This window comes from Sporomusa sp. KB1 (genome assembly GCF_007830295.1).
GTDB lineage: Bacteria > Bacillota > Negativicutes > Sporomusales > Sporomusaceae > Sporomusa.
Genome location: NZ_VLKC01000001.1, coordinates 598947 through 656617 on the forward strand (window position 1 = coordinate 598947; position 57671 = coordinate 656617).

Below are 57671 nucleotides of genomic sequence, written 5' to 3' on the forward strand. Positions count from 1 at the left end.
GTGAAAAATGCACTTTTACACCTGACTTGCGCCCAATAGCAAGCACTTCGCGCATAGAGGATAGCACATCATTCGCTTCGCTGCGCTGATGCACGGCAAATACTCCATTGTATTTAGCCACAACTTTGCACAGGTTAATAAGTTCGGCCGCATCAGCAAATACACAGGGTGCATAAATTAAGCCTGTCGAAATGCCAAATGCGCCAGTCTCCAACCCGTTTATCAACTCCGCCTGCATGTTAGAAACATCTGCCGGCATAGCCTTCCGGTTGTCAAGCCCCAGCACAGCCGCCCGAATATTGCCATGCGGCACGAGATAAGCTTCATTGAGGCCCACTCCGCCTTCTTCCATAATTTTTAAATATTCATGTACCGACGCAAAATCCCAGTCAATTTTATCGCTGTCACCATCAAAACCGGTCAGATTTTTACGCCAAGCTGCAACGTGCTTGCGTGGCAACGGTGCCGTGGAAATACCATCCTGGCCAATCACCTCGGTGGTAACTCCCTGCCTGATTTTATATTCAATACAAGGATGACTCAGCGCTTCTACTGCGGAATGACTGTGGGTATCAATGAATCCGGGCGCAACTACTTTACCCTTAGCATCAATCACCTGATCAAAGCATGCCTGGTTAAAGGCCACGCCTACAGACTCAATACATTCACCATCCAACGCGAGTTCACCATAAAACCCCGGTCTTCCTGTCCCGTCAATCACCATGCCATTTTTAATTAATGTTTTCATGTAATTTCCCAGTATCCGTCAATACACTTTTGATGATTCCGTAATATCCTGCCGCAGCTTGTACAAGCTGCTCTACTTCAATATATTCGTCAATGGTATGCGCCAGATTTTCACGCGACGGGCCAAAGCCAATCGTTTTTATACCTGCTTCTCCCGCATAATGACTGCCATTTGTACAAAAAGAATACTGCGTAATATCAGGCTCAAGGCCTGCGCTCTTCAGGCCTTTTAAAGCAGCCTGCACAAATTCGTCAGTTTTTTCATACAACCAGCCTGGGAAAAAACGCTCGCCCGTGATGGCTTCGCCTGTATAACACTGCTCTGAACCTGTGGCAAAACTTACCCTAGCGTCAAACTTAGGGTCTGCTTCTTGCATAGTACGGAGCAACTGAGTGAGCGGCGCTAAAACGGATTCCTTAGTCTCGCCGACCAGTAAACGCCTATCATATGTTGCTCGGCAATAATCAGGCACTACCGATGCTCCCGGATAAGGTGATGATTTGATGTCGGTTAATTCCATAATGCCCTGCCCCAAAACAAGATGTTCGACAAGCGGCAGCTTGCGTATCTGTTGAATGGCGTCCGCCATTTTATACACTGCATTTATTCCGGTTTGCGGATTAGCAGAATGAGCGGGCTTACCGAACGTTTCCACCACAATTTCCGCCCGGCCGCGCTGGCCGATTTTTAAATTCAGTTCTGAAGCTTCCCCAATCACAACATAATCTGGGTTAACCCGTTTACTAATTTGGCGGGCAGCGATGCCCTCAAAGCATTCTTCATGCACTACGCCTGCCACATAAATGCGCCCAGCAAAGTTTTTACCGCAATCTGCGGCAAAAAAGCCGGCGGCCGCAACCATGGCGCTTAGCGCCCCTTTCATGTCAGAAGCGCCGCGGCCATAAATCCGCCCCCTAGAAAGCTCCCCGCCGAACGGATCATGCTTCCACTGTGACGCATCCACTACAGGCACAGTATCAATATGTGCATCAAATAAAAGGGATTTTCCCGGCTGTTTTCCCCGAATTTCGCCAATAATATTGCCATAGGTATCAACAAAAAACTCATCGTAACCTAACTCAATAAATATGTCTCGCAATGTTTCCGCTACGCCTGCTTCTTCGCCAGAATAGCTTTTTTTCTGTAACAAGGCTTGACATATCGAAATAATCTTTTGTTCCCGTTCTGCCGTAATCATCTACATGCCTCCTCTTGGACTCCAGCCCTTGGGCCTATTTATACGTTAACCGCCTTACGTCCAGCATCATAAATTAATGCCACTTCGGCCAGCTTATTTACAAGCTTACTGGCAGATTCAATAGCTTTATCATCTTCCATAGCGCCTAATGCTTCTTTATCTTTCGACCACAGCATAGCTCCTGCATACCCGCCGATTTCATTACTTACGACATTTATCCCTTTGGCAAGCAAAAGATTGATAATCGTATTTACCGTCATTTCCTGTCCCCCGTTTCGCATACCGCCTGTCGCCATTGCTACGCCGAATTTATTACGCAGTTTTTCCGGATAAACATGGAATAACGGGCGCATCCGGCTAAAAAACGCTAATAGCTGAGGTGTAACCGTATATACATATACCGGAGAAGCAACAACATAGGCATCTGCTTCCACAAACTTTTCCAATAGTTCCTGCATATCGTCTTTTATAACACACCAGGTTTTCTCCCGTTTGCAATAATTACAATTATTACATGGCGCGATTTTTTTGCCCCGCACGGTGATCCATTCTGTCTCAACTCCAGATACATTTCCAATAGAAGAAAGCGCCTCGCTCAACATTTTTTCGGTTGCCCCGCTGCGCGGACTGCCGCAAACCCCTAATATCTTAACCATACTCTTCATCACCTCATATGAATATTTACATTTCCAAATATTTTATAATTGCACGCATTTGCCCCATATAACCGGAACATCTGCACAAGTTTCCTGTTAAATAATGCGCGATTTCCTGTTCTGTCGAGTGACTTAGTTCGCGCTTCATAGCAAGCACAGTCATAATTAAACCAGGTATGCAGTAGCCGCACTGCACAACCCCTTCGGCAACCAAAAACTTAGCAAGTACCTCGGCCTCAGTTTGTACACCTTCTATTGTCGTTATTTTTTTCCCTTCGGCCTGTGCCGTAGGTACAGAACACGACAATACCGGTTTTTCATCAATCCATACCGTGCAAGAACCGCAGGTTGCCTCATCGCAGCCTGTCTTTACGCTGGTATAGCCGTTTTTACGGAGTGTATCTGCCAAAAAATCGTCCGGATTGATTTCCAGTATTTTCATTTCTCCGTTTATTGAAAGACTGACTATCATCTAAGCACCTCTTTTACCGCCTGTCGGACAATTTTTTCACAAATAAGCCGGCGGTATTCCCCGCTGCCAGCCATATCATCGCTAAAACTCAGTTCTCCCGCCGCCAGAGCTGCGGCTTTAGAAATATCGTTCTCCGTAAAATTTGATTGCGTCAAATACTGCGAGGCCGATACTGCCACTTTCGGCCTGCCTGGCCGCGCACCGATAACAATTTTTAAGCCCGAACCGTTTTGCGCAACTGCGGTGTTCAACAAAGCAAAGTCATTATAGGCTTTTCGCACTGCCTGAAAAGCGGCCACAGAGGTGTCGAGCGGTATAATAATTTTTTCTAAAATATCGTTAGGCATACCTTGTTCGAGAAACTGCGCTAATTTTACTTTGCCTGCACGAAAAAAAGACACTTCCGCCTCAAGACTTACCAGTGCTGTAAGCGAATCAGACAAACCAAAACGACAGTATGCTGTCGCGCCAACTGTCGCCATATTTCTCAGCTGTACGCTGCCAAATTGTACAGTTTTAGGAAGAATTCCTGAAAACAGCATGCTCAATTCCGCATGTACTTCCATATCCCGCAACGTTGTCATAGCCCCCATTTCAATTTGCTTTTCTGTGACGGTAATATAGCGTAAGCCAAGCCTTGAAAGATCTATCGCAATATCTATGTCAACATTTCTTGTTCTAAGAAGTGTACAACCTGCCAATATAACATTATTTCCCCCCTTATGCAAAACACGGTATGCATCTTCCAATGTGGCAGGCTTAACATATTCCTTTATTCTCACCAAAGCTGCCTCCTCCTTAGTACCTCCCCTATGAAAACCGCCCCTACAAGTTACGTATGCCCCTCAGCACTTGTTCTGAAGTAATGGGTAACTCAGTCACCCTTACACCCACTGCATTGTAGATAGCATCTGCAATAGCTGGCGGTGGAGTTGTAAATACCACCTCACCTACTGATTTTGCACCAAACGGACCTGTTGATTCATAGCTAGGCGCGAATCCAATCATAATATTTCCGACATCTTGCCTGGTAGGAATATGATATTGCACAAAATTATCAGCAAGCATCCGCCCGGCTTTGGTATATCGAACTTCCTCAAACATAGCAAACCCAATTCCCTGTGCAATTCCGCCCTCAGCCTGTACCCTGGCCAGCGTGGGATTAATAAGTGTACCACAGTCAACCACTGCGGCAAAATTGATCACTTGCACCTGTCCGCTGGTAATATCTACTTCTACTTCAGCAAACCCGGCAACAAATGGCGGCGGGCTTTCCTCCGCAAGCGCAGTCGCGCTCACAGACAATTGCCCTGCCCCTTTACCAGATACACTCCAAGCGGCAAAGTCCGCTAAAGTCATTTGCCATATACCATCAGCAGATGATAAGCTGTTGCCGTCAAATTGAATGCTTTCGGTATCTTTTTTGCAGCAGGCCGCACCCTGCTTAATAATCTCTTCTCGTAGCAATCTGGCCGCTTTTAACACGGCATTGCCTGTAATATAGGTTGTGCAGGAAGCATAAGCGCCGGTATTGTACGGGGTCAAGTCGGTATCAGCCGAAAGCACATAAATGTTTTCCATAGTGGTTTCCAAAATTTCCGCCGCAATTTGTGCCAAAATAGTATCACTGCCTGTCCCTAAATCGGCTGAACCAACAAATAAACTATAACTGCCGCCGTCATTCAGCCGCAGCTCAGCCACAGCCGTCTGTACGCCGATAATCCCCGATCCATGCATGGCGACCGCCATGCCAACACCGCGGACCTTATTGTTATTGAGCTTGCGGCAAGGATATTTTTGATCCCAGCCAATTAATTCCTTGCCGCGTCTAATACATTGATCAAGACTGCAGCTGGTAACTCTTGGCGGTTTTTGTCCGCCATTTAAAAACGGATGGAAACCCCCTTGGCAAATGATATTTCGTTCCCTTACAAATATTGGATCAAGCGCTAACCTAGCCGCCAGCATATTGACCATGGATTCAATAGCAAAATTAGACTGCGGTGCTCCAAACCCCCGGAATGCGCCGGCGGACACCTTATTGGTATAGACAGCTGTACCAGAATATCGCACCGCCATAGGTTGTCCGTATATTGGCAGTGTATTGGTACAAGACACGCAAAGAACATCCGGCGCATGTTCGCCATACGCCCCGGTATTCGACAGCACCTCTACATCAAGGGCCTTCATAAGCCCTTCTTTATCGGCGCCCAGCCGAACTTTAATGCGCATAGCATGACGGCTGTTCGTACAAGTCATACACTCACGCCGGTCATAAATAATCTTGGCTGGTTTGCCTGTTTTTAACGTAACAAGCGCCGCAAAGCCTTCAATTAGCACAATGTTTTTACCGCCAAAGGCGCCGCCCACACGGGGTTTTATTACTCTGATGGAGCTCTGCGGCATATTGAGTACAGAAGCAACAATCCGCCGCACATGAAAGGCGGATTGCGTAGAACTGACAATAACAAGCCGACCCCTCCCGTCCAAATACGTAAAGGCGCGATGCGTTTCCAGCATCGCATGCGCCTGTGCCTGTGTATAAAAAGTCTCTTCAAGTACAATGTCACATTCATTGAGCGCCTTCTCAACATCCTCATGGTTCCTGTTATAAGCCGCCGCGATATTGCGCAAAGGAGCAGAGCCCACATCAAAATTGGTAAAAACCTCTTCCGGCTGATGTAATAAGCTGAGGTGATCCTTCGCCTGCTCAAAATCCAATACCGGCTCTACTATTTCATATTCGACCCTGATTAATGCCACTGCCTGCTCTGCCTGGCTTAGCGTCTCGGCTGCAACAACTGCCACCGGATCACCAACATACCTAACCGTTGAACCAAGAAGCATCCTGTTATAGGGTGATGGTTCAGGATAGGTTTCAGCCGCAATGGTATGCAGTTTTTCCGGAACATCTTGATAAGTCAGCACACATTTAACACCATCAGCTTGTTTTGCCAACTCTGTGTCAATGTGTTTAATTTTTGCAAACGGATAAGGACTGCGCAGCAATTTTATATGCAAAGCATCTTTAGGGCATAAGTCATCAACAAATAGAGGTTTTCCCATCGCAAGTTCCATACCATCAATTTTGTTAACGGATTTAGATACGATTTTCATATAGACATCTCCCCTTTGCACCTGATGCTAGCCTGCTTTTAGCCCAGATATCTGCTCAAGTCAGCTTCCGGATAAGACACCCGCTCAATTTCCCGACTATTCTCGGCAAGCGTAGCATCAATTCCCATTTTCGTTTGTGTCCCACGTTCGTCTGAGCACGGATCAAGTTCGTGCCCCTGCGCATTAGGAATGTAAAATATATCTTTTTCCGGTATGACACGACATGACATAGCCCACATCACATCAGCCGGATTGTAGATGTCTACGTCTTCATCAACAACAATTACATTCTTGATATTGACATATGTCATCATCGCGGCAAGCGCAATATTTTTAGGCTCACCTGGATTTTTTTTCTTAATCTGCACAATCGCTAAAAAACCGCTGCCATAAGGCGGAATGTGCACATTGACCACGCCCGAACTTACATATGTGGCGAACTTTTTCAGGAGTGGCTCGCGAGGCAATACATTTCCCAAATTAATATGCTCGTAGGATGCTCCGTTAATTGTCTGGTAAATGGCGCCCTTCCTATGTGTAATCGCAGTGACTTTGACAACCGGACTTAACCACGGCGCACTGTAATGCCCCGTAAATTCGCCAAGCGGACCTTCTTCTTCGCGATAATCAGGCAGAATTTCACCTTCGATGACAAATTCTGCCGTCGCCGGCACATAAATATCAGATGTAACGCATTTAACAACATCAATGGCCTTTCCCCGAATCGCCCCTGCTACTTCGGTTTCATCCCCATCATAGCGAAGGCCTGCGGCAACATAAATAACAGGATCGGTGCCGGAAACAATCGCGATCGGCAATGACTTACCTGTTTTTTCCGCCGCATCGTAGAATTCTTTTAAATGCCGCCATTCATTAATCATAATGCTTAGCTTATTTTTGCCTTTGACCTGTAGCCGTTGAAAGGATAAATTTTGTTTTGTGCCATTATGTTCTTTACTGACAATGACACCGCCAGTAATAAATGGTCCTCCATCTTTGGGCGCATGCTGAGGAATGGGAACTTTATCAAGGTCGACCTCATCGCCGACATACACATTCTCTTGACAGACAGCCTGCTTTACAATGTTAGGTTTTATCGGATTTTCCAGACACTTTACTAAAAAATCATTGATATTTCCTTTTTTGCAGTTCATTGCAAGTGCAATTCTATCCATCGATCCCAAAATTCCACCGCAAAGTGAAAAATCACGGTCTTTGACTGAAGTAAATAGCCCGGCTCCTAAACCTTTCTTTTCTAAGGTTGCAAGCACCGAACCAATTTCAAATTGAAGCGCTACCTCTTTGTCAATTGTCTTAAGCTCATCATTTTTTTCCAATATTGCTAAAAAGCTGCGTAAATCATAAATATCTGTTGTTGAACAGTTAGCCATCCTATATACTCCTTCATAATTAAAATAGCCGCAAATGGTTTTATTACTGCAATATGCCAATAGGAGAAGATACTATCAGCCTCTTTTTCCTATTTAGATTCAGAACTATAAGGTTTTCCCATCGCGCTTGGCCCAACCGTACGTCCGACTACTCCCGCAAGCACAAGCATTGTTAAAACATACGGCAGCATCATGAAAAATTGGTGTGGTATACCAATTCCAAAAGCCTGCAGGCGTAATTGCAGTGCATCAGCTAAACCAAATAGCAGCGACGCTCCCAAAATACCAAACGGATTCCAGTTACCTACAGTAACACTGGCCCATGCAACATAACCACGACCGGCTGTCATATTTTCCATGAACACAGATAACTGCGCAATTGACAAGAAAGCCCCGCCCAGGCCGCCCAGTAGCCCGGAAATAACAACCGCTATATAGCGTGTTTTAACTACACTGATCCCCAAGCTGTCGGCTGCGCGGGGATGTTCACCGACGGCGCGTAAAGTTAGTCCGAACGATGTTTTATATATCACGTAATAACAAAAGGGTACAAACAGCATAGCAATATATACTAACGCATTTTGATTGAAGAGAATTGGTCCTATAAACGGAATCTGGCTTAAAATAGGAATATCCTGAAAAGAAGCTACCTGGGATGGTTTTGCGCCAATATCGAAAACAATATTCAGCAAATAACTGGTAAGCCCAAGAAATAAAATGTTAATCCCTGTACCTGATACAACCTGGTCAACTTTTACGGTAATGCTCATAAAGCCTAGTATCAATGCAGCTGCCATTCCGCCTATCATACCAAAGAGGGCGCCAATCCAAGGACTGCCGGAAATATACGAGCCAAAAACGCCAAAAAAAGCACCCGTGACCATGATTCCCTCCAGAGCAAAATTAATAATTCCAACTCGGGAAGTAAACAATCCGCCAAGACCTGCAAGTAGAATCGGGGTCGACATACGAATTGCCGCCTGAATGAACCCAATTACATTAACTTCATCCATGTACCACATCCTCCTTAACGATACGAATGCTGTACTGGCGCAGCAGTGCATCCATTAATACAAACAAAATAACTAGACCCTGAATAACAAAAACCAAGGAAGCAGGAACCTGTGCCGTACGCTGCATCATGTTTGCTCCAACACGCAATGCGCCGAAAAACAAGGCCGCAATAACCACACCTGCCGGGTGCAGTTTACCCAGTAACGCAACTGCCATGGCATCAAAACCATAACCCGAACTAAAACCATTGACCAACCGGTGATGAATAGCCGCAACTTCAACCATTCCCGCCAATCCCGCAAATGCCCCGGATAGCCCCATAGCCAGCACTAGGTTCTTTTCTACATTAATACCGCTGGTATGGGCAGTTGTTTGACTTAACCCCACTGCGCGCATCTGATAGCCGATAGGTGATCGCCACAGGAGAAAATACACAACCAAAATAGCGATGATCGCAAACAACACGCCTAAATGAAACCTTGTACCAGTAACCATAATCGGTAGCCAAGCCTGTTTGGCGATCATTGCCGACTGAGGAAAATATCCGGGAGGTTCACGCAAAGGAATATCTAAGAGATATGTCACAAAAAAAATGGCAATATAGTTAAGCATAATGGTGTTAATTACTTCAGAAACACCCAATTTAGCCTTCAAATATCCCGGAATAGCACCCCACAGGCCACCGCCAAGCATGCCGGCAAGCATAACAAGAGGAATAAGTACAAAGCCTGGCAGCATAGTAAAGTAAATGCCTGCCAGTGTAGCCATAAGCCCCCCCATAACAATCTGTCCTTCCGCACCAATAGAAACGAGCCCTGTGCGGTAAGAAATAGTCAGACCCAACGCCGCAAGTAAGAGAGGTGTCGCTTTTACTACCGTCTCGGCAAAACTACGGAAATTGCCAAAAGCTCCGTCAATCATGCTCGTGTAGGCTAGAATCGGGTTAACGCCGGAAAGGGCAATAATTGCTGCCGAAACCAATAAAGCAAGAAATAGAGCAACCAGCGGCCCTATTAAGTCCGAAAACATAGTTTTTGTTTGTGGTTTTCGTTCAATCATAATTTGAGAATTTCCCAGCTTTATGTTCATTCACACACACCCAGCCTTTCTTGAGGAGTTCCTCCCATCATTAAACCAATATCTGTAATCGAAACTTCACCAGGAATAAACTGTCCCATAATCCGCCCTTCGTACATTACGATCACCCGGTCTGACACCAGCAATACTTCATCTAAATCAGCCGAAATCATTAAAACCGCGGCCCCTTTTTCTTTTTCTGCGAGCAATCGCCGATGAACGAATTCCGTTGCCCCAATGTCAAGTCCTCGTGTAGGCTGCACTGCCAAAATAAATTGAGGACTGCGGGTAAATTCACGCGCCAAAATAACCTTTTGCTGATTACCGCCGGAAAAATTGCGTATAATAGCATCATAATTAGGCGGCCGTACGTCAAATTCTTTAATAAGTTCTTGGGCAATATCCTGCATTTTTTGTGGCTGGAAAATACCCTTACACGTAAGCGGCGGCTCATCATAAGTATCAAGTGCCATGTTTTCCGCTACAGTAAAATCAAGTACCAATCCCTGCTTTAATCGATCTTCTGGAATGTGAGCCATACCAAGTTTAATTCTCTTGCGGATAGGCATATCGGTAATGTCTTTCCCGTTCAGACAAACTTGCCCTTTGGTTACTGCTCTCAACCCCATAATACTTTCGGCTAATTCCCGCTGACCATTACCATCAACACCGGCTACGCCTACAACTTCACCTTTTTTTATGCATAGTGAAAATTCATTAAGACATGACACCGGCAAATCACCTTCTGCACAAACGCCATGTAGTGCAAGCAAAGCTTCCGAACTGGCAACAGGCGTCTTGGCATATTCGAGAACAACGCTGCGTCCAACCATCATGTCCGCTAAAACCTCTTTGGTAATCTCTGCAGTTTGCACCACATCGACAAAACCGCCTTGGCGAAGTACTGTCACGCGGTTTGAAATTTGCATAACCTCCCATAATTTGTGTGAGATAAAAATCACCGATTTACCCATCGCCACAAATTGACGCAGAATCGTAAACAGTTCTTTAACCTCTTGGGGAGTGAGTACGGCTGTCGGTTCATCTAATATCAAGATGTCCGCTCCGCGGTAAATGGCCTTGAGTAGTTCTACCTTTTGCTGGGCACCAATGGATAAATCTTTTACTAAAGCCTTGGCATCTACCTGAAAGTTAAACTGGTCACTTAGCTGCTGTACTTTTTCTACAGCTTTCTCCATATCTAGTTTTTTAAGATTTGCCGTAAGACCCAAAATTACGTTTTCAGCTACCGTTAAAGTCGGCACCAGCATAAAATGCTGATGAACCATTCCTATGCCTAAACTAATGGCATCTTTGGGCGAATCAATATCGGTAAGCTGGCCTTTAAGATAAATTTCGCCTTCCTCAGGCCGATAAAACCCATAAAGAATATTCATTAGCGTCGTTTTTCCCGCGCCATTTTCACCAAGCAACGCATGAACTTCGCCTGACTTGACAAAAAAAGTTACTCCATTACAGGCTTTGACGTTGGCAAATTTTTTGGTAATATTACGCATTTCTAATATATTTTGAGTATCCATTTGTTCCTCCTCGCTAAAGTGCAGCACATAAGTACTGCACTTTAGTCATCAAGCAATTACTTTTCAAAAACTGATTTAGGTAATATACCTTGCGTTTTCAAGGAACCATCTTTGATCTTAGCCATAACTTCCTGGATTTTTTCCTTTGCCCCTGTCGGCAGCTTGGCATCATTGCCATGATAATCAGAAAGCAGAATTGCTCCTTCATTTATTCCCATCAGGTATAGCGCTGGTTTTGCTTCCTTATTGACTGCTTCTTTAATAATTGAATCAATCATTAAAGTAACGCTCTGAATTGCTGAAACAAACACAGTATCTGGAGCCACGTTATATTGATCACTAATATAGCCGATTGCCTTAATTTTCTTGGTTTTAGCAGCATCTATTACACCTAATGTAGCCTGATTTGCATTACCGCCCACAACGTCGGCACCTTGTTCAATCATAGCCATAGCCATTTCTTTACCTTTAGGCACATCTGTCATCGTTTCTGTAAAGCCTGTCAATACTTTAGCATTTGGATTTACGTATTTAGCACCAGCCTCAAACCCAATCAACCCGTCTTGGATGTGCGGTAATTTTGTCCCGCCAATCATCCCAACTACGTTTGTCTTGGTAATTAAACCAGCGACTGCACCTGCCAGAAAACCTGTCTGCGGTGTATTGAAACGCAAGGATAACATATTTGGTTCTTGAAAACTGTCGCCATTTACAACAGCAAACAATACGTTAGGGTACTGTGGTGCAATTTGTTTAACTACATCACTAAACTCAAAACCATGCAAAATAATTAAATCATACCCTTTATCAGCATAATCGCGAATTACAGATTCAAAGTCAGGCTGTGGTACATTCTCGGTATACGCCGTTTCTACCTTATATTTTTCTTTAGCCTGCATCAGTCCTTTGTACGCCGACTCATTCCAGCCAGCGTCATTAATTGGTCCCGTCATTACCATGGCAACCCGAAACGCTTTATTTGCTGCACTTTTTTCTTGTTTTGTTTGAGAACTGCATCCAGCCAAAACTCCCATAGAGAAAATAATAACCATTACCCATACTAACATCTGCTGTAATCTTGTTTGCTTCATAATAACCTCCTAATAATTTGTACCTTTTGCAGTGCAAACAGCTACGAAAAATATCCTGCTTGGACTACCAATTCATTTGCTTTTTGTTGTTCATCCACTAATACTTTTTCTTCGTCTACTTTTACAAAATTCCCATTATTAAGAACTACCCTCCCATTAATCATCACCTTTTCTACAGCTCTGTTTCCCCCGGAGTAAACCAGCGATGCAACTGGATCATGCACTGGACACATCCTAGCACACCGATAAGGATTAACTATAAAGAAATCTGCTTTTTTGCCGACTTCCAGCGATCCAATTTCTTTTTCCATGCCTATGCACTTTGCAGCATCTATTGTTGCCATTTCCAAAACACGCTGTGCGGTCATAGCCAAAGGATCAATCAAATGTACCTTTTGTAATAAAGCAGTGGTTTTAATTACCTCCAAAAGATCATTGCAATTATTGCTTGCGGCTCCATCAGTCCCCAAACTAACTGTTAAACCGGCCTGATGCATTTTAGGCACTGGAGCAACCCCTGAAGCCAGATACATATTAGAAACCGGATTATGAGAAACTTGAACTCCATACTTCTGAAACATCTTGAATTCTTCTTCTCCGGTTTTTACACAATGGACGGCCAATAACCGATTTGTTAACAGGCCGCTATTAATGAAATAGTCAAGTGCCGAAGTATTATATTTTTTGCGGCAAACAATCTCATCGGTATCAGTTTCATACATATGCATCATGACAGGAATGTCATATTGACGAGAAAATTCGCTTGTTTCCTGCAGGCTTTCTAAAGAAAGCGCCCAAGCCCCCGCCGGTGCCAGCCAAATGTTTGTCATCTGATCAGGCTTTTCAAATCTTTCCTTTAAGCGCAGGACATCTGAAAAAACGTTCTGTGTTTGTTCAATCAGTTCTGCAGGAAAACCGCTGTCGCGCCCGGTAGTACGAAAGCCCCGTCCGTAGACAAGCCTAACCCCTATATCCCGCATCACTGTAATTTCGCTATCAGACAAATTAGGAATCGGATGCACCTGCATATAATCGACAATTGTCGTCACACCAGAGCGAACGGCCTCAATCGCGCCGCCCGCCACCGCTGCCGCCAAATGGCTGTGCTTGAGGTGTATCCCTGCAGGCGCAATTACCTTATGCCACCAACTCTCTAAAGCAGTATCCGTTCCAAGCCCTTTTAAAAGATTCTGATATAGATGAGTGTGTGTGTTAACAAGACCGGGGAAAGCTATTTTTCCTGAACAATCTTGACTTTCTATATTACGTTCTTCGGCAAACTTGATTATTTCTGTAGAGGAACCAATCATTTTAATACGATCATCTTCCCATAAGATACCAGCATTTTTTATAATCCTTCTTGTTTCATCCATTGTTACCAGAGTTAATCCGTGCAAGGCACCGCAGGTTACTTTTTCTTCATTATTCATTATCTACAACTCACTTCCATAACATTTTCATTTTTACGATATCCGGATTAAACTTTACCGTCCCTAAGCATATTGGCTTATCTTCAATTGTGTAAAAGGTTTCCTTCCATGAAATCATCGCGCTTCCTGACATTATGCCAAATAAACATTCTTCAAATTTTCCTGCCACCATTGGACTAATTTCCTGGATGCCATGCGTCAATTTTTGCTGACAATACTCTTCAATAAATGAATTAAGATCAAATTGACTTTCTATTTCTGACCGCTCTCGAACAAAATAACAGTAAGAAATCCGATTCTGTGCATGTATCGCCGCTCTGCCATTAGCGTAAAAAGTTCGATCATATACAGCAATTTTACTGTCGATACTTATTTGCAAATCCTTTGCAACAGCAGCATCTGGTTTTTCCAAGCGTAACACTGAATAGGTTGAAGTTACACTATGTCCACCATCTTTCAGTAAATCTACAAAATCAGAAAAGCGGTCAATTCGCATCTTTGTTTCTAAGGTACTTTTATGAATAAAGTTACCCAACCCGTGTCGTTTACTGATGATTCCTTCCTTATTTAATTCGAGCAGCGCTTCGCGCAATGTCGCCAAACTGACCTGCAATAACTTTGCTAACTCATCTTCCGTCGGTAGTTTGTTGCCACAAATTTTATTTGTTTTAATCATTTCTAAAATAATATTTTTAACCAATTGAGCCCGCGTTAGAATCATATATTTAATTCTCCTATTCATCAGGTCACTGAATGACTTAATAAGCAAAAAAATACTACTAAAAAATGTAGCTCTGCAAATAATAAACTATTTGCAGAGCTACATCGCTCACTTATCTTCTATTAATTTTTATAATATACCATTTCGACAATTCTTGCAAGTACTATATAAAAAATAATAATATTAATTAGCATTTTTGCCCATGTTTCCATAGCATCTTCATCTTTACTATTTCCTGGTTAAACCTTACGTTACTAAGGCAAATCGGTATATCCTCTAGTGTATAAAATATTTCTTTCCAGGAAATCATAGGGCTTCCTATCTTAACGCCAAATAACTGTTGATCTTTTTTCTCAGCAAGAATAGGCGTAATTTCCTGAATGCCATGTGTCATTTTTTGCCCACAATATTCTTCAATATAAGAAGTTAGATTACTCTGCCCCTCTGCTGCCGGCTCCTTTACAAACCAGGAATAAGGTATTCTATTTTGAGCATAAATTGCAGCTTTGCCATCCGCAAGAAAAATCCGCTCACACATAACAATTTTACTATCCTTCGGTATATTCAGATCCTTAGCAATCTCCGAATCAGGCACAGCTAAGTGTGCACCAAAATAGGTTGAACTTGGCACATAGCCTCCGTCTTGCAATAAATCCGTAAAATCGGTAAATCGATCTATCCTCATTTTTGTTTCTAATGTACTTTTGTGAATAAAGTTTCCTAACCCATGCCGTTTACTGATAATGCCTTCTTTATTCAATTCTAAAAGTGCTTCCCGCAATGTCGCCAAACTAACTTGCAGTTGTTTGGTTAATTCATCTTCCGTCGGGAGCTTATTGCCCTTAATCTTATTTGTTTTAATCTTTTCTAAAATCTCGTATTTTGCCAACTGAACTCTGCTAACTGCTCTAATTTTCATCACCCTATCTAAAAGTTTCAGAACCATCATTTATACTAAATCCTGTTGTTTTACCGCAACTACAAATATAACTAATATTTACATTATAACCTTTTCGCAAAATTATACAATGTAACAAAAATAATTAATGTGCCCTAATGAATCGCTACCCCTTGCTAATACTGAGTTACTAAGCAAATACTTTATATACTTGTTCAGCCTGATTTTTACATGTATATGAATATGCTTATGAACAAAAATTCTTCTGGCTTTGCTAAAGATACGGTCTACCGATTCTTAAAATCCTTCCACATTAACTGGCTTCGTTTTACGTCGCTGCTTTAAATCTTCTTCTGTTACATTTTTATATTTGTCCCTGGCCCAATTAATTCAGCAACTGATCTGCATAGACCAGTCGAATGCCGGCAGCCTCCATTTCGGAGATCATCTCCCGCACCGCGATGACCGTATTGGGCCGGGCATGGCCGATAACAGTTACATTGCCATTTTTATGAGCCATATCAACTGCTTTACGCAGTTGTTTTTTTATTAGTTCTACATCTGAACTGTTATCCACAAACAACTCATTTTCCCCGCTTCTCACACCTAGCTGTCTCGCAACCTCTGCGCCCACCGTTGTGCCAATAGTGCGGCTGTCAATAAAAAACAGATTCTGTGATTTCAAAACCCCAAGTACAGCCTTCATGACCCGACGATCAGATGTTGCTCTTGAGCCTTGGTGGTTATTGACCCCTTTAACCCCTGGTACAGAAGCGAGAGCTTGGGCTACTGTCTGCTTGATTTCATCATCACTCATACTAACAGTGATCACGGTCGGCTCTGTCGCTGCGCTAGCGTCCATTGGCTCTAGCGGCAAATGCAGTATAACCAGGTGACCTGCACTCAGCGCTCTGGAGGCAGCCTCATTGCTATAGGTACGATAAGGCAAAACGGCAAAAGTAAATGGCCTTCCCATATCGGCAAAATCAGCAACAGGCCCCATGGTATAACCACAATCATCGATTACGATCGCCATATTTCCCGTCCCAGCTTCGCCCTTGGGTTTTGGTGGTGCAGCCTGCGGTAATGTGCCGTTAGCTTTAACAATATATAAGCGGTCAGTCACTATCGTAAGCGGCTCGCTATTAAGAACATCCTTAATTCCCACATCCATCCGTACAGCTGATACGCCATTATAATTATCCGGTTCATTCCCGATGACTTTACCGCCTGCTTTGCCAACCAACGGAGCCAGGGCCTGCTCAACTCCTTCCAAGGACATGGTTTCCGGGATCACCAGCAGCATACTCCGGGTATGCCAGCGGATACGTCCCTCCACCCCTTTGCGGGAAATTTCCCGTTGTTCCTCTTTACCTTCTTTCGGAGTTATAGACGCCTTTGCCAACCCCTTATCCACAGCAGTATGAATCTTGGAAGCCGTTGTTGTGAAGTCAACCACCACTCCCGCTCCCGTCTTTTCCAGTTCATAGCCAGGACCAGGTGACGGCAATTTTTCTGGTGTCTGCATTGTCTGATAATAGATAACAGCTGCTAAAAAAAGCACAATTACCGCTATCCATTTCCATTTATTATCTTTTTTCGCCATCGAAAATTCTCCTCGCCTATACACTTACTTTTCATAATAATTATATATTCCGCCTCCTACTATGTCTACTTATTCTAGTATTTAGCCACTTTACCTAAACGTAACATAAAGTTAACAAGACCTTAAATTACCAGGGGAGGAGAATTAGCTGGAAAGAATAACATGTATTATATTGAGTAAATTGTTTCTATCTTAGTACTAAGCCGCATCTTCCCGCAAAATGCATGTAGACAAAGGAGTATCTGCCATGAGCTTTCTAAAAAAATCTACTACTACTATCACCAGGTCACTAACTACTATAAAAACCTTCATAACTGCTACTCTGCCTGTAAAATTAAAATTTCATTACCAACTAAGTTTACGCACTAAGCTGCTTGCCGTTGTAGCTATCTTCTCCCTGTTATCAATTAGCATTGGCATCGTTGGCTTGCATGGCATAAAAGCATCCAACGATGCTTTGAGGAGCATGTACACTAGTCGCATTATAACCCTACAAGAACTTAAGCTTATGTCTGACGCACTTACAGTGAATGTTGTAGAAACCTGTCATAAGATTAGTGACGGCCATATGGCCTGGGCTCTGGGCCGAAACAAACTTACTGAAGGCACCACAATTATTAAGCAGCAGTGGACCACTTACAAAAACCATGTAGCTACAACTGAAGAAGAACGGCTGGTTGCTCAGATAGACGGTTTTTTAGGAATTGCTGAGGGTGCACTTGCCAATGCCACTACCATCATGATAAAAGAAGACAAACAAGCGTTGAATGCTTTTATGATTGAAGAATTATACGCAAGTATTGAGCCAGTCTCAGGTAAACTGTCTGAACTCATGGACCTCCAACTGGAATTAGCCCAAAAAGAATATCAAGCCGCTACTGACAGATATCATTGGCTCATCGTGCTGTTTTCAATCATGATTATCGCCGGACTAAGCACAGCCATTGCCTTGGTCCTATTTATCCTCCAACGAACTCTCCGCGAAATCCACGATATGGTTACTTACGTCGAACAAGTGGCTACAGGTAATCTGGCAATGCCCGAAATTTCTATCACCGCTAATGATGAGCTGGGACGTCTGGGTATTGCCATCAATGCCATGGTCATTAACCTGAATTCATTGGTAGGAACCGTTTCCTCATCAGCGAATCAGGTAGTGATTGCCTCAGAGGAAACAGCAGCATCTGTTGAGCAGGTCTCGACTACCGCTACTGAGTTGGCAGGTTATAGTACCGACTTGGCCGCTGCTGCTGCTGTCGGCACAGTTTCGGTTATCGAAGTATCTAAATCATTATTAGAACTCTCCTCACTCATTGAAATTGCCAAGCGTGAAGCCACGTCAGCGGTAGCTAACTCACAATCGACACTGAACACCGCCCTGGACAGCCGTCGAACCATGGCCAGTACCGTTGTCCGCATGAATAACATCCGGAGCAAAACACTGGAAACCGAGGAGCTTATTGGAACCCTTAATCAATATATCGCCAAAATTGGTGCTATTACCGACACCATAACAAGTATTGCCTCCCAAACAAGCTTGCTTTCTCTAAATGCGGCTATCGAAGCTGCCCGGGCAGGTGAGGCTGGCCGCGGTTTCGCGGTAGTAGCACAAGAAGTCAAAAAGCTGGCCGAGCAATCTACGCAGGGAGCCACTGAGGTTGCGGCACTTATTCAAAGAATAAAGGAAAGCACTGCTGACGCCGTTCAGGCTATGCAAGGCAGCCGAGCCGAAGTGGAAAATGGCGTAGCCAGTGCCGGTCAGGCTCAGCAGGCGTTAAATGATATTTTTTCAGCAGTAACCAGCACCGTAACTGACATTGAAGCCGTGCTGTCCATCACCGATGAAGAAGTCACCCATTCAGATAGGATTATTGATTTAATTGACTCTTTGGCAACTGTAATTGAAAATACGGCAGAACAGGCCGAAACAGTCTCAGCAAACACCAAACAGACCGCTGCTGTCATGGATTCGCTGGCAGTCAATTCTACTCAAACCAATCAAATGGCGGCTAGCTTAAAAGTTGCCATTGAATTCTTTACGACAGACAATAAAAATATGAATCATTTGGAGGTATAAGAGAATGGAAAATCACGTATTTCATATTGAAAACAGTCAGGTCATCGCAAATTTGACAGGCAGCTTGCAAGGAGAAGCAGCCGCCCAGCTCCGGGCGACGCTGCTAACGTATATCGCAGACGGCTACAACAATTTTACAGTTGATTTTTCCCATGTAAGCAATATTGATTCAACCGGATTGGGTATTCTTGTTACTATTCAAAAACGCGCCCTACAAAGTGGCGGCAGCATCACTCTTCAAGGCCTGCACGGCACAGTCAAAACTGCCTTTGACCGCACCCGGCTGAGTAAAGCCTTTACCATTGCCGATGCTGAGCATGCAGTAGCATAAAGGAAATTCCAAGCCATAAATTAGTCATTTTTTGCAATATTCTAGTTTACTTAGTAAAATTTACAAGGAATTTTACTAAGTAAACTAGAATATATCCTTTAAAATCATTAGTTTATGGAAGGAGTTTACTATGGAATCTCGAACCTGCCCAGTATTAATCTGTGATGACTCAATGCTTATTCGAAAAAAACTCCGGGCCACACTTGAAGCAATGCACTGCCAGGTTTATGAAGCCAAAAATGGCCTTGAGTGTGTTGAAATGTTCAAATTACACACCCCTAACACAGTATTTTTGGATATTGTAATGCCTGAACTTGACGGCCTGGAAGCCCTTAAGCAAATCAAACAATGTGACAAAAGTGCACGTGTTATTATGCTGTCATCAACCGGCACTGCCAAAAAACTTCTCGAAGCCCTTAAAAATGGCGCTACTGATTTTATCCAAAAACCCTACACCAAAGACCAAATTGCCAAAGCGATTGGTTATATTGAATAAAAGGAGCTAATGATGTATACACAATATTTGGGTCAATACCTAATTAATACAAGCCTCATTTCTGCCGACCAGCTTTGCGAGTTACTGTCATTAGCCGAATCAACCCATGTAAAGCTTGGAGTTTTAGCCATTGATAACGGACTTATGACAGCAAGTCAAGTTGAAGAAGTACATGGCCTGCAACGAACGATGGATCGCCGGTTTGGCGAAATTGCCATCACCAAAGGCTATCTTACCCAGACGCAGGTTGATAGCCTGCTTTCCCAACAAGACAGCCGCCATTTGAGCCTAAGTCAGGCAATTATTGATAAAGGCTACCTTACATTATCACAATTAGAAACAGCACTTACTCAATTTAAGCAGGATACCCAGTTATCTACCGAACAACTCCAAGCTATGCAGACTGGCAATGTGGATGAAATCGTTCGTTTATTTCTAGATTTTCCTGATAATGATGTTCCCCAGTTCTACTATGATTATGTCGCACTTTTCCTGAAAAACTGCATTCGCTTCCTCAATGAACGCCCTGTACTGTCTTGGCCGCAACCGTTAAACCAAACAGCTGATGGCTGGTATATCTCCCAACAAGCGATTGGCAACTATACCGTTTCTACTGGAATAATCCTCAGCGATGCCGGGCTTATTGATGTTGCCAGCCGTTTCAGCCAAGAGACGTTAACCCATGTGGATGAACTGGCAAAAGATAGCGTAAGTGAATTCCTGAATTTGCATAATGGTATCTTTCTTATTAATGTATCAGATAAAGGCTTCAATCTTGATTTGCAACCGCCAGCAATAACGCCTAATACCGGTCATTATACAGGATACCGGATTCCAATCACTCTTTCCAGCGGGTGCATTGAACTTGTACTCTCTATTGCCTGATCACGAAAATATAAAAGGCACCCTAGTGTAGGAATAAATCCACAATAGAGTGCCTTTTATATTTTATGAGCGGAAATTAATGCACTGCAGCTCGATACCAAAATCTTTCTCTTTGAGCTTTTGAATAACGGCCTGCAAATCATCCTTTTTCGCGCCTGTTACCCGTAACTGATCATCCATAATCTGGGCCTGGACTTTCAGCTTCTGTTCTTTAATATAGCTGACAACCTCTTTGGCCTTTTCTTTGCTGATGCCCTTTTGAATGGTGACAGTTTGCTTTACTGTGCCACTGAAAGCAGACTCAATTTTACCAACATCCAGACACTTTAGCGGAACATTGCGTTTAACCATCTTGCTTCTAAGAATATCAAGCATGGCTCCCAGCTTATAGTCATCTTCAGCCGACAATTTTAAGGATTCTTTATCCAAAACCATTTCCGCTTTGCTGCCTTTGAAATCGTAACGCTGCCCAATCTCTTTCGTTGCCTGATTGACTGCATTATCCATCTCTTGCAGATCTACTTCTGATACAATATCGAAGGAACAATCCTTTGCCATAAATTATAACTCCTTTCCTACGAAAATATAGTCCAAAAATATAATACCATATTTCTCTATTTTCTCCAAAAAAACCTGCTATTAATGAGCAAGGTACCCTTTCGCCCACGTTAGCATAGGATAATAAAGGAAAATAAGGGAGGAATTATGTAATTACCTTTGCGTAAAACTCAAGTTTTTCAAAAATCTATTTTGAAACTCCGGCTGTGCGGCCAGTTCTATATAGCTGACTTTATTGGCTATACTAACGCATCTCTGCATTTTTTCTGCAGATAATAGTGCCTGAACTGCACCTGTCCCGGCCGCATTCCCAACAGAACGGATAGCCTCTCTTTTGAATCCTGGTAACAAGCCAATTGTTAAGGCACTATCAATATCAACATAATTCCCAAAGGCACCCGCTAAGCATACTTCCTTGTATTGAGTTTCAGCAGGCATCCTATCTATTAAAAATTGGATACCGGTGCATATTGACGATTTTACCAGTTGGAGCTGACGCACATCATTCTGCGTAATTGAAATGTCAGCCCCACTGGCACTATTTTCTCCTTCATAAAGAACAAATTCCCATTGACCATCCTTTTCTTTCAACCGTTGCCGTAGATGGTCTGGTAAGTTTGCCCGCTCAGGCTTGTTAAACCGTCCGCTCTCCTGCAATATACTATTTTTTACCATCTCACCAATGGCCTTTACAATGCCTGAACCACAGATACCAGTAGGTGTAACATTGCCAATTACTTGAACAGACACAGCCTGCTCGGTTATCGTGACATCACTAATAGCACCATCTGCCGCCCTCATACCGTCCCGGATATGAGCCCCTTCAAAGGCAGGCCCGGCTGCCGTCGAACAGACATACAGCTTTTTTCCATCCCCGAGAGCCATCTCGCCATTAGTGCCTAAATCTACCATTAGTATTGGTTCTACCGCAATATCCTGATCTACAGCCAGAATAGCTGCCGTCGTATCTGAGCCAACAAAGCTGGCAATATTCGGCAGCATAATAATTTTCCCTTGTGGATTTATATCCAGTTCCAGCGCCTTGGGACTAAGCGGCGATATATAATTAAACAGAGCGGCATATGGCTTTCGCACCAGCGTCGACGGTGAAATTGCCAATACTAAATGTGCCATCGTAGCATTACCAGCAATGGTTCCGGCATAAATATGGTTTTGTGTCACCTCCACTGAGCTGCATAACTCAGCGATAATTTGATTTAAACAATGCCGGATAAGCTCCGACAGCCGTTCCAGCCCGCCCTCCAGTTCATGCGTAGCTTGAATCCGGGAAATAACATCAGCCCCCATTGCGGCTTGCGGATTATTTTTAGAGCATACTGCAACTATCTTTTTGGCGTTAATATCTACCAGCATGCCTACAACGGTAGTTGTACCGATATCAAATGCCACACCATACAGCATACTTGACGTATCCCCTGCTTCAACTGCAATAACCTTACTATCAAGCATTGTAACGGTTATGAGCTTAGGGTTTGTTTCCAGCACTTCACTTAATTGCCGCAGTATTGCAGCACTCGCAATATTCCCCGTGTTGTCGAAAACACTATCAGTTGGTTTACTTTTTCCTAGCGCCTGACGAATCATCTCCTGCAAAGAATAATGATTATCTACAGTAGGATAGGCCGGTGCCAAAACAACCTTTTTGAGTAAAGGCATATCATCGTCAATAACTATTTCAAAAGCTTGTCCTTTTTGACTTACCTCCGCCCTTTTCAGTACAATGGTGATATCGCCCTGGGGATAAACCTGGCACGCCTGATACATATTGTCCTTATCCGGCTGAATTTCAATTCCGTCTTTACCGCTAACAGGGCCCTCAAGAACCTGTATTTTACACTTACCGCATGTACCTCTGCCACCACAGTTAGCTTCAAGAAATATGCCGCCATCAATGAGAGCACGCAAAATTGTTTTTTCCCGCTCGCATGGCAAAGATCGTTCTTCGCCTTCAATACGTAATGTATACACTGAAGATGCCTCTATCATGTGTAAACCCTCTTTCGCTTCTTAAAATAGTAAAACTATAAATAGAAACCAAAAAGAAGAACCACTACTTTACGCTGGTAGTTCTTCTTTTGGCAGAATGTATGTAACACGCCTCTAACGGGAGTAGAGACGCCGAAACATCATGGTAGTATCACAATTAGCAATTGCCACAGCTGTCCCTGCGTAAAATGGCGAGTGAATCATTCACTATTTCTTCTACAGTCTTTTTACTATGCCCAAAAACTAATACATTGATATCCAAACTAACACTATTAAATTCACTGGATAAGCCAGTTTGCCACTCGGCCGACGACTTTACGTCCAGGTGGTCAAGTCTTGTAAGCGATAAAAACAGAAACTCTTCATTCGTTACTTTGGCAAGCACCTTAATATGGCCCACGATAATACCATTATGGGCTAAAGGTCTGCCAAGATCTTGGATCAGTTGCTTTACAAGTTTTTCAACATTTAACTTGGTAACAGGCTTATCAAAGCTAATGGTATGAGTTTTACTAAAAACGGTAGCATCAGTTAGGGTTGTAGGTGTCTGTTTGCTGTTGATTTTGAATTTGTGTTTGAGTTTATTCAAAGCGAATTACCTCCTCTATTATATCTGGAGGCAATTTATCTGCTGCACTGGCTACCTTAATCGGTGCAGTGTTGACTAGTTCACGAATGTCATTGATAATTTCCGTCCTGTCAGAACCAGCAATATCGGCCTTGTTAATAATAACAAGGTCTGTTTTCTCTACCTGTCCGGTAACAAGGGGGCCAAGAACTTCTTTTAACTCCGGCCAACGCCCCATATCAACAATCGTTATTGTCTTAAACCCGGTATAAAAGTTGCAATATTCATTAATCAATTTAGCGATATTACCAGGAATTGCTAACCCGGTCATCTCAATGATCAGCCAATCCGGCTTAATAGTTTCATTGATCTCTCTTACCGCAGTTATTAGGTCACTTGTAATTTGACAGCATACGCAGCCACCAAACAGCGGCCTTACTTGTAAGCCGCTATCAGCTAACAACTTATCATCAATACCGGCTTCGCCAATTTCGTTTTCAATAAGAGCTACTGTCTCATGCTTATTTTCGGTAATATATTTGGCAATTTGCAGTATTGTGGTAGTTTTACCTGAACCTAAGAACCCGCCGAACAGTAAAATACGCATTCATTCCCCACCTTTACCTACTCACGTAAGCTATCTAATAGTTACAAAACCAGTATACCATCTATCTACCAAGTTAGGAAGTATCTTGGAGCCGCTACCGAAATAATCCGGATTGCCCTGCAACCCGGATTATTTCTAGAATAAATAGTATTTCTTGGCAGTGCATACTATGCTATTACTAGTTGGGGATCATACCACCTAGTTAATGCCCGAAGCTTTCTTGGACATTTCAACTGCGTCATAAGCATTCTTACAATAGCCGTCTGCTGCGCACCATGTAGCAACACTTTCGTCAACCGGGCCGCCGCCAACCAGAATAGTTGCTTTTGTACCAGTAGCTTTTACCGCTGCTACAGTTTCTTTCATCACATCAAAAGCAGTTGTCAACAGACAGAACATGCCAACTACGTCCGGATTATGAGTTTTTACTGCCTCAATAAAGGTTTCGATCGGGGCATCGACACCAATATCCACGACTTTGAAACCGTTACAGCTTAGAATTGTAGAAACAATATTTTTACCGATATCATGAATATCATCTTTTACAGTTCCCAGGATAACTGTGCCAACAGCTTTTTTATCGCCGTTATCTGCAAGGGCCGAACCCAGAAGAGCGGCTGCATTTGAAAACACTTCGGCAGACATAATCAATTCGGACAGGTAGTAGTCACCAGCTTCATACAGTTTGCCTACGCCTTCCATACCTTCTTGCAGCTGCCCAAGAATCTCAACTGCTGACACACCGGCTGCAAGTTGTTCATTTACTGACGAAATTACTAAATCTTCCTCTAATTCAATTACCGCTTTTACCAAATCAATATTTGCCATTTCAAATTCCCCCATATCATTAATTTATTTTAAATTAGATACGATACTCGTTGCGTCACCTGCATCACAGGCTTATTCATAAATTCCTTTTCTATGAGCCTTAAGATAGTTTTTACAAAATCTATCATTGCCTAGTAAAGCTTGTCCTGCGTATACCACGCCCATCATAGCTTTATCTGTTGGGTTAAGTATATAGCCATCCATTCCTACAGTCATGGTTTGAACTACAAATAAGCGATTGAGAACAGCCCGATTAGGAAAACCGTAGGAGATATTGCTCAAACCACAGGTAAGGTGTACTGCGGGATATTTTTGCTTAATAGCATAAATAGCATCCAATACAGATTTGCCATACTTATCATTGGTGCTTAATGGCTTAATCAGTGGATCAAGGTAGATATCGTCTTGCTGAATTCCCTCTTTTTCCATGTCGTCAACCAACTTGCTGGCAATTCGTAAACGGTCTTCAGCAGTTTCCGGCATGCCGGCATCTTCAATACAAAGAGCGACTATCTTTGCGTTGAACTCCTTTACCAGAGGAATAACTGCTTGGTAGCGCTTCTCTTCAGCAGTTGTGGAATTAATCATTCGCTTGCCATTAGTAGTCTTGGCCAGCATTAACCCGGCTTTTAAAGCATTCTCGTCAGGACTATCGATACATAGAGGTATGTCGGTAACCTCTTGGATGGTATTTACCAGCCATTCCATACATTCAATTTCCTGTCCGACCATTGTTCCGCAGTTTACGTCCAGATAATTAGCACCGGCTGCCGCTTGCTGTTTGGCAACCTCTTGGATGTATGCTGCGTTCCTTGCTTCTACTGCTTCACGAATCGCCTTGCGGCTAGTGTTAATGAGTTCTCCGATTATTAACATGTAAGCTTTATTCCTCCAATCATTTTTATACGTTGTATATACATCTATATGTATAATAACGCTAGCCTTACATCTTGTCAATACTATTTATCTCATATTTCAAAAAAATCATACATTCTCAGTTGTCCACATGCTTTAGATCTGTTAAAACACAAAGAAACCAGACAATTAAGCCTGGTTTCTCATAAAGACTTTACTGCGGCTTATACACAAATACTATTCGTAATGGAAGAAGAATTAGTCATTATCGATGACGTTGAAATTATTAAATATGGCATAACGCTTCCCAAACGTTAATACATATTAACCGCAAAAGCAGCCGGAAACGGGGTGTGCACGTTCCCGGCTGTTTTATGCTTACCCTAATTATCTAAATTTGTAATTGTATGAAATGTTAACCGTGCTTCACCACATCAACATCTACAACATAAACCAGCCCTCGCGTGACCATTTCAGATATAGCCGGCAACACAGCGCTGATTTTTTCCTCTGTATCGACCGCTTCGATAACCATAGGCAGATCAGCCGACAAATCTAAAATCCCTACTTTTTTGATGAGTTTGTCCACTCCGTATCCTTCAACGCCTCGACTAGCCGTAACCCCGGCAATACCGGACTCTTTGAGTTTATAAATTATCGCGTGATAAAGATTTTTTCCCTCATATTTTTGCAGTTCTCCAACGTAAATTTTCAGTAGTTTACACTTTCCCGACTGCAATATCATATCAATTCCCTCCTTCTTTTTAAGCCCCGCAGAGATAACCGATGCCGCAGCACAATAGCCCGACGATCACGCTTCCGGCAACATAATTGAAAAAGTTTTTCCATTCCCCATCTTCCACCAACCGGATACTTTCATACGCAAAAGTTGAGTGTGTCGTGTAAGCACCTAAAAAACCAATTTGAAAACCATAGCGTTCGATGATGACCCGGTTAATTGGAAGGCCCGCAATATGGGCAACCGATAAACCGAGAAGAAACGAACCGGTTATGTTAATTAAAAAGGTCGCCAAGGGAAATGTCATAAAATAATGTCTGCCTACTATCAGTCCAATGCTATATCGTGCCAAGGCGCCCGCAATGCCACCAACACCAATGATGAATATTTCCATACTGTTACCCCTCCATATCACCAATAGTTTCTATATCCGCCTGTCTATTGGCCTTGATTTTTTCAACACCACGGGCGGCAACAAAACCGAATGCCGACATGGCAATGCACAAAAAAATACTGGAAAATAAATATAACCCAACGTACCAATATTGATGAGCGAAAAATAATTGAACCGTTTCTAGAGAAAATGTAGAAAATGTCGTAAATGCACCGAGGAACCCAGTGGAAAATCCCAATCGAAGAAACGGACTGATTACTAATAAGTCTAAAGTAACAGTAAGAAATAGGGACAATATAAAGCAGCCCAGCAAATTAATAACCAGTGTTCCCCATGGAAATCCTGTACTGTTTACTAAGTCAACAAAGAGTTGACCCATACCAAACCGGGCTATAGCTCCCAGAAAACCACCAACCGCTACTGCAAAATATCTCACAAGCTTCACCTCCTCTCGGTGCGCACGTTGCGCGCTTCATATATATTTCACAGAAATCATCGCTCCTGCACTGCGATGTAAGACAACCGACTTACCTCACGCGAAAGCCTCTGGGGGACAATAGCATGTCGGTAAAGGGATTAGACAGCGCCTGCTGTCGAGTGGTCTGGCGAGTCAGGCCATATAATGGTAAAGCCTGTGGGCTGAATCCGGGTCTATGGCTTAGTGCGCTGCCGGACATTCTACTTCAAGAACTTCCACAAGACATCATCAATATGGTAACCAAGTTCTGCGCGGGCTATTGACTCAGCAGCACGGCTACTGCAATTTCTTTGAAGGCTGGCGCATCCAATACATCATACAATTTTCCATAGCTAAAACGCTGGCTCGCAAGTTTGACATCAGCCTCAAGAAAGTGTTCGCTCGCTACAGTAAGCGGCTCTCGGTGACCTATGAAAACACCAAGGAATACGCTCGATCTGTCAGCCTGGCTCTGTATACATCGTTTGCGAGGCGTCAGCATGTATCACAGGAAAACGAAGAAGAAGCTTGTTAAGCCGTACTCACCGATTATCACTGTCAAGCTTGCAATCAACCGGCGTCAGATTCCTTTATGCGATCACTGTTTTACCAATGTCAATACGAACAGACTTCAACTCAATCAGGTTAACCGACGATAATTCATTTGGAATATGGAGAGCCGTATGCGGTTAACGTCGCTTGTACGGTTCGAGAAGGGGCGAGTTACTTTGCTAATCGCCTATTTCATTGTTATGCTAAATTTCTCCCCGACAAAGTCGATATACTTAGCATGTGGTATTCGCTTACACAACAATAAACTCCTACCAGCAAGGTATACTGGTAGGAGTCATCACCGCATTAGCGGATTTAATGGCGAACTCCATCGCCGCTATTTATAAATAATTATTACTAAATTATCTACATTTTTCAATTTCAATATTATGCTCTTTTTGCCAATTTGTCAATATTTTTTCTGAAAGTTCCTGAAACCTTAAAAGACATGGACTCTGCCTCATTGTGAGAAATAATGAGAAGGAGTAGAACTACTGCAGTAACCTCCTTACCAAAATACTAAAGACTATCATGTGGGAATCTCAAAATAAAAATTAGTTTAATGGTCATTCTCCGCAAGCTCCTGTACATCGGCTCGCCAACACAACAGTACATGGAATTACCGCCTTTAGATCGAGAGACCGTGTGTGTTATTATTGTAGTGCTGATGATTATTACCCGCATTATTACGACTTACCAATATTCTGCAACTATAGAATGTCCCAAATCATCCCAGCCCCACAAGCCCTATCCTACCTAGAACGTCCCTTCGCTTCTTCTTACACATATCAATTTTGGAATAGGTTATCTTTGGATACAAGTCAAGGCTCCCGCCTCTATAGGCGGCGTTCATTCAGGTGGAGTAGACTCTCCACCTGAATCCCAATGTTTCAGCTATGCTGAAACGAGTTCACTGACTGCTCCTCTGCTTCTTAATTTCTATCAACTTCTTACCCCATTTGGCAAATTCATCAAGAACTGGCAAAAGTGTCTCCCCAATCTCTGTTAATGAATATTCAACACGTGGCGGTATTTCGTTGTACTGCACTCTATTAACAATTCCACTTTCCTCAAGTTCTTTAAGTGAACTTGTTAACATCATATTAGTTATTCCTACAACACATTTTTTTAATTCATTATATCTAAGCGTCCCGTTTTGACAAAGCACCCAGAGTATCGGTAGTTTCCATTTACCCTCTATAACCTTTAACGCGAATCCTACAGGGCATACATCATCATCTTCTATTGAAATAGTTACTGTATCTTTCACGTTTTACTCTCCTATACTCATAAAAAACTTACTTAGTAATAATAATCTGCATACTTGCTGTATTATTATTAGCACTTATAATTATACTATAGGAAATAAATTAATTCTATATTGGAGGTTACTCTATGAATGAAGTTCTTACATTTCTTCAGGACTGCGGAACATTTTTCATTTCCACAGTGGAAGGCAATCAACCAAAGGTTCGTCCATTTGGCTTTGTAATGGAGCATAACGGCAAGCTCTGCTTTGCTACCAGCAACCAAAAACCGGTCTATGCACAATTAAAGGCCAATCCAAACACTGAAATTTGTGCAGCAACTAAAGATGGACGCTGGCTGCGTTTAAGTGGTAAAACCGTATTCTGCACTACAAAAGAAGCTAAGGCTCAAGCACTAGAGCTGATGCCTATGCTAAAACATATGTATTCTGTCGATGATGAGATTTTTGAAATCTTCTATCTTGAGAATGGGATCGCAAATTTTTATTCTATGAGTGGCGAAAATAAAACCGTCACCCTATAATTTGCCAAAGAACCAGGAGGGCCAAAATTGGCCTCCTGGTTCTTACCGTTATTATCAATATCCATCTTAATGGCGGAAGGCTCTTTCGTCAGCCCCGGCATAGTCATACTATCGCCAGTAATGGCCACTAAAAACCTGCGCCGGCAGCAACTCTTATTTCGTGAACAGTAATGAGGGCTGTCTCTAGAGACAGCCCTCATTACCTAACAGACAAACTTAGAATAAATAATCAATCTGGCAACGAGTATAATTATCGATATCTGCATTGGTAGAAACCCTTTTAGCATTAAAGCCGTAGAAAGTTGTAAAGGTGATATTTTTGGCGATTGCCTTGCTGCCGATAAGCGCCCAGCCTTTTGCATCACTCACCGAGCCAACCATAGAGGTAGTATAAATACTATTATTGACGCCGGCTTCAAACTTACGGTAGTCAGCAGCCACACTCCAGGAACCGGGTTTGGCCGGATTAGCGGCGCCATAGGTCAGGCGATAATGGTAAAATTCTGGTTTTTGCCCATTTGTCTCAATGTCATTACGACCATAATCAGCATACAGGGTAACAGCCGGTGACAGCTTCGATGTAATATTCAGCGACGTTACATCAAATTTGCTGTCAGCACCAGTCTGTTCCTTAAACCACCAGGCACCGGCAGTAGTAGCCGGACTGACCGGATAAACAGCTTGTACAAAGAAAGCATCTTTAATCTCACCACTGGTAGTTGTCGCTGGGTCTGACAGGACAGTGCCTTTTTGCATAGCCGCATAAGGACCAAAATTAGCAAAACCTGCGGTCACTTTTAACATTTTACCTGCCGTAACTTTAAAACCATCAACCCCACCGGTGGTATTCATCCAATAGCCACCGGGATCCATTATTTGGCTAAAACGGCCAACAGTTACCGTAGTACCGTAAACACCTTTGGTGGTTAATGCGGCATCGGCCACATTGAACCGGTCAGCATCATTGCTGGTTTTGTACGTTCCCATTTCTGAATGGTTGAGACCGACGAATCGCCCGTAAAAGCTGGTATTGTCATTAATATCTGCTTTTAAATTGAAGCGTAAGCGCTCAGCAAATTTAGTGTTGCCTGAACCATCATCAATCCACCGCAGACGGGCGTCACCACTAACGGCTATACTGCCGATTTTTTTTTCCAACTTGGTAACACGTACGCCTAAATTTTCCAATTCACTGGCATATTCTTTTGATAACTTATCAATAAGTACTTTATTTTCCGCATCGGCTTTATCAGCATTCCAGATAGCCCGTGCCACCATATGTGCCATTTCATAACGGGTAATGGCCTTGTCACCGTAGAATTTGCCATCGCCATAACCGTCAATAATTCCTGCCTTCACCAGCTTATTAACGGCATCGTAAGCCCAATGCTGCGTTGGAACATCACCGAAAGGGTTGGCTGGCGCTGCCAGCGCGGTACCAGCAATACTAAGAATAAACATGAGTGCCAAAAGAGTAACTAGTTTTTTCTGCATTGGTATTCCTCCTATTTTTTGTCTGCTATTCACTATACATGTTGTTAGCAACCTGCCCCAGCTCACTGGCTAAAATAGCTAATGTTTGGCTGGCTCGCGCCATTTCCTGAATTGACGCCGTCTGACTGCCAACAATGGTATCCAGCATATTACTTTTAGCGGCAAGTTTGTTAATGGCGGCCCGAATACTGTTTAGGGCCACTGTGATTTCTTTAACCGAACTAGCACTAGCCGTGGCTAATTTACGAACCTCTTCTGCTACCACGCCAAAGCCACGGCCCAAATCACCGACCCGGGCCGCTTCAATAGCAGCGTTGAGTCCTAATAAATTGGTTTGGTCGGCTATATTTTTAATAAAACTGACAATTTCATCTGTTTGATTACTTGCCTTGGCCAATTCCTGGCTTAACAGCTCCAGGTCATTGCTTGTATTCGCAACAGTCTGCGCGCCTGCTGCCATTTCCTGCATACCTGCGGTGAGTTCCTGCGCGGACGAAGAGAGATTGGCAGCTACCGACGAGACCTCATGTTGCTTATCAAGCAGTTGGGCGGTGGTTACACAGCCGATCACCTTGCCCCCCTCTTTAATAGGCAACGCACATGCCACATAAGGTATTCCATAAGGCGACTTGTCCTGAGGTACTATTTTAATTACCCGTTCGCCGGTTGCCAGACAATCCAGGCTTGTTTGCCCCTTAACCGGCTTACCGATGTGACTTTCCGATTGATTTTCAATCAGCCTTGATACGGAACCAATAATGATCCCGTCTTTTATCACCATAACACTCATTTTCCCGATAATGATATCAGGCAGATAGGAACAAAATTCAGCAAACATGTCTAGAATCTCGACTCCAGTGCGTTGCTGTACTGCTATTACTTGTTCTGTCATTGTCCTCTCCTTGACGGTATCAAAACAAAATTCAAAAAAACTTTTGCTATTTAGTGAACCCGCCTACTATCTGACTTGTTATCGACATTCTCTTACTGGTTTTTATAATTTTATGTAAATACCAATTAGTATCCCCCCACCCTTTTATAGCATCTATATAGTATCCAACAATGATTTGCAGGCATGCCAATAGCAAGTCTTGATTGGATTTCCTATACTTATCTGAATTTGCTTATATATTAGCAAACAAATAATTTGAATTCTGCAAACTTATTTACAAATTCAGAAATTTTTGTACTATAGATAACTACCAGCTATGCTAGTGAGAGGAACGCATTTTAGCGATTTTCATTACAAAAAAAAAGCTGACTCCAGCGTCAGCTCCAATACCTCATCTTCATGTGCCTTATAGTTTTGCTACCATCACTTATTGCGCATATTCCAAAAGACGGTCCATATTATTTATAACCAGACTTCGTTTACTCATATGTCCAATGATTCCCTCACGTTTAAGCTGTGCAATGGCATTATTCAAAGTTACCCGGTGCACGCCCAAAATAAAAGCCAGTTCCTGTTGGGAAATTCCCTTAGAACATATTTTTTTGTGACTAACTAGATTATCGCTTTCCTTTTGTAATATATATAACAACACTTTGCATATCCGATTTGGCAGAGATGCTAAATCACCGCCACGATTGACCCCCAGAAATATCTTGTAGGCCATACTTTGCATAAGATTTGCCACCAGTTCAGGATAGTTACTTACTATCTCTCCATTGAAACAGGATCGGGAAAAAGTGTATATTTCACAATCTTCCATGGTCGTTAGCATATTACACATATTAGTGATCGGTCGCCTGTCAAAAAAGGGCGCTACGCCAAAAACGTTGCCTCTTTCGATATACCACACAATCTTTTCGTCGCCGTCCTTATTTAGCTTGGAAAATTTAATCTGACCGTTCCGTAGATAGTACAGATGATTTACAGGCTGACCGTTACCAAGTACAATACTGCCTTTTTTATAAAAATGCTGCTGTCCCAACTGCAAAACAGATTCCCATAGGATATTCTGCTTACTGATCCAAGGTGAATAATAATCCTGTATTTGATTGGTTAGCATGATGACTTGTCTCCTCCTATTCCTCAAACACTTCTGTACTATATATTATTTAAGTATTTTGACATTTACTAGTATGTTTTGTCAATTTATGCATTAAGTATACTAATTATAAACTTTCTTTACCGAAATCTCAAGTTAACAACCAGCAAGTATTTTTAGTTCACTGTTTTTCAATCGCACCAGCATACTATTGCTATCTAGTTGTACTATAGTACAACCGGTAGCTATAATCTGTAACAATAACTACAATTTTGTTTTTTTATTTTTCAAACAATTTGTGTGGTTTACGTGAAAAATCCGTTCCCTGCTAAATAATGCACAATACATTATAGCAAATTGGAACGGATTTATAATACTTCTTACGTTTGCCAGGCTTTGCGACAGACTTTAGTCGGTGCGTACCAGGTTATCTTTCAGTCGTTCCTGTAAGACAGCAATGTCGATAGCATGTACGCTGCCGGTACCGGCAAGATCTAAAGCATGGGCTGCCGCCATACCAGTCGCGATACATGGCCCGTGAACACGAACACTGGAGAGGGCATCTACATCGGCATCAATACAACGTCCGGCTGCGACTAGGTTATCAATATCAGGTGGCGTTAACGCACCCAATGGAATATAATGCACATGATTTTCCGCAAAAGGCTGCCAGATGTAACCTTCGGATTTGTCATGCAGCTCAATTGGCCAAGCTGTGCGCCCAATAGCATCGCTGAAATGCGTACCCGCAAATACATCTGCGGTAGTTAACTGTTGACGACCAACAATCCAGCGCGTCTGCCGAACTCCTGGCAAACCATAAGCCCGGATGCGGGCTTTGCCATAAGCCAGCGGAAACTCTTTTCTAAGAAAGTCAACAACCAAATCAATCTGATCCTTGCCTTCAAGGGCTTTCGCCGATGCCGCCAACGGCTCAAGGGGAGTCTGGACATGGGTCATGTTAAGCACTGAAGTCCCTCGTGCCGGAAAAACGAAAACGATACCATCAGTACGCACCAAGCCGTACTCTTTAGCTTTTTCCCGCTGGCGGGCAGTGAGTTCGTCCCTCGTTGGATGATTATTAACATCTATCCCGTCCAATATGGCCGTATGAGAGCCATACACGTCTCCTGTTAGCCTACGACAGGGAAGACCTGTCTGCCAGGTCAGTGCCGCGTCACCGGTGGCATCAACGAAACCATTAGCAGCAATACGCACATCACCATAACGGGTAGCAATCTCCAGAGTGGTTATGCGTCGCTCCTTACTAGTTACTCCCCGCAAAATGCCACCGAGAATAACTGTTATGCCGGCAGCTTGCACTGCCTTTTCAATCCACCGAGACAGAGCAGTCTCATCGTATAGAGGTACCTTGTGATCCCGCCGACCTTCAGGGTAATACAAGCCGCCCGTAGCCGCAAGATCTCGTAGAATGTCATCGGCAATCCCATGTGTAAACTGATAAAAATGCGGACCGTCCGAAAAAAGACCGCAAAAAGTCCCGATGATCGAATTAACGACTTGACCGCCAAGCATTGGTAACCCATCAATCAATACAACCTTACGACCGAGGCGAGCCGCTTCAAGAGCAGCGGAAATGCCGGCCATACCTGCACCTACAACGCAAATATCTGCCGTGACTTCCTGTACCGGTTCATTAACTGCCTTACGTACCGTCCGGGTCGCTGTTTTAGCATCTTTTTCTTCTAGCATGATAACACTCCTTAGTTAAATCCCGTTCCGCTAGACCTCATTACTCCGTTCCAATATGACGCATCTGCTGCAGAATAACCTTGTTGTACAAACAATGCAGGCATCCAAGTGGTAAAAGAACAAGGCACTGGAACTGACGATATAATAGATCCGGGCGAGTAAATTTGATATTTTCCACCTAACCTTGCCAGTCATAACAACAGCCTTTTGAACTCAACCTACAGTTATATCATAATAAAATAACTAATGACAAATCTGCAAAATAATTTACAAAATTAAAAAGTTTATTGCGCTTTGGCTGGCACCGATTTTCGCCAACAAGTAAATGATCTCTTGCCGTGCGAGGTACAACCTAGCTAGTGCTTGTTTACAAAAAGAAGCTGTCCTGAAACATAAGTTTCAACACAGCCCCAAACTATTGTCTTCAAACTTGAAGCTCACCGGCTCCAGCAGCCCTAAATTTTTTTTGTTGTTTAATACTGCTAGGTCATCAGATTGCTGGTTTTGGTTTGGTGTCCGAATGCTTAGATTTATAGAAGAACATAATCAGGACTGCGACTATTGTCGCACATACAAAGACTGATCCCGATACTAAAAACTGAGATTTTGGACCTTGTAGCCCAAAGACAGCAACCAAGAAAGTTAAAAGGAAAGGCGATAAAAATTGTCCCATTTTCATGCCAGCGATATATAAACCAAGAGCAGACGGTACTGCGTCCTTTTTAACAATACCTGTCAAAGTCAAGACAAATGCCGTATTATACGTTCCAAATGCAAAACCATCAAGCACCGCCGCTAAATAAAACATAGAAAGTGAAGTGGCATTATAGAAAATACCAAAGGCAATCGAAAATAAAACCAGCGTAAAGGGTAAAGTAAATCGTTTGAATAGCTTGTTAACCGGTAAATAAGTCAAACCCGCAAGTGCGCCGAATAAAGTGAATGTTGAAATAACCAACCCTGCATCAGACGGAGTTCCAAGCTTCATTTTCGATATTACTATAGCCGTATTTAACTGCACGGCAAGATAAAAAACATTAAAAAATAAATTCCATATTATCAAGCCATATGCTTCGATATTTAATTTAGCTTTCGCTATATGTTCCTCTTGCTGAATTTCACTTTTGGGCAATTTAAAGAGTATGATGAGAAACGGGATAATCATTATGAGATAGCCCCAGAATGCAGTTCGCCAATAAATAGAAGCCAGATAACCGCCAATAGCCGCGAAAGTCATGCTCCCAATATTCCCTACAGTACCTTTAATCCCCATCATGCCATCTTTATCGCGTCCTGTAAAGAATTCAATAATTACGTTGGTAGCAAGGGGGAACATTAACCCTGTACCAAGTCCTGTTATAAACCTACAAACCAAAATTACCATAATATCGCCGCCGAAAGCAGGAATGAGTGATCCAATCGAAGATATAGCTATCCCCAGTAGTGCAATATTCCTACTAGACATACGTCTGGCCAACCAGCCATAAATTAAGGCGATAAGAGCCGTAGCTAATGATGTAATTGTCGAAACATTCTGGATTATAACGGTAGGAGTATCAGGAAATGCTTTGGCAATGGCGCCAAGCGCCGGATTATAGAAAGACATGGTAAACATAAACGGCGCAACCGATAAGCATGCCGCTCTCAGCCAAAAATTATTCAGTTTTTTGCCCATTTCTTCCATCCTTTCACATTAAAACAGTTAAAAATAATAGAGTATTATTTCATATTGATTAAAGACTACCGTAATATGACTTCCCGGTTAAGAGAAGTCATATTACTTGTCTTCATCTATCAGCTATTTCTTATCAACGTCCACAAGGACAGCACCCTTATTCAGCGGCGAAACACAGCTCTGGTAAATTGACAGCCATCCACGTTCTTTCCTACGGAAGTCTTGTGCGTGCTTGCGGCGTTCTGCAAGCACGTCTTCCGACACTTCAAGATCAACAATACGTTGCTCCACATCAATCGTGATCAGATCGCCGTTCTCCACCAAAGCCAGCGGGGTGCCGTCCATCGCCTCGGGAGAAATCTCTCCCACCAGCAAAGTTTTATTGACAAGTCCTGACAAAAGGCCATCGGTAACCACCGCGACCTTCCCGGTCAAACCTGCGCCATCAAGAGCGAAGATAAAGTTGGAAGCCTGTCCCATTCCCGGGGTAGTCTTAGGGCCAAGCCCTCTGACTACTGCCACCATGCCGGCTTTGATTTCGCCTTTCTTCAGACCTTCCATAGCTTCTTCCCCTGATTGGTAAATGATGGCCGGTCCGGTGAATTTCATCGGCCGATCGTTAGCAACAGCCAGCTTGATAATGCCATAACCCGGAGCTAGCGATCCTTTAACCATTACAATAGCCGGACGATAGGCCAGAGCACGGTCTAACGGACGAATAATTTCCTCATCGGCTACTTTCACGTTCTGAAGAACCTCTCCTAACGTTTGACCGGTAAGCGTCTTTGCATCCCTAAACATTAAGCTTTCCAGCTGTTTCATCAGCGCCTGCGCACCGCCTGCGGCCTCAAGTTCCTCAATTGTATGCTCACCATTGGGGCGAACCGCAGTCAAAAGCGGAATCTTTGGGCCATATTTGTCAAACAATCCAAAGACATCCACATCGAGTTCCGCCTCGGTGGCAATTGCCTGAAGATGTTTTACTGTATTGATTGAACAACCTGCTGACAGCATTAACATGACCGCATTGGCAAAGGACTCCGGTGATAGGATATCACGAGGTTTCATGTCGTCCCAGACCATCTGCACGATTCTCTCGCCCGCTGTCCGTACCGCATCCCACATCTTCCGACTATTGGCTAATAGCGGTGTGCTGCCGGGAAGTGCCAGTCCTAATGCTTCTGTCATCATATGCGTGGAATTCGCCGTACCCAACCCAGGACACACACCTGGTCCCTGGATGGCAACCTCGGTCATTTCTGTCAATTCTTCCAGCGTGATCCGTCCGGCTGCGTAATGTCCGGCTTGTGCAAAGACATCCTCAATATCCATATGCTTGCCACGATATTTACCAGCCGGCTGATAGCCACAGGCAAAAACAAGGGTTGGAATGTTGAGCCGGGCTGCCGCCATTATTTGACCCGGCACAGTCTTGTCACATGATGCTAAGCAGATCATACCATCAAGATATGCCCCTTCGACTTGGGCTTCAATATCGTTTGTGATTAGATCGCGCCCGCCTTGAATATACCCACCGTGGCCGCCCACAACGGTAATAAAGTCGCTTGGTGCCGAAGTACGCACCTCAAATGCTAACCCGCCCGCAGCATAGATTGCCTCTTTCATTTTTTTTGCTATATCGTCAAGATGACTAAAACAGATTGCTAGATTTGAAGAAGAATTCACGATCGCGATTTTTGGTCTTTTCATTTCCTCGTCTGTGATTCCAAGCGCCCTCCACATTGTTCGCCGTGTTGCCCACCGTGGACTGCCTATAGCAAAATTACTGCGCAATTCTCTTTTCATTTTCATTCTTCACTCCTTAGTTATTGAAAATACTAGTAGCTATAAACTCCGATAATTACTCAAACCCTCCTTTATTACCATCTCTGGCTCTAGTTCCCTTTGACCTTATAATACGTGATTGAGCAGATATAAATCTGTAATTATTCTTACACTTTTGAAAATTTATCACAATTGCACCTTAAAGTGTATGATATGTTTCTTTCATTAAACTAACTGTTATAAGACTATTCATTGCCGCAAATTCAAATTTTAAACAATACAAGAGGTGCGAAATATCCATTGGCAAAATAAACAGAGAACCAGGAACGCCATAATTAGCTTCCTGGTTCTCTGTTTATTTTGTATGCTTAGGGAAGTTAAAACAACCCTACAATCTTACCGCTATTATCAATATCCATCTTAATGGCGGAAGGCTCTTTCGGCAGCCCCGGCATGGTCATAATATCGCCAGTAATGGCCACTAAAAAACCTGCGCCGGCAGCAACTCTTATTTCGCGAACAGTAATGGTAAAGCCGGTTGGACGTCCCATTTTAGTCATATCATCACTCAAGGAATACTGGGTCTTAGCCATACAAATTGGGGTTTTATCAAAGCCCAGAGCAGTCAGTTCCTTAACTGTTTTCTCTGCCGCAGCAGTGTAGTTTACACCGTCAGCGCCGTAAATTTTGGTGGCGATAGCCGCAATTTTATCTTTTATCGGAGCTTGTTCATCATAAGCAAAAGTAAAATTATTGGGTTTCTCACAGGCAGCCAGCACTTTTTCCGCCAGTGCCTGTCCGCCTAAGCTGCCTTTAGCCCATACTTCAGATAATGCTACCTCGGCACCCATTGCATTGCATTTTTCTTCAACAAAGCCTAACTCTTTAGCAGTGTCGGTTGGAAATGCATTGATAGCTACTACTGCTGGCAGGCCAAATTGCTGAATATTTTCGATATGTTTGGTAAGGTTGGCAAGTCCTTTTTCCAGTGCCGCCATGTTTTCGCCAGCCAGCTCATTCTTGGGAACACCGCCATGCATCTTGAGGGCACGAACGGTAGCCACAATAACAACTGCACTGGGCTTGAAACCAGCAAACCGGCATTTAATATCAAGGAACTTTTCCGCACCTAAGTCAGCACCGAAACCTGCTTCAGTAACGCAGTAATCAGCCAGTTTAAGCGCATATTTCGTAGCAGATACGCTGTTGCAGCCATGGGCAATATTAGCAAATGGACCGCCATGAACAAAAGCAGGAGTGTTTTCCAGCGTCTGTACAAGGTTTGGTTTAATAGCATCTTTAAACAGCAATGTCAAAGCCCCGGTCACTTTAAGATCCTGCGGAGTTACCGGTTTGCCTTCATAGGTATAGGCAACAATAATCCGGCTAATTCTTTCCTTCATATCATCCAGGTCTTTAGCCAAACAGAGAATGGCCATCATTTCAGAGGCTACTGTAATATCAAAACCGGTTTCCCGGGGTACACCATTGGCCTTGCCGCCAAGTCCGCAAACAATATTCCGCAAAGCGCGTTCATTAAGATCAACCACCCGTCTCCAGGTAATACGGCGGGAATCAATGCCGAGAGCATTTCCATGATGAAGATGATTGTCAATAATGGCAGCTAATAGGTTATGCGCCGTAGTAATGGCATGAAAATCACCGGTAAAGTGAAGATTGATATCTTCCATTGGCACAACCTGAGCATAACCGCCGCCAGCTGCACCGCCTTTAACGCCAAAACAAGGACCCAAAGATGGTTCTCTAAGAGCAATAACGACTTTCTTACCTTTTCGCCGCAAAGAATCACCAAGTCCTACCGTTGTTGTTGTTTTACCTTCACCGGCAGGAGTAGGGTTAATGGCAGTAACCAAAATGAGTTTGCCGTTAGGCTTATCTTTAATCCGTTCCCACGTTGTAAGAGATACTTTTGTTTTGTAATTGCCGTAGAGTTCCAATTCCTCGGCAGGAATCATTAATTCCTTAGCCACCTCGGCGATTGGATTCATCTTGGCTTCTTGCGCAATTTCGACATCACTTTTCATAAATAATCCTCCTTGTATGCTGTATTACTTATTTAGTTAATTTTAGCCCTCTGCCCTATCAGCCACCGCTGTGGTTGATCCATGAACTCCGCATAACGGACACATCCAGGTCTGTACTATTAATTGTATTTCTTTGTCGTCAAAATTGTATTTAACTGTACTAATTTTGGAGGTTTTTTCCTCATGTTCACACCACAAAGACCGATTCATATTAGGGCCTCCCTTACCATTTTTTTAAGCGATTTTTTAATTTCAATACCTTTATTTGAGCATTGCTACTGTTTGTATTGTATCGGATTACTCATTAAATTCGCATAAAATTCATAACTTTGCCTATTACAAAAACATAAAAAACACCAACTTATCACAGTTGGTGTTTTTCGACTTCCTTATTAGAAATCATATAACCTACCCCAGGGTAGGTTACTATCAAGCCGCCCTCGTAATCCGCGTGTTTGATTTTTTGACGGATACGGGCTATGGCTACCCGCAGGTATTCAACCTCATCCCGGTACTCACTGCCCCATACATCACTTAGAAGTTGTTCATGTGTCAATACTTTGCCCACATTGGCCATTAATAACGAAAATAGACCATATTCTGTTTCGGTGAGTTTTAGTTCTGTATTGCCTAGCCAAACTCGTCGCTGAGCCAGGTTAAGCGTAACCTCGCCATTTTTTATTTCGCTTGCTGAATAGTTATTAGCTATCCGCTTGGCAGAACGGCGTAAAACAGCCTGAACTCTGGCAAAAAGCTCGTCAAGGGAGAAAGGTTTTGTAAGATAATCATCGGCTCCCATGTTGAGTCCCTGCACTTTGTCAGTTGAATTGCCCCGCGCCGTTAAAATAATAACCGGCACATCAGAAAATGTTCGCAGTCTTTTTAATAATGTAAAACCATCCATCCCTGGCATCATGATATCCAGCAGAATGAGTTCCGGATCTAATAAATCAATGTTTTCCAGCGCCTCCGAACCATTTAGAAAACTATGCGGCTCATAGCCCAGCGATTTGAGATTGGCAGAAATGAACCGCAGTATTTTCGGTTCATCGTCAATAATAATTATTTTACGTTTCTTCATACTTATCACCATCACAATTGTATTGAGGTATTGAAATAGTAAATACGCTCCCTAGCCCTTGGCTGCTTTCCGTTCTGATGCTGCCCCCATGGGCCTCGAGAATCCCTTTACAAATTGCCAACCCTAACCCTGTACTGCCGCTTGGGCGTGTTTTTCCATTTTCCACACAGTAAAATCGGTCAAATATTTTATCCAAGTGCTCTTTATTTATCCCAATACCATTATCTGCTACGCTGATATGCACATATTTTTCATCACAGCTGGCTAAAATTTTGATTTGCGGACTACGCTCATTATAACGGATGGCATTTGTAAACAGATTTAACAACACCTGGGCCAAACGAATTCTGTCACCATAGATAAAAGGCAACGTTTTCTCTACCGTTGATTCGATCGTTACTCCGCTGGCAAAATGTTTGGGCAGCTTTTTAATGGCATTATCCACAACAACACTTGGCCGCACAGGTTCCCGGTCTAAACCAATGGCTTTGGCATCAATCCGGGAAATATCCAGCCAATCGTTAACCAATTCCTGAATACGGTCAATATCTTCATGAATTCCTGTTAACATTTCTCGTTTGAAGTCTTCCTCCCATTCAGCGTCTACACGCAACAAGGTTTCAACACTGCCTTTAATGCTGGTTATGGGTGTTTTGAATTCATGGGATACCATGGAAATCAAATCACTCTTGAGCTTATCAACTTCTTGCGCTTTAGTAACATCCCACCAAACAAAGCCTTTGCCAATGGTGTAATTTTCATCACTAGTAACAGGAAACGCTGACAGCATCATATATTGCTGCCCATCTCCACTCAATAATTTGAACTTATAAATACCATATTTCTGCCTGGCTTGTTTAATAATTTGCCTGTCAGCCTCAGATAACCGACCTGCAATTGCATCAAAAATATATTCTTCCGGCAAGCCGCGCAGCGTGTCACCGGCAATACCGAGCAGCTTGGCCATACGTCCATTAGCGTACGCTACTTCTCGCCTATTGTCAACTAACGTAATGGCATCATTCATGCTTTCCAAAACAGCTTTTAAAACAGCATTATTTTTTTGCAGTGTTTGTGACAACATTTCCTTTTGGATAATCATCCCGGCAGAGCAGGACAATGTTTCCAGGAAATTCTTATCTGCTTGACTTAGCGGGGAATTGGACACTACCAAATGTCCAAAAGTGGTATTGCCTGAGCGAATAGGCTGAATATAGTACCTGTGCGCGTTTTTATGCCTAGGTCTAGCCGCCGCTTCGTTGTCATTAATGCCGCTCATGTCCTCAGCGAAAGGCCCCATTAAAGATACTACCGGTTTGGTAAGGTACAAATTTACCTTAACCCCTGACAGCTCAAAAAACTGTCTGAGGCATCCCTCGATAATCTTTGCCCCTCCTGGGTAGGGTGTGGTAGGGGTGATTAACTGATTTAGTATGGCAAGCTCATGATTGGTTCTCTGTATGCTTTCGGTTCGTTCTTCTACCCGCTGCTCCAGTTCAGCATTTAGCTCAAGTAGCGCGTTCTGGCCTTCTTTGGTTTTCTGGGCCATTATGAAAAACTGTTCGGCCATCATAGGAAACTCACAGGGGGCAAAACGTGGAAAACTAACCGGCTTAATCTCATAGCCTTTACTCATTACTTCCTGAATATATTCCACAAGAATTTTGAGCGTATTATTTATCCGTTTTGCATGGAAATAGCCTACCAAAAGGGTGAACACCAAAGTAATACTAATGTTGAAAACTACCGACTCCAATGAGGGATCCTTGGTCTGCATTAGTTGAAGAGTGCTGAGAAAAATTACTGGAATTATAGGGATAACGGCAAAAGCAATCCAAAGATGGGCTTTAATTGATAAACTATTCATGTTCTCCTCCCTGCCATAGATAAAAGAACCAGGTCTCCGCAACACGGTTCCTGGTTCTTTTTAGGTTCTCCTACTACTCTTCGCTATTAAACAGTATAAGTCCTACATAGGACACTGTATTCTTTCCATTATAGTACGGAATTCCACAGGTTTTTTCTAAATGAATAACATCAATTCCATAGGCCTCCACTGACGCGAAGGCTTCTTCCGGAAATCGGCAGGGCTCATTATCCAAATAGGCACATTTAGCACAGAATTCGCAGGAACCTGCATTTAAGGGAAGAACTTTCTGCATTTTATGTTTATTTTTTACACTAGCCAAAATGTCTCGAAACACGCCATCATGAATCTTCTTGGCAGCCAGCATGCCTTTCCAGTCAAATGAACTTTTCATCTGATGGACAGTCTGGAACAAGAGTCCGTGCGTATACTGACAGGCCCGCGCTTTCAATTCATCAAACGGTCCGACAGCAGGCGGGCATACCCAATTGGTATTATATTTTCTGCATACATTTTGCTCGCAGGCTTTTCTAAAGTCCGCGACAAATTTGATTTTCGCTACCTCGGCAATGGCCGCATGATCGGCTTTAGCTGCTAAGGCATCCTGTACTAATTCTTCATTACTATCAACCATGTAAATTACCTCCCTGCTTGCAAGACTAATACCATCATTTCCTGGCAGCTTCTGCGTTAGCAAAAATTTTAATGTATTTAATCACATAGCTATCAGCTAGTTTATAAATATTATATATACATCTATATAATATTTGAATACATACAGCTTGTCAAGAATACTTATAAAGTAGCAGCCTGACAGTCAATGGCTGTCAGGCTGCTACTTTTATAATGTCGATACTAGTCCTGTACTTTTATTTACCGGTAGCAGCTGAAATCATAGCTTTAACATTCTCTACTTTTGCATTTGGTGGTACGGAACAACCGGAAGAGAGTATGAAGCCGGGGCCCATATCTTTAACCAATTGCGTAGAATAGTTATATACCTCATCTGGTGTACCCAGTGCCAACTTGGCTGCTGGAACATCGCCCTTAATGCACATCATATCGCCAAGGACTTCTTTTACTTTGTAAATATCAGTGGCACTATCTGTTTCAAATATGCATTTTCCTTTTGGCAGAGTGCGGAAGAACTCAAGATCCCGTCCCCAGTTAGAATCAATATGGATATCGGCTGCCGCCCCTTCTTCGATAATTACATCAATTGTTTCTTTGAGATATTTCCAAACAAAACGCTGCCACAGTTTCGGCGAGAAAAACTCACTGGCGCCACGAGCTGGAGACATAAAGACAATGGAGGAATTTGTAGCCCTGATTTGCTGACGCAATGTCTCCAGGCTTTCTTTTTGAATAACATCCAAAACAGCCTCTACTTTATCAGGAATTTTGTAGAGATCATGCATGAATTTGGGCATTGAACGACCGCCGCCGAGCAGTTCCGGAACAGCTGTAGCAATAATCGGCGAGTAGACCATATAACCGGCATCTTCGAAGTTTTTAACAAACTGAGGAGTTTGCGCTAATTCTTCCATCGTCCGGCCAAGCGGGTAATGCAGCCGATTTACTAAATAATCCTGCATAAAAGGCGCCCAGCCCTTAGCAAGAATCGTATCATAATCTTCGACTTTCATTACTTCCTTTTCATCAAGCTGCCATAAGGCATTTTCCGGCAATTCCTTGCCGGGAAGTTTAACATGGGTCATAAATATTAACGGAAACACCGGCCCTGCGGCAAAAACCGAATTCATGCCGTCAATATCACCCAGTGCTTTTGCAGAATTTAACATTGTTTGATTCTGCATGGCAAGGCTTGAACAAAAATCAGCCATCTTTACACCCATATGAGTAGCGCAAAAAGCATCAGCCATTATTATTACCGGTGTTCTATCAGGTTTTTCCAAAGAAATGGCTTTATGAACTCTGGTTTTACGTTCTAAAAGTAGTTCTTGTGCTGTTTTCATAAATGTTCACTCTCCATAAAATTTTATCTTTTGCGGCGAGTTAAGACTCCCGCCGATGTTTCAGCTATGCTGAAACAAGTTCACTATCCGATTACTGCATGCCCAGTATTCCCAATGGGTAGCTACGGAGTCTTACGCTTCATATTCATGGTACACCTGTCTGATAATTTGGTCAAATTCCTGTAATTCCACAAACTATTCCTAATAATCATAGATATTTTAGCAGACACTACCTTTTTTGCGTCTGCTATATTATTATTGTAATAGATAGCTTGTCCAATCAAGAGGAGGATATATACTATGGATATACGCAATTTGCGTTCTTTTATAACGGTTGCACAGTATCTCAGCTTCACCGAAGCTGCCAAACGAATCTATATCGGACAGTCGGCCCTAAGTAAGCAGATTGCCGAGCTTGAAGAAGAATTAGGCGTCGAATTGTTTATCCGTCACCACCGTTCACTTGAACTAACACCAGCCGGGAAAACTTTATTACGTGAAGGCAATAGTCTTATCGTAAAGGTGGGCGAAGTCATTGAAAAGACCCGGCAAGCCCAACGCGGCATACGCGGCAGCCTAAAAATTGGCTGTTTTGGGATCGAAGGTGTTTTTCTTCCTCATGCCCTGAAACGATTCAAAGCACTTTACCCTCAAATAAGCATAGATGTTCGTATCCTCACCCTCAAAATGATTGAGGATGACTTGGATCAGGAAGAATTAGATCTTGGTTTTGTTGTCATGCTTGGGGATAATTTAAAACCTTCCCGGTTTATGCAGCGTTTAGTTCACCGTTGCCCGTTATGTTTTCTTTTGCCTAATAATCACCCTTATGCTGATGAAGCCTCTATTGATATCTCGGTTTTAGCTCAAGACCCCTTTATCCTGCTTTATGAAACAGAATGCCGGCAGGGATATGACTGGTTCATCGATTTTTGTGGGAAACGGGGATTCACACCAAATATACCCATTAAATCGACTCGTATGGAAAGTATATATTGGTTAGTGGAAGCAGGTATGGGTGTTTCCTTTATGTTAAAAGATCCAAAGTTAACCCAGACTATTCCCCCTAGCATTTCTATCGTCGGCATGCAAGGAGAGGATGCTTATAATAACATTATGGCTACCTGGAAAAAGGAGCACCACAACCCTGCTGTCTCACTTTTTTTGAAGGTACTTGATAATATAGATATTGGATTACAGTTACCCTTAGAAAACCCAGGTTAACTGACTAATCAAGAATTTCTGACTCTTGTCGGCTAAACCATCGCCGCCTACTTTTATAGCTTCCAGATCTCCATAGATGAACGAAAGCATCGCATGTGGCGCAACCGTTACTTCAACCCCGTACTCAAAACCTTTTACATCATTGATACTGCTGCCTTGAGCAGGATATGTCCAGTTATTTGGAGCCGATAATGCACCAGTATATTGATGCGAATCAAAACCATTGTCACCTTTCCGGTAACCTACCCATGCACCTGCTGACCCTACTGCGAACGGATTTGCACCTTTATATTTTGCCTTAATATACATTCCCTTAGGAGAATTGCCGTCATTTACAGCTTTAGCATTGACTGCAGTGTTTACACCATACTCACCTTTCAGGTTGATATTAGGTATCCCGGTATATTCTAATCCCACTGCTTTTGAATTATAATACTCTTTATGTTTATCGGCATTATAAGCAAATAACATGCTTGTATGCTCGTTCAATTTAAACTGCGTATCGGCTAACAGCCATGAGTAATCTGTTTTTTTACCAGAATAAATAGTTGTTTTTACATCTTTGCCGAAGCTCACTTTTCCGCCATCCAGGTAGGGCGCACTAAATAATAATCCTTTGCCAATTGTTGGCGCAAATCTTCCTGCGGCCCACTCAAAGTTACCATTTTTGCTGGCATAGTACGCTTCCTCAAACTCCATCGGACTATCAGTTCTCGTATCGCCTCCGATAGAGTCATTGCCGATTATCGCGTGAAAATAATGATTGCTGTCAAACTTTTTGTCGATAAATACGTACAAAGCAGAGCGGAGTTCCGATTTATCAGCTGGTTGACCAGTATAATACGGGTCACCGCCAAGCGCTGCGTCAGGTACAAGTGCACGCGGATTCTTGGTCCATTCATGCCTGATTTGTGCAACACCAGTGATTTTCAAACTATTGGCATCTTTATCTTCCAGGTTCTTAACACGTACACCTAAACCTGACAATTCGTTAGAAAATTCAGTTGATAGCTTCTCCAGTAACGCCTTGTTTTCGGCATTAGCCTTATCTTCCTTCGTTAGTGCATTAGCCACAATAAGCGCCATTTCATATCTGGTCATAGTTTTATCACCGCGGAAAGTACCGTCGCCAACACCATCGACTATGCCGGCATTAGCTAGTTTGGTTACGGCATCATACGCCCAGTGCTTAGACGGAAGGTCGCTAAAGCTATTGTTTGCAGCGAAAGCCATATTGGAAATACAGAAAATCATCATAATAACTAAAGCAATTAACGGCTTTTTCATTATTTCCCCCACCTGTTCTTTTTGTTTTTTTAGATTGTTCTACTGTAGGAAATGTTTACTAGCACGAATCCAATTATTGTCATACTGGAATAAGCTGCGTACTAAAAATTGCTGGCTTTCTACATAAATCCCCCCCTGCATTAATTTGATACTAGGTAAGCCTATGCATGAGACAACACTGTCATATTCACATAACCTAGTGCAATCTTGCATGCATTTCATATTATATATGTTATCCACATATACCAAGTGTCGTCAAATTCCTATAATTCCGAAAACTATGCCCAACAATCATACTAAACTTATTTGTTTTTTACTTAAATTGCCAATTTCTTTTTCGACTGGGAGACAGCCTTGATACAAAAAAAGTTCTGAACCCATTAAATAACGGATTCAGAACTTTTTCTTTTGTGTTTTTACTTGTTGGCACACAATTGTAAGGCTATATTTTGACTAAACTCCTGCTGATTACTACCACTGCAAATATCACTCATTGCAACAGCTTTTCCTGGTTCCAGGATCAAAAATTCCTCATCCCACTCCCCTCGCAGCAGCTTATAAAATAAACGCAGCGAACCAGGAATGACTTCATGACACATATTGAGCCGTTCAGCAAGCTCTTGGGTCTGTGGTAATACATTTTCAACCGGATAAGCACCTGTATCAATCAGCATAAAACGTTTATAATGTCCCAGCAAGATTTTCATTATCTTGGCGGTTCTAGACTGCCCATAGCGCTTGATACAACGGTCATATTCTCTGAGCAGATTATCCTCATACTCCAACCAACCTTGCGTTAGAAAGTAGGTTCCCATTTCCTTGGTTATATTTTTTCTGGCTTCACACGATCCCAATAGCAAAGGAATGCAGTCATCCACCTTGGGAAGCACCAGTTTGGTCTTATCAGACTTAATACCAAGCAGACTATTGCCACAATAGCCAAATAACAGTAGGATGACATCAACATTATCAATCCGATTGATTTCTTCCTGAATTCTGTTATGCAATAATTCAGGTGTTTTGTGTAGTCCGGATTCAACATAAATTATTGGGAAATCTACCCTGGTCTCTTTGATTGCCAAGGTAAGTTCCGCCTTGAGTGTCTGGCATGCTAATATTGCCGTCCTCAACTGCTCACTTCCTTTACGAAGATTGCATAATTCGCTTATTATTTACAAGAATATTCCGACATAATTCGTTTACCTTGGTACAATCAGTAGCCCAATAATCGGCTCCTGTATAGTTTTTTACACTTTCATTGACCAATCCACCAATGATGACCGTAGTCCGGGAACGAAGTCCGGCTTCTTTCAACAACGCAATTGTATTTTTCATGGAATCAAAAGCCTCGGTAATAAGTCCAGTTAAACAGACAACCCGGCTATTATACTTTTCAATAGCTTCAATAAATTTGGGTCCAGGTACATCAACCCCCAGATCACAGATGTCAAAACCGTTATAACGCATAATACCTGTTGTGATATTTTTGCCAATATCGTGAATGTCATCTTCCACCGTTCCAAAAATAACAGTGGGATAGGAAACTACAGCTGTAACCACCCGATCTTGATTTACCAGGGTCAGCACATCTTTAAAAATTTCAGAAGCCATAATTAGGTCTGATAAAAAATACTCGCCTTTACTGTAAAGCTCGCCTACCCGGTCAGTCCCTATTCTGATTTCTTCCAATAGAACATAGGGATTAATCCCCATCTGGAGACCTTGTTTAACTAGATTCATCACCATGGTTTCGTCTAGTCTGGCCATAGCACCAACTAACATCTTTTGGATTTTTAGCATAATCTCACAACCTTCCTGAAAGTGGGTATGAGGTAGCCTTTAATTCAAATCGGTCTTTGTGACAAACCATAATGGATACACCCAGCGGTTTGTCCTCTTTAGCATAAATAACTTGTTTTACTACCAATGCCGGTAGTACTTCCTCTGCTTCTAACAATTTAGCCTGCTCAGCAGACAAAACTGCCACCGATATTACCATATCATTGCGAACAGGTACACTATCCTGATGTTTAGCAACCAATTCAGGGAAATCCGCATATTCCAGTTGTGTTTCCAAAAGTGGTTTTCCTTTTTGGTACCGCAGAAACTTTTCCTCAATAGCCACAGGTAACTGATCTTTGAACAGTAAGCGTTTTACTGCAATAACATTGGTCTCCCCGGAAAGGCCCAATTCATGAGCTAATTCCAAGTTATTACGAATTAAGTTGACGCTTACAAGCTTATACCGTAGCTGCTCTTTGCTGACACCACTGTTCGTTAGATCAATAACCAACTGATTTAGGCGGGGACGGGTAACAAAACTGCCTTTGCCTTTAACTGTAGCAATTAAACCAGCCTCTGCCAGCAGGGCTATGCCTTGCCGTACAGTCATCCGGCTTATGGCGTATTGCTCGCCGAGCTGTGCTTCTGTCGGAATCAAATCCCCGTCTTTTAACACACCAGCTTCAATTTGCTGTTTTATGTCGTCAGCCAAACGATAATAAACCGGTATCAGGTTCTCACGACTTCTCATAGTACCCTTCCTTCGAAAGCCAACACTGTCTATTTAGCGATCTATACATCTATATATAGTTTACACGAAAGCTAATACGTGTGTCAATTTTTCATTACATAGCTAAAAATATTCGAACCTGTTAATGAAGAAAGCCTTGGAATCCTGACTTTGTCAGGTTCCAAGGCTTCCTCGGCTACAAATCGGTAGCAAAAAAATATATAGCTAGCTATTATTTCCGGCGTTTTTTCAGTTCCTCAAACAGCTCACTTGGCGTAATATTGTGGTTGGCTAAGAGTACCAGGCAGTGATACCAAAGATCAGCCATTTCATACAGAATCTCAGCTTTGTCGTTATTCTTCGATGCGATAATGGTTTCGGCGGCTTCTTCACCGACTTTTTTCAGAATCTTATCCTGTCCTTTTTCAAACAGGTAATTGGTATAAGAGCCCTCTTTAGGGTTATGCTTGCGGTCGTTGATGACATTGTAAAGCTCATATAATACGCCAGCCAGCGGCTCTTTATATACTTTATCCGGATCAAACAGTTTTGCCGCCTGCTCGGTATCAGCATCCAGCCTGCGGCTAAAGCAGGAGAATGTTCCTTCATGACAAGCTGCTCCGGTTTGACTTACTTTAACTAAAATAGTGTCTGCGTCACAGTCATAATACATTTCTTTTACAGTCTGTACATGGCCGGAGGTTTCACCTTTCTGCCAGAGCGCACGGCGGCTGCGGCTATAAAACCAGGTTACACCGCTTTCCAGTGTTTTGCTCAATGCCTCGGCATTCATGTAGGCTAGCATCAACACCGTTCCGGTAACTTCATCTTGAATAATTGCCGGCACTAGGCCGTTAGCATCATATTTTATGGTATCTATATTCATAATCTCATTTCTACCCCCCGTGATCTAAGATATTCTTTAACCTGCCCGACAGTAAATTGACCATAATGGAACACCGACGCTGCCAGTACCGCATCGGCCTTCCCGGCTGTTAATACGTCATAAAAATGTTCCATCTCGCCTGCACCACCAGACGCAATAACCGGTACATTGACAGCCTCAGATACTGCCTTGGTAAGGAGAATATCATAGCCATCTTTGGTGCCGTCTTTATCCATACTTGTTAGGAGAATTTCTCCGGCTCCCAGCTCAGTAGCCCGCTTGACCCATTCTAACACATCAATGCCTGTCGGCGTCCGGCCACCATTAACATAGACTTCCCAGGTATCCTGGCCGGACTTGCGAGCATCGACGGCCAGCACAATACACTGGCGGCCAAAACGTTTAGCACCTTCGGCCAAGAGTTCCGGATTTTTGACAGCTGCCGTATTAAGGGAAACCTTATCGGCTCCGGCTTTAAGCATTGTCCTGATATCCTCTACCGTACGGATACCACCACCCACAGTAAAAGGAATAAATACTTCAGCAGCTACCTGCTCCACTACATCTACTATGGTCTTACGCTTATCAGAGGAAGCTGTGATGTCTAAAAAAACCAGTTCATCAGCTAGTTTACCATCATATACCTTAGCTAGTTCCACCGGGTCGCCAGCATCCCGTAAACCAACGAAATTTGTGCCTTTTACCACCCGCCCGTCTTTGACATCCAGACAGGGAATAATTCGTTTGGTATACATTAAGCTCTGCCCTCCTTGGCCAGACGAATAGCGGCTGCTACATCAACGGCACCCGTGTAGATGGCTTTGCCGACAATAACACCCTCAATACCGCCCTCAGTATTAGCTGCTTGGAGGGCCGTAATATCGTCAGTACTTTTCACCCCGCCAGAGGCAATAACCGGAATACCGGCTGCCTTAGCCAGCGAGGCGGTTGCCGCCACATTAACACCCTGCAGAGTGCCATCCCGTGATATATCAGTGTAAATAATGCGAGCCACACCAGCATCAGCCATCTTCTTGGCTAGTTCCTCTGCGCCCACACCGCCGGATACTTCCCAGCCATCTACAGCCGCCTGACCATCGCGTGCGTCAATACCCACAACAATCTGACTGCCAAAATGGCGGCAGGCCTCCCGTACCAGTTCGGGGCTACGGACAGCAACAGAACCTAGAATTACCCGGCTAACACCAGCTTTAAGTACTTGTTCTATATTGGCAAGTGTACGAATACCGCCGCCTAGTTGTACCGGAATATTCACTGTCTCTACGATAGTGCTGACTACTTCAAGATTAACCGATTTGCCGGCTAATGCGCCGTCCAAGTCAACGACATGAAGGTACTCGGCCCCGGCAGCCGCCCATTTGCGAGCCATATCAGCAGGATTATCGGCAAATACTGTTTCCTTATCAAAACGTCCCTCAGTGAGACGAACACAGCGTCCACCGCGAATATCGATTGCTGGGAAGATAATCATAATCTCAACTCCTCCGAGACTGTCCCCAAACGCTCATCTGCGTTGTTGCTCCTGCGAGCGCTCGCTCAACGTACCAACCCAGTACGCCTTCGCTCCCGTTCTTGTCGCGCCTAGCATCTAAGCATTTGGGACCAGTCTCATATATTAAGGTAGTGTGTTTCTAAACACACTTTAAAAAGTTAGCCAAAATAGCCAACCCTGTTGCACTTGATTTTTCGGGATGGAACTGCACAGCCTGCACATTGCCACAGCCGACAGCAGCTGTAATAGCGCTGCCATACTCAGCCACAGCGGTAACAACGTCCTGCTTCTCCGGCACAGCATGATAGCTATGAACGAAATAGACATAAGGGTTTGCCGGCAGTCCGGCAAATAACGGACTTGGTGTTTTAAACGCCAAGCTGTTCCAACCCATATGGGGAATCTTAAGGGCAGGAGCAATAATTTTTTGTACCATTCCTGGCAAAATTCCCAGTCCTGGCACACCAGTGTCTTCTTCGCTGCCATCAAATAACAATTGCAGCCCCAGGCAAATGCCAAGAAAAGGTGTGCCCCGCCCAGCCACTTCTTTAATAGTAGCAACAAGGCCATAGCTATTCAAATTAGCCATACAATCACCAAAAGCCCCTACCCCGGGCAGTACTACCTTGGCGGCACTACTGATGACTGCCGGATCGCTGGTAACAACAATAGTATATTGACCATCATTTTCGGCGTTTAACTTGGCTAAGGCTTTGGACACACTGTGCAGGTTGCCCATACCATAATCAATAATTGCTAAGGTCTTAAGCGCCATCACTGCGCCTCCTTTATTCTAATAACCTTCCCCTACAACATTCCTTTAGTTGACATTACACCTTTAATCCTGTCATCCTGCCGTGTAGCTTCATCCAGTGCCCGACCCAACGCCTTGAAGATAGCTTCAATACTATGATGGGTATTCTTGCCTGATAAGAGCTTCACATGCAAAGTAAGTCCGGCATGAACACTGAGGGCCCGCAAAAATTCTTCCGTTAACTCACTGTCAAACTGACCGACTTGCTCATTGGGCAAAGTGGCATCAAAAACCAGAAAAGGCCTGCCGCTAATATCAAGTGACACCATGGCCAGCGCTTCATCCATAGGTACAAAGGCTGTACCATAACGCTTTATTCCAGCTTTGTCACCCAAGGCTTGGGCCAAGGCCTGCCCAAGGACAATGCCGGTGTCTTCCACCGTGTGATGCCCGTCCACATATATATCGCCCTTTGCTGCCACCGTCAAATCAAATAGTCCGTGTTTGCTGAATAAAATCAGCATATGATCAAAAAAACCAATACCTGTGGCAATTTGCGACTGGCCGCAGCCGTCAAGATTCAATGATATTTCTATGGCGGTCTCCCCGGTGACTCGTTCCAGGCTAGCAGTACGGATCATGCAGTAACAGCCTCCAATACAGCCTTGTTTTCGTCCGGTGTTCCTATGCCAATCCGGATACAGTCAGTAAGTCCTGGTGCAGTACTAAAATCGCGAATGCCAATGCCCCGGGCACTCAGACGCGCAACCATAGCTGCCATAGTATCACTCTTGATTAGCAGAAAATTAGTTTGAGACGGATATACCGTTACACCAGCAATAGCACCAAGCGCTGCTGTCATGCGCTCCCGTTCACGGCTATTTTCAGCCAGGCTGACCGCAAATTCCTGACGCATGTTATATACGATCTCGGCTGTTGCCAATGTTAAGGCATTTACATTGTAAGGTAACAATACTTTACCGATAGTTTGGGCAATGTCTTCACCGGCTAAAAGATAACCCACCCTGGCAGCTGCCAGGCCATAGGCTTTGGAAAAGGTGCGGGCAATGGCAAGATTCGGATATTTTCCCAGCAAATTCACCGACGATTTTCCGTAAAACTCATGATAAGCTTCGTCAACAACCACCAGACTCTTGGTATTGGCAACAATATATTCAATCTGCGCCGGCGGCAATACCACACCTGTTGGGTTGTTGGGATTACATAGCAAGACCACGCTGGCTGCTGCTTCATTTGCTGCTGCCAGCAGTTTATCAGCATCAAGGGTGTAATCGGCATTGAGTGCAACAGGCACAGGTTGGCTGTCTGCCAGCTTAGCATAAATGCCGTACATGGAAAACGAGGGACTGGGATACACAATACTGCGACCAGCACCGCCAAAGGCATAGCACAGTGCCTCTAAAATTTCACTGGAGCCATTACCGATAAGTACATTAGCCGCTGTTAAGCCAAAACCAGCAGCAATAGTTTCTTTTAGGGACTGGGCGCTAATTTCAGGATAGCGGTTAAATGGCAATGCTGCCAGTTTTTCAATGACCTTGGTTTTAATAGCCTGTGGCATATCATTCGGATTCTCATTGGCATCAAGTCTGATAGGCCACTGAATTTCTTCCACAGAATATGGTTTTAAAACTTCTAACCCACTACGGGGTACAAACATCCTAATTCCCCCTCAATCTTACAGCATTAGCGTGTGCCGTCAGCCCTTCGGCTTCCGCCAGCTTGATGATCTGGTTGCTGACAGCTGCCAAAGCTTCCTGGGTATAGGCAATAATACTGGTTTTTTTCATAAAGGTCTCCACATTGAGCACTGAATAAAAACGTGCTGTACCGCCGGTCGGCAGTACATGGTTGGGTCCGGCAAAATAATCGCCAAGCGGCTCTGGCGAATAGTGTCCCATAAAGACAGCACCTGCATGCCGTACATACGGCAGCAGCTTGAACGGTTCGGCTGTTAATAGTTCCAAATGCTCTGGAGCCGAAATGTTAGCCAATTCAACAGCCTCTGCTATATCTTTGGTAATAATAATCAAGCCATTATCGTCAATCGATTGGGCGGCAATATCCTTACGTGATAATGCAGCCAATTGACTATCTACTTCTTTAGATACTTTTATCGACAATTCAGTGCTGTCGGTAATAAGAATGCTTGAGGCTAATACATCATGTTCAGCCTGACTCAGCATATCTGCTGCCACATATTTGGGGTCAGCCGTGCTGTCGGCCACAATGAGAATTTCGCTAGGTCCGGCCAGCATATCAATATCAACATGACCATAGACAGCCTTCTTGGCTAGCGTAACAAAAATATTACCAGGGCCGGTAATTTTATCTACTTTAGGAATGGTTTCGGTGCCAAATGCCAGAGCAGCCACTGCCTGTGCGCCGCCAACCTTGAAGATTCTTGTAACTCCGGCTAGCTTTGCCGCCGCGAGGACATAAGGATTTACCTTGCCCTCCCGGCTAGGCGGCACAACCATAATAATCTCTTTTACCCCGGCCACTGCCGCCGGTACAGCATTCATAATCACTGATGACGGATAGGCTGCTGTACCGCCAGGAACATAAATGCCTACCCGGTCAAGCGGCGTGCATTTCTGTCCCAGAATCGCACCCTGTTCCCGCTCAGTAAACCAGGATTTAGGCAGTTGCTCGACATGAAACCGCTTGACATTAGCCACCGCCGCTTCCAGGGCGTCAAGTACTTCCTTATCAGCCCCGGCAATCGCGCTTTCAATCTCAGCCGGTGTTACTTCCAGCATAGCGTCCGTAATATCGGCGCCATCAATTAACTTCGTATATTTTTGTACCGCTTCATTGCCCTGACGCCGGACATCTTCAACAATACGTTCCACAACCTGCTGGGCTGACAGGTCTTCACCAAATGTTTCCTTTACTTTGGCACGTCCGCCAATACCTAATACAACTTTATCAAAGGCTGGTTTTTCCAGTAATTCAATCATTTCTTGTTTATTTAAAAAACTGCTGTGAATCCTTTTCATGCTTTGCTCTCACTTTCTATTAGTGGTTTTAATCCTTCAACCATCTTATTTATCCGGTCAAATTTCATTTTAAAGCTTACCCGGTTAGCAATAAACCGGGCGGTTGCCGGATGAATTTGCGCAATTTCCACAAGGTTATTCTCCTTGAGAGTACGACCAGTTTCCACTATGTCAACAATGATCTCCGCCAGTCCCACCATGGGCGCAAGTTCAATGGAACCGTTAAGCTTAATAATCTCCATCTGAATACCAACACTATGAAAGAAACTCTCAGCAACCCGGGGATACTTTGTAGCCACCCGCATATGAGCATAGTCACTTAGTTTTTCTTGTTTCAGTGCCTGAGGCACGGCTACCATCATCCGACAGAAGCCGAATTTTAAATCAAGCAACTCATAGACATCTTTGTTGCCTTCTAAAAGTACGTCTTTGCCAATTATCCCGATATCAGCCGCACCATATTCTACATAGGTAGGTAAATCAGCTGTCTTAGTAATAATAAAACGGATTTTCTCTGCCTCATTGGCAATAACCAGTTTGCGCGAGTTTTCGCTAAGCCCTTCGGCCGTATAGCCGATTTTGGTCAGCATGCTTACCGAATGCTCAAAAAGTTTTCCTTTAGGCAAAGCTATTGTTAAATAATCCATATCATTTGAGGTCATGGCCGCCTCCTGTTTTTCTCTTTAGTTAATTAAAGAATTAACATGATAATATATTAACACTGTATACTATTAACGTCA

58 protein-coding genes and 1 riboswitch (1 of these 59 only partly in view) are annotated in these 57671 nt (G+C 43.3%); of the genes, 8 read left to right on the forward strand and 50 right to left on the reverse strand.

The features are described 5' to 3' along the window. From SALPA_RS02660 to SALPA_RS02730, 15 genes are all read right to left on the reverse strand, one after another. Window positions 1-748: the 5' end (the start) of an amidohydrolase family protein gene (locus SALPA_RS02660; protein WP_145089465.1), read on the reverse strand. It extends 839 nt beyond the left edge of the window; only the first 748 of its 1587 coding nucleotides appear in the window; the start codon lies at window positions 746-748; its stop codon lies off the left edge, out of view. Further along, complete coding sequence (locus tag SALPA_RS02665; RefSeq protein ID WP_145089468.1) at window positions 732-1946, reverse strand: YgeY family selenium metabolism-linked hydrolase; 1215 nt, start codon at window positions 1944-1946, stop codon at window positions 732-734. The genes SALPA_RS02660 and SALPA_RS02665 overlap by 17 nt, the downstream gene beginning before the upstream one ends. Window positions 1947-1984: 38 nt before the next feature. Next, the gene (locus SALPA_RS02670; RefSeq protein WP_145089471.1) at window positions 1985-2602 is read right to left on the reverse strand and encodes a flavodoxin family protein; all 618 of its coding nucleotides are present in this window, start codon (window positions 2600-2602) and stop codon (window positions 1985-1987) included. A 25-nt stretch (window positions 2603-2627) separates the two neighbouring features. Beyond that, entirely contained in the window at window positions 2628-3074 is a 447-nt protein-coding gene (locus SALPA_RS02675; RefSeq protein ID WP_145089474.1) for a (2Fe-2S)-binding protein, read from the reverse strand. Then, complete coding sequence (locus SALPA_RS02680) at window positions 3071-3856, reverse strand: xanthine dehydrogenase family protein subunit M (protein ID WP_186450879.1); 786 nt, start codon at window positions 3854-3856, stop codon at window positions 3071-3073. Before SALPA_RS02680 ends, SALPA_RS02675 begins: the two co-directional genes overlap by 4 nt. Window positions 3857-3899: 43 nt before the next feature. After that, window positions 3900-6191 (reverse strand): xanthine dehydrogenase family protein molybdopterin-binding subunit, encoded by a 2292-nt coding sequence (locus SALPA_RS02685; protein WP_145089480.1) that lies wholly within the window; start codon window positions 6189-6191, stop codon window positions 3900-3902. Window positions 6192-6229: 38 nt separating this feature from the next. Beyond that, window positions 6230-7582 carry a UbiD family decarboxylase gene (locus tag SALPA_RS02690; protein ID WP_145089483.1) on the reverse strand — a complete coding sequence of 451 codons (1353 nt, stop codon included), beginning with the start codon at window positions 7580-7582 and terminating at the stop codon, window positions 6230-6232. Window positions 7583-7671: 89 nt separating this feature from the next. Further along, complete coding sequence (locus SALPA_RS02695) at window positions 7672-8595, reverse strand: ABC transporter permease (RefSeq protein ID WP_145089486.1); 924 nt, start codon at window positions 8593-8595, stop codon at window positions 7672-7674. After that, window positions 8588-9685, reverse strand: a complete 1098-nt coding sequence (locus SALPA_RS02700; RefSeq protein WP_145089489.1) for an ABC transporter permease — start codon at window positions 9683-9685, stop codon at window positions 8588-8590. The genes SALPA_RS02695 and SALPA_RS02700 overlap by 8 nt, the downstream gene beginning before the upstream one ends. Then, window positions 9682-11214 (reverse strand): ABC transporter ATP-binding protein, encoded by a 1533-nt coding sequence (locus SALPA_RS02705; RefSeq protein WP_145089492.1) that lies wholly within the window; start codon window positions 11212-11214, stop codon window positions 9682-9684. Before SALPA_RS02705 ends, SALPA_RS02700 begins: the two co-directional genes overlap by 4 nt. Window positions 11215-11270: 56 nt before the next feature. After that, on the reverse strand, window positions 11271-12305 hold the full coding sequence (locus SALPA_RS02710; protein ID WP_145089495.1) for a BMP family protein: 1035 nt from the start codon (window positions 12303-12305) through the stop codon (window positions 11271-11273). Between the two features lie 41 nt (window positions 12306-12346). Further along, a complete protein-coding gene (locus SALPA_RS02715; RefSeq protein WP_145089499.1) occupies window positions 12347-13735 on the reverse strand; it encodes an amidohydrolase family protein in 1389 nt (462 codons plus the stop codon). Window positions 13736-13745: 10 nt separating this feature from the next. After that, window positions 13746-14456 carry a GntR family transcriptional regulator gene (locus SALPA_RS02720; RefSeq protein WP_186450880.1) on the reverse strand — a complete coding sequence of 237 codons (711 nt, stop codon included), beginning with the start codon at window positions 14454-14456 and terminating at the stop codon, window positions 13746-13748. 187 nt (window positions 14457-14643) lie between these two features. Next, a complete protein-coding gene (locus tag SALPA_RS02725; RefSeq protein WP_145089505.1) occupies window positions 14644-15405 on the reverse strand; it encodes a GntR family transcriptional regulator in 762 nt (253 codons plus the stop codon). A gap of 334 nt (window positions 15406-15739) precedes the next feature. Continuing rightward, on the reverse strand, window positions 15740-16960 hold the full coding sequence (locus SALPA_RS02730) for a divergent polysaccharide deacetylase family protein (RefSeq protein WP_145089508.1): 1221 nt from the start codon (window positions 16958-16960) through the stop codon (window positions 15740-15742). 247 nt (window positions 16961-17207) lie between these two features. On the opposite strand from SALPA_RS02730, the gene SALPA_RS02735 reads away from it, so the two are divergent. The 4 genes from SALPA_RS02735 to SALPA_RS02750 all read left to right on the forward strand — a co-directional run bounded on the left by SALPA_RS02735 (window position 17208) and on the right by SALPA_RS02750 (window position 20749). Further along, window positions 17208-19037: a methyl-accepting chemotaxis protein gene (locus SALPA_RS02735; RefSeq protein WP_186450881.1), complete on the forward strand. Its 1830-nt coding sequence runs from the start codon at window positions 17208-17210 to the stop codon at window positions 19035-19037. Window positions 19038-19041: 4 nt separating this feature from the next. Further along, window positions 19042-19368: an STAS domain-containing protein gene (locus SALPA_RS02740; protein ID WP_145089514.1), complete on the forward strand. Its 327-nt coding sequence runs from the start codon at window positions 19042-19044 to the stop codon at window positions 19366-19368. Between the two features lie 130 nt (window positions 19369-19498). Then, window positions 19499-19864, forward strand: a complete 366-nt coding sequence (locus SALPA_RS02745; protein ID WP_145089517.1) for a response regulator — start codon at window positions 19499-19501, stop codon at window positions 19862-19864. Between the two features lie 9 nt (window positions 19865-19873). Beyond that, entirely contained in the window at window positions 19874-20749 is an 876-nt protein-coding gene (locus SALPA_RS02750) for a hypothetical protein (RefSeq protein WP_145089520.1), read from the forward strand. Window positions 20750-20812: 63 nt separating this feature from the next. Here the strand turns inward: SALPA_RS02750 and SALPA_RS02755 are convergent, their stop codons facing one another. The 9 genes from SALPA_RS02755 to crcB form a co-directional block, all read right to left on the reverse strand. After that, window positions 20813-21307, reverse strand: coding sequence for a YajQ family cyclic di-GMP-binding protein (locus tag SALPA_RS02755; protein WP_021171358.1), 495 nt, complete (start codon window positions 21305-21307; stop codon window positions 20813-20815). A gap of 153 nt (window positions 21308-21460) precedes the next feature. Further along, window positions 21461-23314: an ASKHA domain-containing protein gene (locus SALPA_RS02760; protein WP_145089523.1), complete on the reverse strand. Its 1854-nt coding sequence runs from the start codon at window positions 23312-23314 to the stop codon at window positions 21461-21463. Between the two features lie 157 nt (window positions 23315-23471). Next, window positions 23472-23903 (reverse strand): hypothetical protein, encoded by a 432-nt coding sequence (locus tag SALPA_RS02765; protein ID WP_145089526.1) that lies wholly within the window; start codon window positions 23901-23903, stop codon window positions 23472-23474. Further along, entirely contained in the window at window positions 23896-24489 is a 594-nt protein-coding gene (locus tag SALPA_RS02770) for a GTP-binding protein (protein ID WP_145089529.1), read from the reverse strand. Before SALPA_RS02770 ends, SALPA_RS02765 begins: the two co-directional genes overlap by 8 nt. Before the next feature lie 198 nt (window positions 24490-24687). Beyond that, window positions 24688-25317, reverse strand: a complete 630-nt coding sequence (locus SALPA_RS02775) for a B12-binding domain-containing protein (protein WP_145089532.1) — start codon at window positions 25315-25317, stop codon at window positions 24688-24690. A 72-nt stretch (window positions 25318-25389) separates the two neighbouring features. Beyond that, a complete protein-coding gene (locus SALPA_RS02780; RefSeq protein WP_145089535.1) occupies window positions 25390-26193 on the reverse strand; it encodes a methyltetrahydrofolate cobalamin methyltransferase in 804 nt (267 codons plus the stop codon). 394 nt (window positions 26194-26587) lie between these two features. After that, a complete protein-coding gene (locus tag SALPA_RS02785; protein ID WP_145089538.1) occupies window positions 26588-26917 on the reverse strand; it encodes a DUF190 domain-containing protein in 330 nt (109 codons plus the stop codon). 19 nt (window positions 26918-26936) lie between these two features. Next, window positions 26937-27305, reverse strand: a complete 369-nt coding sequence (locus SALPA_RS02790) for a CrcB family protein (protein ID WP_145089541.1) — start codon at window positions 27303-27305, stop codon at window positions 26937-26939. Between the two features lie 4 nt (window positions 27306-27309). After that, window positions 27310-27741, reverse strand: coding sequence for a fluoride efflux transporter CrcB (crcB, locus tag SALPA_RS02795; RefSeq protein WP_222427841.1), 432 nt, complete (start codon window positions 27739-27741; stop codon window positions 27310-27312). A 125-nt stretch (window positions 27742-27866) separates the two neighbouring features. On the opposite strand from crcB, the gene SALPA_RS29490 reads away from it, so the two are divergent. Both SALPA_RS29490 and SALPA_RS29495 read left to right on the forward strand, forming a co-directional pair. After that, window positions 27867-28046, forward strand: a complete 180-nt coding sequence (locus SALPA_RS29490; protein WP_222427842.1) for a hypothetical protein — start codon at window positions 27867-27869, stop codon at window positions 28044-28046. Then, window positions 28043-28297 carry a group II intron reverse transcriptase/maturase gene (locus SALPA_RS29495; protein WP_222427843.1) on the forward strand — a complete coding sequence of 85 codons (255 nt, stop codon included), beginning with the start codon at window positions 28043-28045 and terminating at the stop codon, window positions 28295-28297. The genes SALPA_RS29490 and SALPA_RS29495 overlap by 4 nt, the downstream gene beginning before the upstream one ends. Window positions 28298-28596: 299 nt before the next feature. Further along, window positions 28597-28659: riboswitch (Fluoride riboswitch) on the reverse strand. 565 nt (window positions 28660-29224) lie between these two features. Here the strand turns inward: SALPA_RS29495 and SALPA_RS02805 are convergent. Beyond that, window positions 29225-29584, reverse strand: coding sequence for a helix-turn-helix domain-containing protein (locus SALPA_RS02805; RefSeq protein ID WP_145089544.1), 360 nt, complete (start codon window positions 29582-29584; stop codon window positions 29225-29227). A gap of 125 nt (window positions 29585-29709) precedes the next feature. Between SALPA_RS02805 and SALPA_RS02810 the strand changes: the two genes are divergently transcribed. Next, window positions 29710-30105: a pyridoxamine 5'-phosphate oxidase family protein gene (locus SALPA_RS02810; RefSeq protein WP_145089547.1), complete on the forward strand. Its 396-nt coding sequence runs from the start codon at window positions 29710-29712 to the stop codon at window positions 30103-30105. Here SALPA_RS02810 and SALPA_RS32490 read toward each other — a convergent pair. From SALPA_RS32490 to SALPA_RS02875, 13 genes are all read right to left on the reverse strand, one after another. Beyond that, window positions 30066-30305, reverse strand: a complete 240-nt coding sequence (locus tag SALPA_RS32490; protein ID WP_145089550.1) for a formate--tetrahydrofolate ligase — start codon at window positions 30303-30305, stop codon at window positions 30066-30068. The two genes, SALPA_RS02810 and SALPA_RS32490, sit on opposite strands and share 40 nt — an antisense overlap. Window positions 30306-30321: 16 nt before the next feature. Further along, complete coding sequence (locus tag SALPA_RS30720) at window positions 30322-31599, reverse strand: S-layer homology domain-containing protein (protein ID WP_255450737.1); 1278 nt, start codon at window positions 31597-31599, stop codon at window positions 30322-30324. Between the two features lie 25 nt (window positions 31600-31624). Then, window positions 31625-32491 (reverse strand): methyl-accepting chemotaxis protein, encoded by an 867-nt coding sequence (locus SALPA_RS31770; protein ID WP_145089553.1) that lies wholly within the window; start codon window positions 32489-32491, stop codon window positions 31625-31627. A gap of 427 nt (window positions 32492-32918) precedes the next feature. Next, complete coding sequence (locus SALPA_RS02835; protein ID WP_145089556.1) at window positions 32919-33611, reverse strand: Crp/Fnr family transcriptional regulator; 693 nt, start codon at window positions 33609-33611, stop codon at window positions 32919-32921. A 387-nt stretch (window positions 33612-33998) separates the two neighbouring features. Next, a complete protein-coding gene (locus SALPA_RS02840; RefSeq protein ID WP_145089559.1) occupies window positions 33999-35303 on the reverse strand; it encodes an FAD-dependent oxidoreductase in 1305 nt (434 codons plus the stop codon). A gap of 490 nt (window positions 35304-35793) precedes the next feature. Beyond that, window positions 35794-36978, reverse strand: coding sequence for an MFS transporter (locus SALPA_RS02845; RefSeq protein WP_186450882.1), 1185 nt, complete (start codon window positions 36976-36978; stop codon window positions 35794-35796). Between the two features lie 123 nt (window positions 36979-37101). Next, on the reverse strand, window positions 37102-38790 hold the full coding sequence (locus SALPA_RS02850; RefSeq protein WP_222427844.1) for a dihydroxy-acid dehydratase: 1689 nt from the start codon (window positions 38788-38790) through the stop codon (window positions 37102-37104). Between the two features lie 350 nt (window positions 38791-39140). Beyond that, the gene (locus tag SALPA_RS02855) at window positions 39141-40808 is read right to left on the reverse strand and encodes a formate--tetrahydrofolate ligase (RefSeq protein WP_145089565.1); all 1668 of its coding nucleotides are present in this window, start codon (window positions 40806-40808) and stop codon (window positions 39141-39143) included. 42 nt (window positions 40809-40850) lie between these two features. Further along, window positions 40851-41018, reverse strand: coding sequence for a hypothetical protein (locus SALPA_RS28155; RefSeq protein WP_186450883.1), 168 nt, complete (start codon window positions 41016-41018; stop codon window positions 40851-40853). Between the two features lie 154 nt (window positions 41019-41172). Beyond that, window positions 41173-41889: a response regulator transcription factor gene (locus tag SALPA_RS02860; RefSeq protein WP_145089568.1), complete on the reverse strand. Its 717-nt coding sequence runs from the start codon at window positions 41887-41889 to the stop codon at window positions 41173-41175. After that, window positions 41876-43756: a cell wall metabolism sensor histidine kinase WalK gene (locus SALPA_RS02865; RefSeq protein ID WP_145089570.1), complete on the reverse strand. Its 1881-nt coding sequence runs from the start codon at window positions 43754-43756 to the stop codon at window positions 41876-41878. The genes SALPA_RS02860 and SALPA_RS02865 overlap by 14 nt, the downstream gene beginning before the upstream one ends. A 73-nt stretch (window positions 43757-43829) precedes the next feature. Then, entirely contained in the window at window positions 43830-44390 is a 561-nt protein-coding gene (locus SALPA_RS02870) for a DUF2284 domain-containing protein (protein ID WP_145089573.1), read from the reverse strand. A gap of 235 nt (window positions 44391-44625) precedes the next feature. Then, the gene (locus SALPA_RS02875) at window positions 44626-45732 is read right to left on the reverse strand and encodes a uroporphyrinogen decarboxylase family protein (protein WP_145089576.1); all 1107 of its coding nucleotides are present in this window, start codon (window positions 45730-45732) and stop codon (window positions 44626-44628) included. A 300-nt stretch (window positions 45733-46032) separates the two neighbouring features. On the opposite strand from SALPA_RS02875, the gene SALPA_RS02880 reads away from it, so the two are divergent. After that, complete coding sequence (locus SALPA_RS02880) at window positions 46033-46956, forward strand: LysR family transcriptional regulator (RefSeq protein WP_145089579.1); 924 nt, start codon at window positions 46033-46035, stop codon at window positions 46954-46956. Here SALPA_RS02880 and SALPA_RS02885 read toward each other — a convergent pair. The 12 genes from SALPA_RS02885 to hisG form a co-directional block, all read right to left on the reverse strand. Further along, the gene (locus SALPA_RS02885; RefSeq protein ID WP_145089582.1) at window positions 46939-48243 is read right to left on the reverse strand and encodes an S-layer homology domain-containing protein; all 1305 of its coding nucleotides are present in this window, start codon (window positions 48241-48243) and stop codon (window positions 46939-46941) included. The genes SALPA_RS02880 and SALPA_RS02885 overlap by 18 nt on opposite strands. 416 nt (window positions 48244-48659) lie before the next feature. Then, a complete protein-coding gene (locus SALPA_RS02890) occupies window positions 48660-49373 on the reverse strand; it encodes a DUF1638 domain-containing protein (RefSeq protein WP_145089585.1) in 714 nt (237 codons plus the stop codon). 13 nt (window positions 49374-49386) lie between these two features. Further along, window positions 49387-50043, reverse strand: coding sequence for a B12-binding domain-containing protein (locus tag SALPA_RS02895; RefSeq protein WP_145089588.1), 657 nt, complete (start codon window positions 50041-50043; stop codon window positions 49387-49389). A 4-nt stretch (window positions 50044-50047) separates the two neighbouring features. After that, the gene (locus tag SALPA_RS02900; protein ID WP_145089591.1) at window positions 50048-50776 is read right to left on the reverse strand and encodes a GntR family transcriptional regulator; all 729 of its coding nucleotides are present in this window, start codon (window positions 50774-50776) and stop codon (window positions 50048-50050) included. Between the two features lie 211 nt (window positions 50777-50987). Beyond that, a complete protein-coding gene (hisIE, locus tag SALPA_RS02905) occupies window positions 50988-51641 on the reverse strand; it encodes a bifunctional phosphoribosyl-AMP cyclohydrolase/phosphoribosyl-ATP diphosphatase HisIE (protein WP_186450884.1) in 654 nt (217 codons plus the stop codon). Continuing rightward, window positions 51638-52396, reverse strand: coding sequence for an imidazole glycerol phosphate synthase subunit HisF (gene hisF / locus SALPA_RS02910; RefSeq protein WP_145089597.1), 759 nt, complete (start codon window positions 52394-52396; stop codon window positions 51638-51640). The genes hisIE and hisF overlap by 4 nt, the downstream gene beginning before the upstream one ends. Next, a complete protein-coding gene (hisA, locus tag SALPA_RS02915; RefSeq protein ID WP_145089600.1) occupies window positions 52396-53133 on the reverse strand; it encodes a 1-(5-phosphoribosyl)-5-[(5-phosphoribosylamino)methylideneamino]imidazole-4-carboxamide isomerase in 738 nt (245 codons plus the stop codon). Before hisA ends, hisF begins: the two co-directional genes overlap by 1 nt. 160 nt (window positions 53134-53293) lie before the next feature. Then, complete coding sequence (hisH, locus tag SALPA_RS02920) at window positions 53294-53929, reverse strand: imidazole glycerol phosphate synthase subunit HisH (RefSeq protein ID WP_145089604.1); 636 nt, start codon at window positions 53927-53929, stop codon at window positions 53294-53296. 32 nt (window positions 53930-53961) lie between these two features. After that, window positions 53962-54549, reverse strand: a complete 588-nt coding sequence (gene hisB / locus SALPA_RS02925; protein ID WP_145089607.1) for an imidazoleglycerol-phosphate dehydratase HisB — start codon at window positions 54547-54549, stop codon at window positions 53962-53964. After that, window positions 54546-55589 (reverse strand): histidinol-phosphate transaminase, encoded by a 1044-nt coding sequence (gene hisC / locus SALPA_RS02930; protein WP_145089611.1) that lies wholly within the window; start codon window positions 55587-55589, stop codon window positions 54546-54548. The genes hisB and hisC overlap by 4 nt, the downstream gene beginning before the upstream one ends. A 1-nt stretch (window position 55590) precedes the next feature. Then, window positions 55591-56931 (reverse strand): histidinol dehydrogenase, encoded by a 1341-nt coding sequence (gene hisD / locus SALPA_RS02935; protein WP_145089614.1) that lies wholly within the window; start codon window positions 56929-56931, stop codon window positions 55591-55593. Continuing rightward, window positions 56928-57593: an ATP phosphoribosyltransferase gene (gene hisG, locus SALPA_RS02940; RefSeq protein ID WP_145089617.1), complete on the reverse strand. Its 666-nt coding sequence runs from the start codon at window positions 57591-57593 to the stop codon at window positions 56928-56930. Before hisG ends, hisD begins: the two co-directional genes overlap by 4 nt. Window positions 57594-57671 lie beyond the last annotated feature (78 nt).

Bases quoted from the DNA above. Each gene is read 5' to 3' on its own strand.
- SALPA_RS02675 (WP_145089474.1), bottom strand. From the start codon at position 3,074: ATGATAGTCAGTCTTTCAATAAACGGAGAAATGAAAATACTGGAAATC.
- SALPA_RS32490 (WP_145089550.1), bottom strand. From the start codon at position 30,305: ATGAGGGCTGTCTCTAGAGACAGCCCTCATTACTGTTCACGAAATAAG.
- SALPA_RS02670 (WP_145089471.1), bottom strand. From the start codon at position 2,602: ATGGTTAAGATATTAGGGGTTTGCGGCAGTCCGCGCAGCGGGGCAACC.
- SALPA_RS02690 (WP_145089483.1), bottom strand. From the start codon at position 7,582: ATGGCTAACTGTTCAACAACAGATATTTATGATTTACGCAGCTTTTTA.
- hisA (WP_145089600.1), bottom strand. From the start codon at position 53,133: ATGATTATCTTCCCAGCAATCGATATTCGCGGTGGACGCTGTGTTCGT.
- SALPA_RS02880 (WP_145089579.1), top strand. From the start codon at position 46,033: ATGGATATACGCAATTTGCGTTCTTTTATAACGGTTGCACAGTATCTC.
- SALPA_RS02845 (WP_186450882.1), bottom strand. From the start codon at position 36,978: ATGGGCAAAAAACTGAATAATTTTTGGCTGAGAGCGGCATGCTTATCG.
- SALPA_RS31770 (WP_145089553.1), bottom strand. From the start codon at position 32,491: ATGACAGAACAAGTAATAGCAGTACAGCAACGCACTGGAGTCGAGATT.
- SALPA_RS02665 (WP_145089468.1), bottom strand. From the start codon at position 1,946: ATGATTACGGCAGAACGGGAACAAAAGATTATTTCGATATGTCAAGCC.
- SALPA_RS02735 (WP_186450881.1), top strand. From the start codon at position 17,208: ATGAGCTTTCTAAAAAAATCTACTACTACTATCACCAGGTCACTAACT.
- SALPA_RS28155 (WP_186450883.1), bottom strand. From the start codon at position 41,018: ATGAATCGGTCTTTGTGGTGTGAACATGAGGAAAAAACCTCCAAAATT.
- SALPA_RS02785 (WP_145089538.1), bottom strand. From the start codon at position 26,917: ATGATATTGCAGTCGGGAAAGTGTAAACTACTGAAAATTTACGTTGGA.
- SALPA_RS02770 (WP_145089529.1), bottom strand. From the start codon at position 24,489: ATGCGTATTTTACTGTTCGGCGGGTTCTTAGGTTCAGGTAAAACTACC.
- hisH (WP_145089604.1), bottom strand. From the start codon at position 53,929: ATGGCGCTTAAGACCTTAGCAATTATTGATTATGGTATGGGCAACCTG.
- hisD (WP_145089614.1), bottom strand. From the start codon at position 56,931: ATGAAAAGGATTCACAGCAGTTTTTTAAATAAACAAGAAATGATTGAA.
- SALPA_RS30720 (WP_255450737.1), bottom strand. From the start codon at position 31,599: ATGCAGAAAAAACTAGTTACTCTTTTGGCACTCATGTTTATTCTTAGT.
- SALPA_RS02715 (WP_145089499.1), bottom strand. From the start codon at position 13,735: ATGAATAATGAAGAAAAAGTAACCTGCGGTGCCTTGCACGGATTAACT.
- SALPA_RS02775 (WP_145089532.1), bottom strand. From the start codon at position 25,317: ATGGCAAATATTGATTTGGTAAAAGCGGTAATTGAATTAGAGGAAGAT.
- hisF (WP_145089597.1), bottom strand. From the start codon at position 52,396: ATGTATACCAAACGAATTATTCCCTGTCTGGATGTCAAAGACGGGCGG.
- SALPA_RS02755 (WP_021171358.1), bottom strand. From the start codon at position 21,307: ATGGCAAAGGATTGTTCCTTCGATATTGTATCAGAAGTAGATCTGCAA.
- SALPA_RS02780 (WP_145089535.1), bottom strand. From the start codon at position 26,193: ATGTTAATAATCGGAGAACTCATTAACACTAGCCGCAAGGCGATTCGT.
- SALPA_RS02870 (WP_145089573.1), bottom strand. From the start codon at position 44,390: ATGGTTGATAGTAATGAAGAATTAGTACAGGATGCCTTAGCAGCTAAA.
- SALPA_RS02725 (WP_145089505.1), bottom strand. From the start codon at position 15,405: ATGATGGTTCTGAAACTTTTAGATAGGGTGATGAAAATTAGAGCAGTT.
- SALPA_RS02840 (WP_145089559.1), bottom strand. From the start codon at position 35,303: ATGCTAGAAGAAAAAGATGCTAAAACAGCGACCCGGACGGTACGTAAG.
- hisIE (WP_186450884.1), bottom strand. From the start codon at position 51,641: ATGAATATAGATACCATAAAATATGATGCTAACGGCCTAGTGCCGGCA.
- hisG (WP_145089617.1), bottom strand. From the start codon at position 57,593: ATGACCTCAAATGATATGGATTATTTAACAATAGCTTTGCCTAAAGGA.
- SALPA_RS02720 (WP_186450880.1), bottom strand. From the start codon at position 14,456: ATGATTCTAACGCGGGCTCAATTGGTTAAAAATATTATTTTAGAAATG.
- SALPA_RS02750 (WP_145089520.1), top strand. From the start codon at position 19,874: ATGATGTATACACAATATTTGGGTCAATACCTAATTAATACAAGCCTC.
- SALPA_RS02695 (WP_145089486.1), bottom strand. From the start codon at position 8,595: ATGGATGAAGTTAATGTAATTGGGTTCATTCAGGCGGCAATTCGTATG.
- SALPA_RS02835 (WP_145089556.1), bottom strand. From the start codon at position 33,611: ATGCTAACCAATCAAATACAGGATTATTATTCACCTTGGATCAGTAAG.
- hisC (WP_145089611.1), bottom strand. From the start codon at position 55,589: ATGTTTGTACCCCGTAGTGGGTTAGAAGTTTTAAAACCATATTCTGTG.
- SALPA_RS02850 (WP_222427844.1), bottom strand. From the start codon at position 38,790: ATGAAAATGAAAAGAGAATTGCGCAGTAATTTTGCTATAGGCAGTCCA.
- SALPA_RS29490 (WP_222427842.1), top strand. From the start codon at position 27,867: ATGTCGGTAAAGGGATTAGACAGCGCCTGCTGTCGAGTGGTCTGGCGA.
- SALPA_RS02895 (WP_145089588.1), bottom strand. From the start codon at position 50,043: ATGCTAAAAATCCAAAAGATGTTAGTTGGTGCTATGGCCAGACTAGAC.
- SALPA_RS02860 (WP_145089568.1), bottom strand. From the start codon at position 41,889: ATGAAGAAACGTAAAATAATTATTATTGACGATGAACCGAAAATACTG.
- SALPA_RS02730 (WP_145089508.1), bottom strand. From the start codon at position 16,960: ATGGCGAAAAAAGATAATAAATGGAAATGGATAGCGGTAATTGTGCTT.
- SALPA_RS02855 (WP_145089565.1), bottom strand. From the start codon at position 40,808: ATGAAAAGTGATGTCGAAATTGCGCAAGAAGCCAAGATGAATCCAATC.
- SALPA_RS02745 (WP_145089517.1), top strand. From the start codon at position 19,499: ATGGAATCTCGAACCTGCCCAGTATTAATCTGTGATGACTCAATGCTT.
- SALPA_RS02885 (WP_145089582.1), bottom strand. From the start codon at position 48,243: ATGAAAAAGCCGTTAATTGCTTTAGTTATTATGATGATTTTCTGTATT.
- SALPA_RS02700 (WP_145089489.1), bottom strand. From the start codon at position 9,685: ATGAACATAAAGCTGGGAAATTCTCAAATTATGATTGAACGAAAACCA.
- SALPA_RS02865 (WP_145089570.1), bottom strand. From the start codon at position 43,756: ATGAATAGTTTATCAATTAAAGCCCATCTTTGGATTGCTTTTGCCGTT.
- SALPA_RS02705 (WP_145089492.1), bottom strand. From the start codon at position 11,214: ATGGATACTCAAAATATATTAGAAATGCGTAATATTACCAAAAAATTT.
- SALPA_RS02875 (WP_145089576.1), bottom strand. From the start codon at position 45,732: ATGAAAACAGCACAAGAACTACTTTTAGAACGTAAAACCAGAGTTCAT.
- SALPA_RS02740 (WP_145089514.1), top strand. From the start codon at position 19,042: ATGGAAAATCACGTATTTCATATTGAAAACAGTCAGGTCATCGCAAAT.
- SALPA_RS02760 (WP_145089523.1), bottom strand. From the start codon at position 23,314: ATGATAGAGGCATCTTCAGTGTATACATTACGTATTGAAGGCGAAGAA.
- SALPA_RS02790 (WP_145089541.1), bottom strand. From the start codon at position 27,305: ATGGAAATATTCATCATTGGTGTTGGTGGCATTGCGGGCGCCTTGGCA.
- SALPA_RS02710 (WP_145089495.1), bottom strand. From the start codon at position 12,305: ATGAAGCAAACAAGATTACAGCAGATGTTAGTATGGGTAATGGTTATT.
- SALPA_RS02685 (WP_145089480.1), bottom strand. From the start codon at position 6,191: ATGAAAATCGTATCTAAATCCGTTAACAAAATTGATGGTATGGAACTT.
- SALPA_RS02900 (WP_145089591.1), bottom strand. From the start codon at position 50,776: ATGAGAAGTCGTGAGAACCTGATACCGGTTTATTATCGTTTGGCTGAC.
- SALPA_RS02810 (WP_145089547.1), top strand. From the start codon at position 29,710: ATGAATGAAGTTCTTACATTTCTTCAGGACTGCGGAACATTTTTCATT.
- hisB (WP_145089607.1), bottom strand. From the start codon at position 54,549: ATGATCCGTACTGCTAGCCTGGAACGAGTCACCGGGGAGACCGCCATA.